52 protein-coding genes and 1 other annotated feature (2 of these 53 only partly in view) are annotated in these 57,671 nt (G+C 39.3%); of the genes, 49 read left to right on the top strand and 3 right to left on the bottom strand.

Annotation, left to right across the window (positions count from 1 at the left end):
• The 30 genes from BM000_RS02535 to pyrE form a co-directional block, all read left to right on the top strand.
• A protein-coding gene (locus BM000_RS02535; protein ID WP_245751564.1) for a DUF881 domain-containing protein crosses the window boundary here: on the top strand, nucleotides 1-493 show its 3' portion. The gene continues 221 nt to the left of window position 1, outside the view; only the last 493 of its 714 coding nucleotides appear in the window; the start codon falls outside the window, past its left edge; its stop codon occupies nucleotides 491-493.
• Nucleotides 493-855 (top strand): small basic family protein, encoded by a 363-nt coding sequence (locus BM000_RS02530; RefSeq protein ID WP_091494481.1) that lies wholly within the window; start codon nucleotides 493-495, stop codon nucleotides 853-855. Before BM000_RS02535 ends, BM000_RS02530 begins: the two co-directional genes overlap by 1 nt.
• A gap of 176 nt (nucleotides 856-1,031) precedes the next feature.
• Nucleotides 1,032-2,333, top strand: a complete 1,302-nt coding sequence (ftsA, locus tag BM000_RS02525) for a cell division protein FtsA (RefSeq protein ID WP_091494479.1) — start codon at nucleotides 1,032-1,034, stop codon at nucleotides 2,331-2,333.
• A 78-nt stretch (nucleotides 2,334-2,411) separates the two neighbouring features.
• The gene (ftsZ, locus tag BM000_RS02520) at nucleotides 2,412-3,539 is read left to right on the top strand and encodes a cell division protein FtsZ (RefSeq protein WP_091494477.1); all 1,128 of its coding nucleotides are present in this window, start codon (nucleotides 2,412-2,414) and stop codon (nucleotides 3,537-3,539) included.
• Between the two features lie 456 nt (nucleotides 3,540-3,995).
• On the top strand, nucleotides 3,996-4,913 hold the full coding sequence (spoIIGA, locus tag BM000_RS02515; RefSeq protein WP_091494475.1) for a sigma-E processing peptidase SpoIIGA: 918 nt from the start codon (nucleotides 3,996-3,998) through the stop codon (nucleotides 4,911-4,913).
• Nucleotides 4,914-4,973: 60 nt separating this feature from the next.
• The gene (gene sigE / locus BM000_RS02510; protein ID WP_091495033.1) at nucleotides 4,974-5,681 is read left to right on the top strand and encodes an RNA polymerase sporulation sigma factor SigE; all 708 of its coding nucleotides are present in this window, start codon (nucleotides 4,974-4,976) and stop codon (nucleotides 5,679-5,681) included.
• Between the two features lie 924 nt (nucleotides 5,682-6,605).
• Nucleotides 6,606-7,007, top strand: a complete 402-nt coding sequence (locus BM000_RS02505; RefSeq protein ID WP_091494473.1) for a hypothetical protein — start codon at nucleotides 6,606-6,608, stop codon at nucleotides 7,005-7,007.
• Between the two features lie 2 nt (nucleotides 7,008-7,009).
• Entirely contained in the window at nucleotides 7,010-9,496 is a 2,487-nt protein-coding gene (locus BM000_RS02500) for an MFS transporter (protein WP_091494471.1), read from the top strand.
• Nucleotides 9,497-9,506: 10 nt separating this feature from the next.
• A complete protein-coding gene (locus BM000_RS02495; protein WP_091494469.1) occupies nucleotides 9,507-10,190 on the top strand; it encodes an ABC transporter ATP-binding protein in 684 nt (227 codons plus the stop codon).
• Nucleotides 10,191-10,901: 711 nt separating this feature from the next.
• The gene (sigG, locus tag BM000_RS02490) at nucleotides 10,902-11,687 is read left to right on the top strand and encodes an RNA polymerase sporulation sigma factor SigG (protein ID WP_091494467.1); all 786 of its coding nucleotides are present in this window, start codon (nucleotides 10,902-10,904) and stop codon (nucleotides 11,685-11,687) included.
• 184 nt (nucleotides 11,688-11,871) lie between these two features.
• Nucleotides 11,872-12,099: a YlmC/YmxH family sporulation protein gene (locus BM000_RS02485; protein WP_091494465.1), complete on the top strand. Its 228-nt coding sequence runs from the start codon at nucleotides 11,872-11,874 to the stop codon at nucleotides 12,097-12,099.
• An 81-nt stretch (nucleotides 12,100-12,180) separates the two neighbouring features.
• Nucleotides 12,181-12,993 (top strand): peptidoglycan editing factor PgeF, encoded by an 813-nt coding sequence (pgeF, locus tag BM000_RS02480; RefSeq protein WP_091494463.1) that lies wholly within the window; start codon nucleotides 12,181-12,183, stop codon nucleotides 12,991-12,993.
• A gap of 14 nt (nucleotides 12,994-13,007) precedes the next feature.
• Nucleotides 13,008-13,697 carry a YggS family pyridoxal phosphate-dependent enzyme gene (locus tag BM000_RS02475; RefSeq protein WP_425425148.1) on the top strand — a complete coding sequence of 230 codons (690 nt, stop codon included), beginning with the start codon at nucleotides 13,008-13,010 and terminating at the stop codon, nucleotides 13,695-13,697.
• A 9-nt stretch (nucleotides 13,698-13,706) separates the two neighbouring features.
• Nucleotides 13,707-14,150: a cell division protein SepF gene (locus BM000_RS02470; protein ID WP_091494459.1), complete on the top strand. Its 444-nt coding sequence runs from the start codon at nucleotides 13,707-13,709 to the stop codon at nucleotides 14,148-14,150.
• Nucleotides 14,151-14,154: 4 nt separating this feature from the next.
• Nucleotides 14,155-14,406, top strand: a complete 252-nt coding sequence (locus BM000_RS02465; RefSeq protein ID WP_091494457.1) for a YggT family protein — start codon at nucleotides 14,155-14,157, stop codon at nucleotides 14,404-14,406.
• A 49-nt stretch (nucleotides 14,407-14,455) separates the two neighbouring features.
• Nucleotides 14,456-15,238, top strand: coding sequence for a YlmH family RNA-binding protein (locus BM000_RS02460; protein ID WP_091494455.1), 783 nt, complete (start codon nucleotides 14,456-14,458; stop codon nucleotides 15,236-15,238).
• 85 nt (nucleotides 15,239-15,323) lie between these two features.
• A complete protein-coding gene (locus tag BM000_RS02455) occupies nucleotides 15,324-15,821 on the top strand; it encodes a DivIVA domain-containing protein (RefSeq protein WP_091494453.1) in 498 nt (165 codons plus the stop codon).
• An 85-nt stretch (nucleotides 15,822-15,906) separates the two neighbouring features.
• Nucleotides 15,907-16,121, top strand: a binding site (T-box leader).
• 83 nt (nucleotides 16,122-16,204) lie between these two features.
• The gene (gene ileS, locus BM000_RS02450; RefSeq protein WP_091494451.1) at nucleotides 16,205-18,958 is read left to right on the top strand and encodes an isoleucine--tRNA ligase; all 2,754 of its coding nucleotides are present in this window, start codon (nucleotides 16,205-16,207) and stop codon (nucleotides 18,956-18,958) included.
• A gap of 116 nt (nucleotides 18,959-19,074) precedes the next feature.
• On the top strand, nucleotides 19,075-19,545 hold the full coding sequence (lspA, locus tag BM000_RS02445) for a signal peptidase II (protein WP_091494449.1): 471 nt from the start codon (nucleotides 19,075-19,077) through the stop codon (nucleotides 19,543-19,545).
• Nucleotides 19,538-20,452 (top strand): RluA family pseudouridine synthase, encoded by a 915-nt coding sequence (locus BM000_RS02440; protein ID WP_091494447.1) that lies wholly within the window; start codon nucleotides 19,538-19,540, stop codon nucleotides 20,450-20,452. Before lspA ends, BM000_RS02440 begins: the two co-directional genes overlap by 8 nt.
• A gap of 232 nt (nucleotides 20,453-20,684) precedes the next feature.
• Nucleotides 20,685-21,227: a bifunctional pyr operon transcriptional regulator/uracil phosphoribosyltransferase PyrR gene (gene pyrR / locus BM000_RS02435; RefSeq protein WP_091494444.1), complete on the top strand. Its 543-nt coding sequence runs from the start codon at nucleotides 20,685-20,687 to the stop codon at nucleotides 21,225-21,227.
• Nucleotides 21,228-21,423: 196 nt separating this feature from the next.
• A complete protein-coding gene (locus BM000_RS02430) occupies nucleotides 21,424-22,788 on the top strand; it encodes a solute carrier family 23 protein (protein ID WP_091494442.1) in 1,365 nt (454 codons plus the stop codon).
• 63 nt (nucleotides 22,789-22,851) lie between these two features.
• Nucleotides 22,852-23,793 carry an aspartate carbamoyltransferase catalytic subunit gene (locus tag BM000_RS02425; RefSeq protein WP_091494440.1) on the top strand — a complete coding sequence of 314 codons (942 nt, stop codon included), beginning with the start codon at nucleotides 22,852-22,854 and terminating at the stop codon, nucleotides 23,791-23,793.
• Nucleotides 23,747-25,024 carry a dihydroorotase gene (locus BM000_RS02420; RefSeq protein ID WP_091494438.1) on the top strand — a complete coding sequence of 426 codons (1,278 nt, stop codon included), beginning with the start codon at nucleotides 23,747-23,749 and terminating at the stop codon, nucleotides 25,022-25,024. Before BM000_RS02425 ends, BM000_RS02420 begins: the two co-directional genes overlap by 47 nt.
• Before the next feature lie 4 nt (nucleotides 25,025-25,028).
• Complete coding sequence (locus BM000_RS02415) at nucleotides 25,029-26,114, top strand: carbamoyl phosphate synthase small subunit (protein ID WP_091494436.1); 1,086 nt, start codon at nucleotides 25,029-25,031, stop codon at nucleotides 26,112-26,114.
• On the top strand, nucleotides 26,114-29,314 hold the full coding sequence (gene carB / locus BM000_RS02410; protein WP_091494434.1) for a carbamoyl-phosphate synthase large subunit: 3,201 nt from the start codon (nucleotides 26,114-26,116) through the stop codon (nucleotides 29,312-29,314). The genes BM000_RS02415 and carB overlap by 1 nt, the downstream gene beginning before the upstream one ends.
• Nucleotides 29,314-30,081: a dihydroorotate dehydrogenase electron transfer subunit gene (locus BM000_RS02405; protein ID WP_091494432.1), complete on the top strand. Its 768-nt coding sequence runs from the start codon at nucleotides 29,314-29,316 to the stop codon at nucleotides 30,079-30,081. Before carB ends, BM000_RS02405 begins: the two co-directional genes overlap by 1 nt.
• Nucleotides 30,078-30,983, top strand: a complete 906-nt coding sequence (locus BM000_RS02400) for a dihydroorotate dehydrogenase (RefSeq protein WP_091494430.1) — start codon at nucleotides 30,078-30,080, stop codon at nucleotides 30,981-30,983. The genes BM000_RS02405 and BM000_RS02400 overlap by 4 nt, the downstream gene beginning before the upstream one ends.
• 3 nt (nucleotides 30,984-30,986) lie before the next feature.
• On the top strand, nucleotides 30,987-31,688 hold the full coding sequence (gene pyrF / locus BM000_RS02395) for an orotidine-5'-phosphate decarboxylase (RefSeq protein ID WP_091494428.1): 702 nt from the start codon (nucleotides 30,987-30,989) through the stop codon (nucleotides 31,686-31,688).
• Nucleotides 31,681-32,295 carry an orotate phosphoribosyltransferase gene (gene pyrE / locus BM000_RS02390; protein WP_091494426.1) on the top strand — a complete coding sequence of 205 codons (615 nt, stop codon included), beginning with the start codon at nucleotides 31,681-31,683 and terminating at the stop codon, nucleotides 32,293-32,295. Before pyrF ends, pyrE begins: the two co-directional genes overlap by 8 nt.
• Nucleotides 32,296-32,574: 279 nt before the next feature.
• Here pyrE and BM000_RS02385 read toward each other — a convergent pair whose 3' ends face one another.
• Both BM000_RS02385 and BM000_RS02375 read right to left on the bottom strand, forming a co-directional pair.
• Complete coding sequence (locus tag BM000_RS02385; RefSeq protein WP_091494424.1) at nucleotides 32,575-33,075, bottom strand: GNAT family N-acetyltransferase; 501 nt, start codon at nucleotides 33,073-33,075, stop codon at nucleotides 32,575-32,577.
• Between the two features lie 667 nt (nucleotides 33,076-33,742).
• Nucleotides 33,743-35,473 carry an Rqc2 family fibronectin-binding protein gene (locus BM000_RS02375; protein WP_091494420.1) on the bottom strand — a complete coding sequence of 577 codons (1,731 nt, stop codon included), beginning with the start codon at nucleotides 35,471-35,473 and terminating at the stop codon, nucleotides 33,743-33,745.
• Nucleotides 35,474-35,563: 90 nt separating this feature from the next.
• Here BM000_RS02375 and BM000_RS02370 point away from each other — a divergent pair, with 90 nt between their 5' ends.
• The 15 genes from BM000_RS02370 to spoVM all read left to right on the top strand — a co-directional run bounded on the left by BM000_RS02370 (nucleotide 35,564) and on the right by spoVM (nucleotide 52,793).
• Nucleotides 35,564-38,209 (top strand): cation-translocating P-type ATPase, encoded by a 2,646-nt coding sequence (locus tag BM000_RS02370; protein WP_091494418.1) that lies wholly within the window; start codon nucleotides 35,564-35,566, stop codon nucleotides 38,207-38,209.
• 1,119 nt (nucleotides 38,210-39,328) lie between these two features.
• Nucleotides 39,329-40,210, top strand: a complete 882-nt coding sequence (locus tag BM000_RS02365) for a YicC/YloC family endoribonuclease (protein WP_091494416.1) — start codon at nucleotides 39,329-39,331, stop codon at nucleotides 40,208-40,210.
• Nucleotides 40,211-40,291: 81 nt separating this feature from the next.
• Complete coding sequence (gene remA, locus BM000_RS02360; RefSeq protein WP_091494414.1) at nucleotides 40,292-40,552, top strand: extracellular matrix/biofilm regulator RemA; 261 nt, start codon at nucleotides 40,292-40,294, stop codon at nucleotides 40,550-40,552.
• A 92-nt stretch (nucleotides 40,553-40,644) separates the two neighbouring features.
• Nucleotides 40,645-41,265, top strand: coding sequence for a guanylate kinase (gene gmk / locus BM000_RS02355; protein WP_091494412.1), 621 nt, complete (start codon nucleotides 40,645-40,647; stop codon nucleotides 41,263-41,265).
• Complete coding sequence (gene rpoZ / locus BM000_RS02350; RefSeq protein WP_091494411.1) at nucleotides 41,262-41,477, top strand: DNA-directed RNA polymerase subunit omega; 216 nt, start codon at nucleotides 41,262-41,264, stop codon at nucleotides 41,475-41,477. Before gmk ends, rpoZ begins: the two co-directional genes overlap by 4 nt.
• Nucleotides 41,478-41,686: 209 nt before the next feature.
• Entirely contained in the window at nucleotides 41,687-42,886 is a 1,200-nt protein-coding gene (gene coaBC / locus BM000_RS02345) for a bifunctional phosphopantothenoylcysteine decarboxylase/phosphopantothenate--cysteine ligase CoaBC (protein ID WP_091494409.1), read from the top strand.
• Nucleotide 42,887: 1 nt separating this feature from the next.
• Complete coding sequence (gene priA, locus BM000_RS02340) at nucleotides 42,888-45,299, top strand: primosomal protein N' (RefSeq protein WP_091494407.1); 2,412 nt, start codon at nucleotides 42,888-42,890, stop codon at nucleotides 45,297-45,299.
• A gap of 16 nt (nucleotides 45,300-45,315) precedes the next feature.
• Entirely contained in the window at nucleotides 45,316-46,263 is a 948-nt protein-coding gene (gene fmt, locus BM000_RS02335; protein ID WP_091494405.1) for a methionyl-tRNA formyltransferase, read from the top strand.
• Nucleotides 46,256-47,608 carry a 16S rRNA (cytosine(967)-C(5))-methyltransferase RsmB gene (gene rsmB, locus BM000_RS02330; RefSeq protein ID WP_091494402.1) on the top strand — a complete coding sequence of 451 codons (1,353 nt, stop codon included), beginning with the start codon at nucleotides 46,256-46,258 and terminating at the stop codon, nucleotides 47,606-47,608. The genes fmt and rsmB overlap by 8 nt, the downstream gene beginning before the upstream one ends.
• Before the next feature lie 39 nt (nucleotides 47,609-47,647).
• Nucleotides 47,648-48,406, top strand: a complete 759-nt coding sequence (locus BM000_RS02325; RefSeq protein WP_091494400.1) for a Stp1/IreP family PP2C-type Ser/Thr phosphatase — start codon at nucleotides 47,648-47,650, stop codon at nucleotides 48,404-48,406.
• On the top strand, nucleotides 48,400-50,454 hold the full coding sequence (gene pknB / locus BM000_RS02320; protein ID WP_091494398.1) for a Stk1 family PASTA domain-containing Ser/Thr kinase: 2,055 nt from the start codon (nucleotides 48,400-48,402) through the stop codon (nucleotides 50,452-50,454). The genes BM000_RS02325 and pknB overlap by 7 nt, the downstream gene beginning before the upstream one ends.
• Nucleotides 50,455-50,457: 3 nt before the next feature.
• Complete coding sequence (rsgA, locus tag BM000_RS02315; RefSeq protein ID WP_091494396.1) at nucleotides 50,458-51,339, top strand: ribosome small subunit-dependent GTPase A; 882 nt, start codon at nucleotides 50,458-50,460, stop codon at nucleotides 51,337-51,339.
• 2 nt (nucleotides 51,340-51,341) lie between these two features.
• Entirely contained in the window at nucleotides 51,342-51,995 is a 654-nt protein-coding gene (gene rpe / locus BM000_RS02310) for a ribulose-phosphate 3-epimerase (RefSeq protein WP_091494394.1), read from the top strand.
• A gap of 3 nt (nucleotides 51,996-51,998) precedes the next feature.
• Nucleotides 51,999-52,652, top strand: a complete 654-nt coding sequence (locus BM000_RS02305) for a thiamine diphosphokinase (RefSeq protein WP_091494392.1) — start codon at nucleotides 51,999-52,001, stop codon at nucleotides 52,650-52,652.
• A gap of 48 nt (nucleotides 52,653-52,700) precedes the next feature.
• Nucleotides 52,701-52,793 carry a stage V sporulation protein SpoVM gene (spoVM, locus tag BM000_RS17165; RefSeq protein WP_091494390.1) on the top strand — a complete coding sequence of 31 codons (93 nt, stop codon included), beginning with the start codon at nucleotides 52,701-52,703 and terminating at the stop codon, nucleotides 52,791-52,793.
• A gap of 258 nt (nucleotides 52,794-53,051) precedes the next feature.
• On the opposite strand, the gene rpmB is transcribed toward spoVM, so the two are convergent.
• Nucleotides 53,052-53,240, bottom strand: coding sequence for a 50S ribosomal protein L28 (gene rpmB, locus BM000_RS02295; RefSeq protein WP_091494388.1), 189 nt, complete (start codon nucleotides 53,238-53,240; stop codon nucleotides 53,052-53,054).
• 441 nt (nucleotides 53,241-53,681) lie between these two features.
• Here rpmB and BM000_RS02290 point away from each other — a divergent pair, with 441 nt between their 5' ends.
• From BM000_RS02290 to sdaAA, 4 genes are all read left to right on the top strand, one after another.
• Entirely contained in the window at nucleotides 53,682-54,041 is a 360-nt protein-coding gene (locus BM000_RS02290) for an Asp23/Gls24 family envelope stress response protein (protein WP_091494386.1), read from the top strand.
• A gap of 45 nt (nucleotides 54,042-54,086) precedes the next feature.
• A complete protein-coding gene (locus tag BM000_RS02285) occupies nucleotides 54,087-55,748 on the top strand; it encodes a DAK2 domain-containing protein (protein WP_091494384.1) in 1,662 nt (553 codons plus the stop codon).
• Nucleotides 55,749-56,082: 334 nt separating this feature from the next.
• The gene (gene sdaAB / locus BM000_RS02280; protein ID WP_091494382.1) at nucleotides 56,083-56,748 is read left to right on the top strand and encodes an L-serine ammonia-lyase, iron-sulfur-dependent subunit beta; all 666 of its coding nucleotides are present in this window, start codon (nucleotides 56,083-56,085) and stop codon (nucleotides 56,746-56,748) included.
• Between the two features lie 60 nt (nucleotides 56,749-56,808).
• Nucleotides 56,809-57,671: the 5' portion of an L-serine ammonia-lyase, iron-sulfur-dependent, subunit alpha gene (gene sdaAA, locus BM000_RS02275; protein ID WP_091494379.1), read on the top strand. The gene runs 13 nt beyond the window's last position; only the first 863 of its 876 coding nucleotides appear in the window; it begins with the start codon at nucleotides 56,809-56,811; the stop codon falls past the right edge of the window.

Here is a 57,671-nt window from a genome sequence, read left to right as displayed (position 1 = left end):
GCAACAGCAATTAAGTACATTAGTCAACTCAGTTGATCACCTTAAAGAAGAAGCCGGTATGACAGTACGACGTGGCGCTGGTATTTCAATTGAGTTATTACTAGAGCGAAGCGAAGCCGGTATTCCAGATGGCAGGATTATGGCAGAGTTAATTCAACGGCTGTTAAATGAACTAAATGCATATGGTGCTGAAGCAATAGCTGTTGGTAATGAACGACTCGTTACGCATACGGCGATCAGAGAAGTTGGTGATCAAATATACATGAATCAACGCCCATTAGCTAAACCACCACTCACAATTAAGGTTATTGCTAATGATCCAGAGCGATTGTTGAATTATATGGAAGTAAGTCCATCTAAAAATGAATTTGCTCTGCATGGGCTAAGTTTAATTATTGATAGTGACGGAGAAGTTGAGTTGCCAGCCTTTCAAGATCAATACAAATTGGATCTTTTAAGCGTGATTGAAGAGAATGGGGCGGGTGATGAATAATGTGGTTGCCTTTTTTATTTTTACTTATTGGCCTGGCGTTAGGCTTTCTAACTAATTTGTCAATACCTGATTATTATTCTAACTATTTATCAATTGCCATACTAGCTGCTTTTGATACATTGCTTGGGGGTATTCGGGCTCATTTTGAAAAGAAATTTAATCAACATGTTTTTATTAGTGGTTTTTTCTTTAATATCGTTTGTGCAGTAATTTTGACGTTTATCGGCGACCAATTAGGGGTAGATCTATACTTAGCCGCGGTTTTTGCGTTTGGATTGCGAATTTTCCAGAATATCGCTGGAATTAGGCGGTTTTTGTTTGATTTACGTCAGGAAAAAATTCAAAAAAAAATGAGAAAATAAAGGGAAAGTCCTGACCAGTGTGGAATAATGTAATTATTGGATAGTTAGAAATATAGTATTAAATGACTAGCAAAAAAATGATATAATAAGAAGAATTAGATTTTTGAACAGTGGCCTTAATTATTTAGTAACTGGCTTTTAAATATTGATGTTATAGATTAGGAGGTGCCTTCAGATTGAACAACAATGAAATTTTGGTCAGCTTGGATATAGGTACATCGAAAATTAAAGTGATTATTGGTGAAGTACTATCTGACTCGCTCAACATCATTGGTGTAGGAACTGCGAAATCCAATGGATTGAAGAAGGGCGCTATCGTTGATATTGATCAAACGGTACACTCGATTCGTTTAGCGGTTGAGCAAGCAGAGCGAATGGTTGATATGAAAATAGATCGTGTTATTGTAGGTGTAAACGGTAACCATATTCAACTTCAGCCCTGTCAAGGTATTGTTGCAGTAGCAAGTGAAAATCGTGAAATTGGTGATGAAGATGTGAAGCGGGTAATTGATGCAGCACAAGTTATGTCTATTCCTCCTGAAAGAGAGATTATTGATGTCATTCCAAAGCAATTTATTGTCGATGGATTAGATGAAATTAATGATCCCCGCGGAATGATCGGGGTCCGACTTGAGATGGAAGGAACCATTATTACCTGTTCAAGAACGATGTTACATAATATTTTAAAATGTGTAGAGAGAGCTGATCTTGAAGTTATTGATATTTGCTTACAGCCGTTAGCATCTGGTTCTATTGCCTTGTCAGATGATGAAAAGGAGTTAGGCGTTGCTTTAATTGATGTTGGCGGTGGCTGTACGACTTTATCTGTCTTTGAGAATGCTCACTTAGCTGCAACACGCGTCATCCCTTTAGGCGGCGACAATATCTCTAAAGATATATCGATTGGTTTAAAGACAAGCTCAGAGGAAGCAGATGCTGTAAAAGTTAAATATGGGCATGCTTTTTATCCAGATGCAAGAGAAGATGAGCAGTTCCAAGTTACCGCAATTGGAACCGATCAACAATTTACTTTCAATCAGGTTGATTTAGCTGATATAATAGAAGCTAGATTAGAAGAAATCTTTACTTATGTTGCAAGAGAACTACGTAAAATGGGATACTCTGATTTGCCAGGTGGTTTCGTCTTAACCGGTGGTTGCTTGAGTATGCCAGGTGCGTTAGAGCTAGCTCAAGATCTTTACCATGCAAATGTGCGTGTTGCTATTCCGGATTACATAGGTGTACGTGAACCACAATTTACTTCAGGAATAGGCATTTTAAAATTCTCTCATAAAAATGCAAAAATTCAAGGGAAACAGTTTGAAGAAGCAGTTAGTGAGTTAGAATTTTTCAATGAAAATACCTCAAAAAAATCGTCAAAACCAAAAGTACAAAGAGAAAAAAGTAAACCAGTAAAAGTGAAAAAAGAAAAAAAAGAATCAAATGTTGCTAATCTATTTAAATATTTCTTTGATTAGATTTTTGCAAAAACTTCAGTCGTCTGAGCATTTTTTCATGACGTTTGTGCAATATTGTCATTTATAGGAGGAACTTACATGTTAGAGTTTGATACTGAATTAGACCAATTGGCAACTATAAAAGTTATCGGAGTTGGCGGCGGTGGGAACAACGCTGTAAATCGAATGATTGAGCACGGCGTGCAGGGTGTAGAATTTATTGCTGTAAACACCGATGCGCAAGCTCTTAATTTATCTAAGGCTGAAGTGAAAATTCAGCTAGGAACAAAGCTTACTAGAGGCTTAGGCGCTGGAGCAAATCCAGAGGTTGGACGTAAGGCTGCTGAAGAAAGTAAGGAACAATTAGAAGAGGCGTTACAAGGCGCTGATATGATTTTTGTAACAGCTGGTATGGGTGGAGGAACAGGGACTGGTGCAGCACCTGTTATCGCTCAAGTTGCCAAGGAAATTGGCGCTTTAACAGTCGGCGTTGTCACACGTCCGTTTATGTTTGAAGGGCGTAAGCGTTCAACACAGGCTGTAGTTGGAATTGATGGCTTAAAAGAGAATGTTGATACATTAATTGTCATACCAAATGACCGCTTACTAGAAATTATTGATAAAAATACACCAATGCTTGAAGCATTTAGGGAAGCAGATAATGTTTTACGTCAAGGTGTACAAGGTATTTCGGATTTAATTGCGACGCCAGGATTAATTAATGTCGATTTTGCTGATGTAAAAACAATTATGTCGGACAAGGGTTCAGCATTGATGGGCATTGGCGTAGCAACAGGTGAGAATCGCGCTACTGAGGCCGCCAAGAAAGCTATTTCATCCCCTCTACTTGAAACATCTATCGATGGTGCACGGGGAGTGCTTATGAATATTACTGGTGGTGGTAATCTTAGTCTTTATGAAGTTCAGGAGGCTGCCGATATTGTCACATCAGCTGCTGATCAAGAGGTTAATGTTATTTTCGGTTCAGTCATTAATGAAGAGTTAAAAGAAGAAATCGTTGTAACCGTTATTGCAACAGGATTTGATGATACGAAGAGTAATGCTAATCAGCAAAGAAATCGCGCTGTACCAAATAACCAAGCTAGTAGTCAATCAAATGTAAGAAGAGAGAGCGCTAAAGAAGCGCCTGAGCAAGAAACATTTCGTCAAGAAGAGGATACGTTAGATATTCCAACATTCTTACGGAACCGCAATAGAAGAAAATAATTATAGTAAGTGAGAATAGTAGCACTAGTCATATCATTAACTTTGTTATTTTAAAGTTAATGATATAGCTAGTGCTTTTTTATTTTTAATGGTTGTATATCAAATAGTGTTAGTGAGATAATTTCTCAAGATTAGGCGAAAGCAAACAAGAGCTGACACTTTGAGAATAAACATCTATTTTTCGCACGAGATAATGTATTGCTTTCGTCGTTTTCCTTATTCTGCGGGGATAGTACGTGTCCGAAGCCTCTCAAGTGGGAGTGGCTCTTTTTCGCTGAAGTAATACAAATATGTACTGAATCAACGCTATTTCATGAAGTGCCTTTTTAATATGGGCAGTTGACAGAAACCGCTTTTTTCTTTGAAAAGAACTTAAAAATTACGATCAAATTGTGACAGTGTTTGCTTGCTTAATCTTTTATACTAATTGTAATTTCTAAACGAAAGGAAAACGCTGTGACGATTTATCTAGATCTTATTATTGTCCTTAATTTTCTAATTGACTTTATGATTATTCAACTAACAGGATTTCTGTCGAAGCAACAGACACGAGGGTGGCGACTTACCTTAGCGGCTTTATTTGCAGCTTCAATTGTCATCATAACGGTCTTATTTCCTAGTAGTCCACTCTTGCATCCAGTTGGTAAATTAATTCTTTCTGGTTTCATCATTGCGATTGCCTTTAAAGTAAAAACGATTAGACTTTTTCTAAAGTCATGGGTTATTTTTTATTTCGTAACTTTTGCAATTGGTGGTATTATTATCGGTTTGCATTTTCTCTTCCAACAACCCTTTCAAGTCAATCAAACAAATGTCCTAACTGTAAGTACTGGCTTTGGCACACCAATTAGCTGGCTATTCGTCACAATATCCTTTCCCTGCTGCTGGTGGCTAACACGCCATACAATGGACAAGCAGCAGCTAATGAATTATCAAGCTAAGCAATTATTTAGTTGTCAATTACATATTATTGATGTGGTAGTGACAACCACCGGATATGTCGATAGTGCTAATCATTTAATAGATCCAGTTAGTCGTAAACCTATTGTCATTATTGATCTAAACGTTATTAATCAACTATTCAGCCTGGAAGAAATTACGCAACTAAAAAATATTTCTGAGCAATTGGATTTAACAATTGCCAACGAGAGAATGCGTAGCAAGTTACGCTTTATACCTTTCCAGGATGTATCAAATAACAACGGTCTGTTACTTGTCATTAAACCAAGGCAAATTATTGTTCAAAATAAAGAACGGGTGTTTTCTACTAAAGATTTTTTAGTTGGTTTGCGTTTTGAATCATTGTCTGACGATCAACAGTACCATTGTTTATTAAATCCTAATCTGTTTACCCGGTTACAAGAAATTTGTTAGTGAGCCAGTAAAGCTAATTTTTAAATACATATAAAGGAGTGTTTGTTTGTGAATTTGTTCATGGTCCGAGTTCGTCAGTTTATTTACAGGCTATTTAAAAAGCTAGGTATTAAGCCCAAGAGCATTTATTATATAGGTGGGAGTGAAGCACTCCCACCCCCCTTATCAAAAGAAGAAGAGTATCAGTTGCTGATTAAATTACCGGAGGGTGATAAAGCAGCTAAAGCAATGTTAATTGAGCGCAACTTAAGGTTAGTTGTGTACATTGCCAGAAAGTTTGAGAATACGGGTATTAATATCGAGGATTTAATTAGTATTGGTACAATCGGGTTAATTAAAGCAATTAATACCTTTAACCTAGAGAAAAAAATCAAGCTAGCCACTTATGCATCACGCTGTATTGAGAACGAGATTCTTATGTATTTAAGAAAAACCAATAAACTTAAATCAGAGATTTCCTTTGACGAACCGCTAAATATTGATTGGGACGGTAATGAATTATTGCTATCTGATATTTTAGGAACCGATGATGATATTATTGAACGTGATTTAGAGGCTTCCGTAGATAAAAAGCTACTAGAGAAGGCACTAGAACAGCTATCAGGTCGGGAGAAGCAAATAATGGAGATGCGATTTGGTTTAGTTGGAGAAAGTGAGATGACCCAAAAGGATGTTGCAGATTTGCTTGGCATTTCGCAATCGTATATTTCACGTCTGGAGAAAAAAATTATTCGCCGTTTGCAGAAAGAATTTGAGAAAATGATCTAAATAAATTAGCTGATTTAAAAGATTTATATGAATTAGTCGAAGTATTGTGTATCCAATTCGTTAAGCGCGTTTTAGCTATTTAAGCGTGTCTAGTCGGTAATTATTACCTTGATAATCAGGCATGCGATTGCCTGATTTTCTTATTTCTTTAATTCTTTCTTTTCTTGATTTGTATTTATCAAAGCTAGTTTCTTCCACCTTCTTTCGGGGATAGATCACTCGCCTTGCTCGGCCCTCATTATTATAACATTATTTGAAAAAAATATAGTTGTTGACATAAATATAAAAAATGTAATTAACTAAGCTATAATATAATTAGTTTTTCATTCTCTAATGAAATGGTTTTGGATAATATAGATGCTGCCCTTGCAGAATTAGAAGATTGGAAGAACAGCATTTTAGAGAGTTGCTATATATTCGAATTTGTTGATTGGCAATACACGACTATGCCCAAAGAAAATAAAACAAAGAAGTAGGCTGTCTAACCAATATAATAGAGGATTGAAAAGAAATTTTCACTTTATGTTTAAATGGAATCAAAAATAAGCATAAATTGATACAGATCTTGATCAAGTGGGCACCAAGGCTTGTTGTAGGGCACTTGGCTCATTCAAAAACAGTGGTCTAAGTATCCTAGATCAATTGATTTATGGAAACGTACCTTCGCTCATGTTGATTATATGGTTAATTACAGTAGTGAAAAATGTAAAATTAATGTAGTAAAATAATGGGGATTATTGATGACCTTATTAACAACCAGTTATATAAAAGTAAAAATTAACTATAAAATATAATTTTTTTGTAAAAGACTTGTATTTTCAGAGATTTCAGTTTATTATGAATTTATGCATACAAAATATGTATTTTCAAGGAGGGATTAGGGTTATTAAGTAGTTTTTGTATGTAAAAAAAGGAGGGTTTATATTGAAAAAACTATTAGTTGGAACATTATTGGTTTTTGGATTTTTAGTAGGCTTTAAAGGTTTAGATTTAGAGGCAGCTGAGTTTGAAGAAAGCAGAATAGATAGTAATGAAGTTGAGTTAATGTCAGCACAAACTTTTCTTAATCCGACTAGAATAAATGGCCGTACGCATACTTACTATAATGTAACCGTTTCAGTTAATGTTGGTGGAAACGCTCATTTTAGTTTTAATCCAGGTATAAGTGGTGCTCCTACACGTAGTGGTCCAGGGTCATTTTCTAGAAATTTCTCACAATCTTGGACTTCAAATAGCATAACAACGTACACGTATTGGGGATCAGTTACTACTCAAGACTATGGTCCAGCACCTAGAGCAAATGGGACAGCAGTTATTAGCTATTAAAGATGATGAAAAAGATTAAACTTCACTCAAACCAGAATAAATTCATAATAATTGCTGTGCTAATGCTTGTCATTAGCACAGTTTCTTATACGTTAGCTACTCTTGCAGAAGCCAATGAACAAGTAACACAAGATATTTCTGATTTTGCAAGAGGATCATATGATATTCTCATTAGACCACCAGATGCTCGAACTGATTTAGAAAGTAATTTAAATATTATTGAAGAGAATTATCTTGGTTTAGGGGCTGGGGGTATTTCCATAAATCAATGGAATTCGATTAAGGAAAATCCTAATGTAGAAATTGCTGCTCCAGTTGCTTCTATTGGCATGTTCACGGCGAGAGAACGCACTTTTATGGTTTGGAAGGAACCGCAAGAATCACTATACTATGAAGTGGATTACATGACTAATGATGGTGTTCATACATACAAAGATTTAAATCGAAAATATATGTATGATTTTGGGGACGGTTTAATATATCCTTCATCCGCGGAGGTCACTTATGATTATGTAGGGTATGATATTGCATCTTTTTCCTTTCCAATATCCTATCACCAAGTAGTTGCTATCGACCCTGAACAAGAGGGGAAATTAACTAATTTTGATTTTACACCACTTACTGAAGTAGTAAGTGATCAAATGGAATATGAGAATGGCCAATATTCCATTCCCATTATGAGCTTAGAGAATGTTACCATACCAGTGACAGTTCAATTATTAATTGATAGATTAGAAGCTGTATCGGATAATGAGCTTGAAGCTTGGAATAGTCAATTTATAGAGGGTAATCCGTTTTTAACTTATGAAAAGGATTTTGAAGAATATAAAAGGATTATTGAAACAAATATAGCACCTAAAAGAGAGATGAACGAGGTAATATACGAACTTGAGCCAGATGAAACGCAGTCCCCATTTAAACAAACGTTATTAGTTGTTGATGAACAAACTAACAACCTAGAATCAAATACAGACCCCTATAGTGTAGGTGGCGCATTTTATTACCATAGTCAAAGAATTGGATACAGACTGGAACCTGTTAAGTACGAAATTACTGAAGATGATACCCTTGCTGTAAGACAAACAGGGTCAGATGATATCTATGGTGCTCCCACATATCGTAATTTCACAGAAGTAATCTTCTATGAATTATTAGAAGAAGCCGACATACCGGTAAACAATGAAGATTATTTAGGCTTTATTGAAAATGGCACTTTCTCTATTGAAGAAAATGCGGAAACTTTAGCGTCTGCACCATTAGGTATTTACGGAAGAGAATTACCTCATTTGGCGTATAATTCAAATGAAAAGTTATACCCTTCTGCAGTGCCAGGGAGTTTCATAAATACACCTGCGCATGGTTTAATTTCTATTGAAAATGCTGAAAAAGCTAAAGGAGAAGCCCCCATTGATGCTATTCGAGTAAAGGTATCAGGTATCACTGGGTATGATAAAGTTGCGGCGGAGAGAATTCGCTCTTTGGCTGAAGCTTGGGAAGCAGAAGGCTTCACTGTTGATATTGTTGCTGGTGCTTCACTTCAGGATTTGGAGGTGGATGTAGAAGGAATAGGCATAGTAATTCAATCATTTACTACGCTTGGGGCAGCAGACACTGTATTATCAAGCTGGAATGTCCTACAAATGGCGTTGACAGTTCTCTATGCTTTGGTTGCATTAACTTTTGTTATCTTTACATTTTTTAATATGCTAGTTGATCGTCAAAAGGCTGAAGCATTACTGGCAAAGTTAGGTTGGTCAAATAAGCTCATACGCTCTTTGAGGTATAAAGAATGGTCTACCATTTTAGGGGTACCTGCAATTGTTGTGATTCTTGGCTTTTTAATATATGGATTAGGATACAGCGTATGGTTACCTTTCTATATTTCCATAGTTATAAGTTTTGGATGTGTTATTCTATATGTGTTTTTAGATCTAACAAAATTAAACCAATTTAATTATCGAATAATGAACAAGCCATTAAAAAAAGTTGTGCTTCAAAATGTGTGGTTTTATAAATTTAGTATTCTAGCTGCGGGTGTTCAGTCACTGCTAATCACAATCTTAACTTGTTTCTTGCCATTCTTTTTAATTGAGAATGTTACAAGTACAACTCAAACTAGAATAGGAGCATATGTACACGGAGAAATAGAGGGTATTTTTATTCTTGTCATTGTACTTTTGTATATCCTTAGTCTAGTCACAGTTTATCAGTCAATTAGACGATTAATGGAAAGAAGGCAGGCTGAAATAAAACTGTTTGAGTACCTTGGTTGGGCAAAAAAAGCAATTAGACGTTATTTCCTAGCGGAAATTTCGCTTTGGGCAGGAATATGTTCTGTCATAGGCTGGGGAATTAGTTTAGGGTTAATATCCCTGCTTATAAATCTAACAAGTACTATCATATTATTAGGAGCGGTTGGTCTAATCTTTATTCTAATGCTTACATTAGGCATTTCAGCGCAAGCATTGAGGAAATATAGTAGGGAATGAGGGGAAAGCATTGCAGATTAATTTAGCGGGAATCAGTAAATCCTATCAAACTAACGTAGAGGTAATTAAAGCCTTAGATAATATAAACCTTACTGTGGAAGGGGGATCATGGCTAACCATCACTGGTCCGTCTGGTTCCGGAAAAACAACCCTATTGCGTTGCCTTTCTTCTATTGAGCAGCCAGATGTAGGTACATTAACCATTGGCGAATTAGATGTAATGCAATCTACAGATGAAGAACGTCGGACATTCAGAAGAGAAAATCTTGGTTATGTTTTTCAAGACTTCCAGCTGTTTGACCAATTCGACGTCCTTACAAATGTTATGATTCCACTCCTTCCATATCAGCCTAGATTAGTGATTGAGAAAAGAGCTTTAGAGTTACTAAAACTGGTTAATCTATCAGATCGCAGCAGGCATGTACCTAGTCAGCTTTCTGGAGGAGAAAAACAAAGAACAGCTATCGCCAGGGCTTTACTAAACAAACCAAATATTATTCTATGTGACGAGCCAACGGGTAACCTTGATGGAGAAAATAGGAATCAGATTGTGAAAATACTTCAAGATATTAATAGCCAAGGTGTGTCTATCATTTTGGTAACACATGATCCTGAATTAGCCAAGTACGGTAATAAGAAATTTGTGCTAAATGGAGGAAAACTAATCCATCACTCTACTTTAAATAATAATTAATTTAGCAAATAAAATTATAAAGAAATGTAATATGAAGCAATAAAGAGAGATTTAAAAAAACAAGAGAATTAACAATATATTATGACCATTAAATTGGCAGCGCCAATTAAACGTTCTCGAATAATGGTATTATTACCTTACTTAACAGAGTAAATTCACAAAAAAATATTTTTTAAGAAGGGGTTGGGACATAACTAAATATTGGAACAGGTATCCGAACATTCTACTTAAGTGTAGTTGAAATACGAAGACTTCTGTGGAAATAGTGCGAGCTTAGGATCCACTGTGTGAAGTGTCTTTCTTCACACAGTGGGGCATGTCAGACTAAGGTCGCGACATCGTGTCGCAATGTCTAACTGACTCACATCCTGTGAGTCTGAAGCTATCACGCTTGTGCCCTTGGGTGCTAGAGAAGTGTTTTAACGAAGCACGATACGCTTTCGGACATAATGTTCGGATTTTCTTTATCTAATTATTTTTTTGTCCCAGTCTCTTCTCTGTTTCTAATTTATTTAAAAGTCCAAATAGAAGAAACTAACTAACAAAAGTATATCAAAAAACTGTGAGCAACTGTGCGTAAGATACAGTGAATATACGTAACACCTTATTGCATCAATGATGACTGAGGATAGTTAATTATTACCTGCATAAAAGAATCCCCCAATGGTGATACTGTTCCATGAGTAAGTGTACAACATGGGAGGGTCACGGATGGTTAGACATAAAGTTGAAATATGCGGAGTAGACACATCAAAATTACCTGTTCTCAAAAACGATGAAATGAGAAAATTGTTTAAACAAATGCAGGATGGTGACCAAGAAGCTAGAGAAAAGCTCGTTAACGGAAATCTGCGTCTTGTTTTAAGCATCATTCAACGTTTTCAGAATCGTGGCGAATACGGGGACGATTTATTTCAAGTGGGTTGCATTGGTTTAATGAAATCAATTGATAATTTTGATTTAGGACAAAATGTTCGATTTTCAACCTATGCAGTGCCAATGATCATTGGTGAAATTAGACGTTACCTTCGTGATAATAACCCAATACGCGTATCGCGATCGTTAAGGGATACTGCATATAAGGCACTACAAGTACGTGAAAAGTTAATGAGTCAGCAATTAAAAGAGCCAACAGCTGCCGAGATTGCCAATGAGCTGGGTGTTGAACAATCTGATATTGTTTTTGCCATGGATGCTATTCAAGACCCGGTATCATTATTTGAGCCTATTTATAATGATGGGGGTGATCCGATTTTTGTTATGGATCAGATAAGTGATGAGCGTGATAAAGAAGATAAATGGTTAGATGAGCTATCATTAAGAGAAGGTATGAAACGATTAAATGCACGTGAAAAGCTAATCCTAACAAAGCGGTTCTTTCAAGGCTTGACCCAAATGGAGGTAGCTAATGAAATTGGGATTTCTCAAGCTCAGGTTTCTCGACTAGAAAAGGCTGCTATCCAAGAAATGAATAATGATATGTTTGATACACCATAAGTTATAAATAAAAGATAAAGTAAAGTCTTAATTAACAGCTTAATGTTAATTAAGGCTTTTTTGTGGTATAGCACTACTGTTAAATACGCCTTCGTAAAGCTAACCTTACAGGGTTAAAAAATTGCTGAACATGTAATGGTTACAGTGCTTGACTCATATAGTTTTATAAAGGATGGTGATGCTAATGATAACTTTATCCATGCTACAAGCAAAGGAAATTGTGTCGATTGCAACTGGAGAGAGAATGGGAAACGTGATTGACTTAGAAATTGATGTTGAGAAGGGGCTCATATTAGAAATCATTATTGCTAATCGTTCAGGCTTAAGCGGGATCTTTCAAAAACAAGGTGAGTCAATTATTCCATGGAGTCATATCGTAACATTTGGTAATGATGTTATTTTAGTTAAATAGCACGGTTTTTTTAAAAAATACATGCAATTTTACGGAATAAAACAGCTTAATATGTTAGAATAATGCTAAAAAGGAGTTACCATGGAGCCATTTCAATTAGATAATCCAGGTTACTATCACATACACGCTTGGTTAAACCAATTTAAAGGTTTAACAGCAGGTATTACAACACGGTCTGGTGGGTTTAGTAAACCACCATTTGCAGGATTAAACATGGGCCTTCACGTTCAGGATGAGTACGAGCAGGTAATGAAAAATCGACAGTGGCTTGCCGAATCGTTAGGTTACCCCTTAGAACAATGGGTAATTGGCGAACAAGTTCACGGTTCATCGATATATAAAGTAGGAAAAGCAGATGCTTTGCTAGGAGCAGGTGCTTCAGCAGTTGAAACAGCGGTTAAAGGGATTGATGGTTTAATAACCAAGGAGTCCGGCATTTTACTAGGCGCTTTTTTCGCCGACTGTGTACCATTATTTTTTTATGATCCTTATACCAATTGGCTAGGAATTGCGCATGCAGGCTGGCGTGGAACGGTTGGAATGATTGCCCGGGAAATGGTTAGCAATTTCCAACAGGAGGGCGTTAACCCTGCTCACTTACATATTGCGATCGGGCCTGCCATATCACAAGTTCATTACCGGGTCGATGATTTTGTCGTTAATCAGGTACCTGAACGTTATCGAAATAAAGTAGTTGAACAATTAGATGATCAGAACAATCAGTATTTAATTGATCTACCTCGATTGAATCAGCTTATCTTAATAGAAGCTGGTATTAAGGAATCAAACATTTTAATGACGAATTATTGTACTTATGTAGCAGACAACCTTTATTCCTATCGTCGTGATCAAGGACAAACAGGTCGTATGTTAGCCTTTATTGGTCGAGATTGAAGGTTTTTGAAAGGGTGATTTATTTGACATTAGTAAATAGATATCAAGATATTTTACAACGTATCCACCAAAGCTGTCAGCGAGCAAATCGTTCACCAGACGATCTTACTCTGATTGCCGTAACAAAATATGTTACAATAGAGAAAACTAGGGAAGTTGTACAGTTAGGGATTAATGATGTTGGTGAAAATCGGGATAAAGGTTTTATTGAAAAAAAATCGGCCCTAGCTGATGATAAACTTAGCTGGCATTTTATTGGACAGATGCAGACGAAAAAAGTAAAAAAAGTGATCAATGACATTGATTTTTTTCATGCTCTGGACCGCATAGCATTAGCAGAAGAAATTAATAAACGTGCTGTAAACGTGATTAAGTGCTTTGTTCAAGTGAATGTAAGTGGTGAGGAAAGTAAAGCAGGACTAGCTCCCTCAGAAGTCGGGTCATTTATTGAAACACTAGCTAATTACCATAATATCAATGTGGTTGGCCTGATGACAATGGCCCCCCATACTGTAGAGGAGCCTGTTTTAAGAGCTGTGTTTAGTCAGCTTAGGGAGCTAAGAGACTTTATTCAAGCACAGCAATACCCAAACGCACCATGCCGCTACCTCTCGATGGGGATGAGTAACGATTTCGAGATCGCAATTGAAGAGGGCGCGACACATATACGAGTAGGCTCAAGCCTAGTTGGAATGGAAGGATAAGGTGATAAAATGAGCATAAAAAATAAGTTCCGTACACTGTTTTCCGTTGAGGACGAAGAGTATTATGAGGAAGTTGAATCCTTTGAGGGTCAAGGAGAAGAGCACACAAGTAGAAGTGAGAAGCATGAAAGAAAAGATGGTAAAAATGTTGTGAGTTTAAAAGCAATCCAAGCTCAAGCAAAGGTGGTTTTATCAGAGCCGAGGTCATATGATGAAACACAGGACATCGCCGATCATATTGTTAATCGCCGCTCAGTCGTGATCAACCTTCAACGAGTAGACTATGAGCAAGCAAAACGAATTGTTGACTTTCTAAGTGGCACTGTCTACGCTGTGTCAGGACAAATTCAGAAGCTAGGCCCACACACCTTTCTATGTACACCAGATAATGTTGAAATCTCTGGGAACATAACACAAGTGATGGATGAGCAAGATTACGAGCAAAGGTGGTAGCAAGATGATTGATATTTTGTTTCGGTTACTTCAGCTTTATCAAGGAGCAATTGTCGTTTATATTCTGATGTCATGGTTTCCAGGAGCACGGGAATCAAGCATTGGTCGCTTTCTAAGTGCAATTGTCGAACCGTATCTGACACCATTCCGCCGCATTATTCCGCCACTTGGAATGATCGATATCTCAGGGATTGTGGCCTTATTAACATTGCAGTTTGCAGCACAAGGATTAGTCGTATTACTTTCTTTGTTTTAGACACTATCTAAACAAAGAGCAAAGAACGGACTGATTTAAAGGAGTCTACATGGATATTTATCAGCATTTTAGAAAAGAGGAGCGACACTTTGTTGATCAAGTTGTTAGCTGGCGTGATCAGGTCAACCAGTTTTATACAGCAAAGATTAGTGATTTTCTTGATCCGAGAGAGCAGTTCATCTTTCAATCGGTGATTGGACAAGATGAGCAATTGAATTTAAGTTTTTCAGGTGGCTACCAAGGTGCAGAAAGAAAGCAAGCCGCCTTAGCTCCTTATTATGAAGAGCTAACAGATAATGATTTTCCAATTACTTTGTTAATGGCAACTTATTCAACGCGTTTTAATCAAATTGAACACAGAGATGTTCTGGGGGCTTTTTTCTCACTCGGGATGAAGCATAAGAAGCTTGGTGATATTAACGTCGATGCTGAGCAAGGGCTGATACAGCTAGCTGTTAGTCACGATGTGGCGGATTTTGTCAGTTTGCATTTTACTCAGATTAAACAGACGAGTATTCAATTTAAAAAAATTGAGCAAGAGCGAGCGTTAAGCGTAGCCGCATTATGGCGTTATCATGAAACGACGGTATCATCGCTTCGCTTAGATGTGCTCGTCAAGCATGTTTATCGCATATCTCGTTCTCAGGCTGCTCAACTTATCGGTAAAGGTTATCTAAAGGTGAATTTTAAAGTTGTCGAGGATCCGGCCTTTAAGGTTGAAGCAGGTGATTTACTATCTTGCCGTGGTAAAGGAAGAAGCAAGCTGATCAGCATTTTAGGAGAAACGAAGAAAGAAAAATGGCGAATTGAATATGGTATACTAGAAAAATAAGATAAGAAAAAGCAAAAGAGCAGGATTGTTGGGCTGTTATGTCGAATAACTAATTATAAAACAACGGAATGAGGAGGTGGCCATCGTGCCATTGACACCATTAGATATCCATAATAAAGAGTTTACCAGAGGTTTACGAGGCTATGATCAAGATGAAGTTAACGAATTTTTAGATCAAGTCATTAAGGATTATGAAATTGTTATCCGAGAGAAGAAAGAACTAAATCGTGAGGTTGAACAATTAAAAGAAAAGCTTGGTCACTTCTCAAATATTGAGGAGACCTTAAATAAGTCAATCCTAATTGCGCAGCAGGCAGCTGAAGATGTTAAAGGAAATGCCACGAAGGAGTCAAAATTGATTGTTCGTGAAGCGGAGAAAAACGCTGATCGAATTATTAATGAGTCGTTAGAAAAGTCAAGAAAGATTGAAATTGAAGTTGAAGATTTAAAGAAGCAGGGGAAAGTATTTCGGACCCGTCTTAAAATGATGATTGAAGCACAGTTAGAGTTAATTGATAATGGTGACTGGGATCAGCTTTTTCAGTTGGAAATAACCGAGCAGGATTCTGAACAAGAAGATTAATTGGCTTGTTTTATTGAAACGACTTGACGAATGTGCCATTATTACATATAATGCATTCACGAAGCAATTATTTAATTTTATAAAATTATTGGCAATGCGAGGAAGAGTAGGGTTTTGTTCTTATTTAGCGAACTAGGGTATGGTGTGAGCCTAGGATAAGAATATAACATGAAGATCACCCTCAAGCCTTCTACTTTGAGCTATGTGGTTAGAAGTAGACGTTTGGCCACGTTACGGTTATTAAGTGAGCTAAGCTAATTAGCTAATTAGGGTGGTACCGCGAGTTCTCTCGTCCCTTTCCGGGATGTTAGGGCTTTTTTTGTTGCTTCCATCGCTGAATATGGCTATTTTTAAAAAACGACTTATTGAAGGAGGAACAAGTCATGGACTATAAAGAAACATTACTCATGCCTAACACTGAATTTCCAATGCGTGGAAATTTACCAAACAAAGAACCTAAAATGCAGGAAAGCTGGGAAGAAGCCAAGCTCTATCAACAGGTCCAGGAAAGAACTGCTGGACGCCCATTATATGTCCTGCATGATGGCCCTCCATACGCTAATGGTGACTTGCATATGGGGCACGCCCTCAACAAAGTGTTAAAGGACTTTGTTGTGAAGTATAAATCAATGTCAGGCTATCATGCCCCTTATGTACCAGGATGGGATACACATGGTTTGCCAATTGAAACAGCTTTAGCAAAGAAAAAGGTTGATCGGAAAAAGATGTCAGCGGCAGAATTTAGACAGAAATGTGCTGAGTATGCCCTGAAACAGGTTGATAATCAACGGACACAATTTAAGCAACTCGGTGTTCGTGGTGATTGGGACAACCCGTATGTGACATTGGATAAGGAATATGAAGCTGCTCAAATTGAAGTTTTTGGTGAGATGGCGAAGAAAGGTTATATCTATAAAGGCCTTAAGCCAGTTTATTGGTCACCATCATCTGAATCTGCCCTTGCTGAAGCAGAGATTGAGTATCAGGATAAACGCTCACCGTCAATTTTTGTTGCTTTCCAAGTGAAAGATGGGGGAAGCTTACTAGATGGAGAAGAAAAATTTGTTATCTGGACAACAACACCATGGACGATTCCGGCCAATTTAGCCATTGCGTTGCATCCGGACTTATCATATGTCGTTGTTAAAGTAGCAGATGCTAAATATATCATTGCCGAGGCTCGTTTAGAAGAAGTAGCTAAAACGTTAGAATGGCCAAATTATCAAACAATCAAGACATTTAAAGGTCAAGAGGCAGAGCATCTTGTTGCTACTCATCCACTATATCAACGGGACTCATTGGTTGTCTTAGGTGACCATGTTACTACTGATGGCGGAACGGGTCTTGTTCATACAGCTCCTGGTCATGGTGAGGATGACTTTATCGTTGGAAAAAAGTATGGCTTAGATGTCCTCTGTCCAGTTGATGAAAAAGGCGTCATGACTGATGAAGCCCCTGGATATGAAGGCCTGTTCTATGATGCTGCTAATAAGAATATTACCGATCAGCTTAAAGAGAATGGTGCTCTACTTGGCTTAAGCTTCATTACGCACTCATACCCACATGATTGGCGTACAAAAAAACCGGTCATTTACCGAGCGACAAATCAATGGTTTGCGTCAATTAAAGATTTCCGTGACCAAATCCTTGCCGAAATTAATCGCATTAATTGGGTACCAAAATGGGGCGAAACTCGCCTTTATAATATGGTCCGTGATCGAGAAGATTGGTGTATTTCTAGACAGCGTATCTGGGGCGTTCCGATTCCTGTTTTTTATGGCGAGGACCGCACCCCAATTATTACCGATGAAACAATTCATCATGTTGCTAAGCTCTTTCGCGAACATGGTTCAAACATCTGGTTTGACTGGGACACCAAAGAGCTACTTCCAGCTGGGTTTGTTTCTGAGCATAGTCCTAATGGAACATTTACTAAAGAAATGGATATTATGGATGTCTGGTTTGATTCAGGTTCTTCACATCAAGGGGTGCTAGAAGAACGTCCAGAATTACAGCGACCAGCTGATCTTTATTTAGAAGGTTCTGACCAGTACCGTGGTTGGTTTAATTCTTCACTTTCTACAGCAGTTGCAGTCACTGGGAAATCACCATATAAAACTGTCCTAAGCCATGGCTTTACCCTTGATGGGCAGGGGCGTAAGATGAGTAAGTCAATCGGAAATACCATTGTACCAGCAAAAATCATGAAGCAATATGGTGCTGATATTTTGCGTCTTTGGGTCGCTTCCGTTGATTACCAATCTGATGTGCGCGTATCTGATGAGATTATTAAACAAACAGCAGAAGGCTATCGCAAAATAAGAAATACATTCCGCTTCTTATTAGGGAATCTTGCTGATTTTAATCCAGCTAAACATGCGGTGAGTGATGAGGCGTTACATGAAGTTGATCAATATATGCTGATTAAGCTACAGCAATTGATTAAAAAGGTTGATAAGGCTTATGATACATTCGATTTTTCTACTGTATACAATAAGGTTCACCAATTCTGCTCCATCGAGTTGAGTGCATTTTATTTAGATTATGCCAAAGATATTCTTTACATTGAGCCAGCGGATAGCCAGCGCCGTCGTTCTGTTCAAACTGTTTATTATGAAACAATTGTAAGCTTAGTCAAGCTGATTACCCCAATTCTTACGCATACTGCTGAAGAGGTTTGGCGTTACCTTCCTAACGAAGAACGTGCATTTGTTCAATTAACAGATATGCCAAAAGCGCGGGAACTTGCCAATAGTGAACAACTGTTAACAAAGTGGGATCATTTTATTGCAGTGAGAGACGATATCTTAAAAGCGCTTGAAGAAGCACGAGCTAATAAAGTAATCGGTAAGTCCCTTGAGGCTATGGTTACAATTTCTGGTAATGATCAACAGACCAATGATTTGCTGAATCAAGTGGAGCAACTTGATCAATTATTCATCGTGTCAAAAGTCGTCATTGCTGACCAGCTTAAATCAGGAAAGACTTACGAACATGTGACAGTAAGTGTTGAGAAGTGTGACGAAGAGAAATGCGAACGGTGTTGGGTAGCGTCAGCGACTGTTGGGCACAATCAGGAGCACCCACATTTATGTAGTCGATGTGCCGAGGTAGTTAGTCAACATTATCATGACTAATTTCAAACTGACGCTCCGCAAGCAGCGGAGCGTCTTTAAATTCCGCTTAGCATTTTCTTTTCGGAAAATCAGTGGTAAAATGCTAAAGAGAATGAGTTTTTGAATGGAGGACTTGTATGCGATATTACGGATTGGCATTGGCAATTATTCTAGCAGATCAATTTACGAAATGGTTAGTCGTCACTCGAATGGAGTTAAGAGAAAGTATTACCATCATAGAAGATTTCTTGTATATTACATCTCATCGAAATACGGGGGCTGCATGGGGAATTCTTGCTGGTCAAATGATCTTTTTCTATATTATCACTGTCATTGTCATTGTGGCCATTGTTTATTACATGACAAAGTTTGCCAAAGAAAGTGTTTGGCTAGGGCTTGGCTTAGGGCTAGTATTGGGTGGAGCGATCGGGAATTTTATTGATCGTGTTCGTATCCAGGAGGTTGTTGATTTTATTGATGTCTATATCTTTAATTATAATTTTCCAATTTTCAATGTTGCAGATTCTTCATTAGTTGTTGGTGTCATTTTGATTGGGATTGTTACATTAATTGATGAGTTTAAGAAGGGACGATCTAATCATGCATGACCAGTTTTTTATTGTAACAGAACAAGAGGCAAATGAAAGAGTTGACAAGGTACTACCAACGATCTTAACTGACATATCTCGAGCACAGATCCAAAGTTGGATTAAGTCAGGGCATGTACTGGTAAATGGCGAACAAGTCAAAGTGAATTATCGCTGTGAACTGCATGCTAAAATTACTTGGGAAGAGCCTGAGCCTGAAATTCTTGAGGTGCTCCCAGAACAGATTCCACTTGATATTGTCTATGAGGATGACGCCGTTCTAGTAGTAAACAAGGCCAAGGGGATGGTGGTGCATCCGTCAGCCGGACATCACACAGGGACGTTGGTGAATGCGTTGATGTATCATTGCAAGGATCTTTCAGGAATCAATGGGGTAATTAGACCAGGAATTGTTCATCGAATTGATCGGGATACCAGTGGCTTGTTAATGGTCGCCAAGCATGATCAGGCACACCAATCGCTTGCCAATCAATTAAAAGATAAGACGGTTAAACGTTCATATCTTGCATTAGTTCATGGGGCAGTTCCACATGAATATGGGACAATTGATGCGCCAATTGGACGAGATCCTAAAGATCGTCAGCGTATGGGTGTCGTTACGGGCGGTAGAGATGCAGTTACCCATTTTGAGGTGATCGAGCGCATTAATCAAGCCTTTACGCTTGTAAAATGTGTATTAGAAACAGGACGGACCCACCAAATTAGAGTACATATGCGTTACATTGGTTTTCCATTAGTTGGTGATCCGAAATATGGTCAAAGAAAAACAATTGCTACTGAGGGACAAGCCTTGCATGCTCAAGAACTTGGCTTCCATCATCCAGTAACAAATGAGTGGTTGGTTTTTCAGGTGGAGCCACCAGAGGTATTTACCGAAACGTTAAAAAAAGTTAAAGAAATGCATTGACATTTTTCACTGATTTTGAAATAATAGTGTTAATAAAATAACCTTTAAATACAGTCCCGTGAGGCTGAAAAGGACAATGACTTACATTCAGATGATTGATTCGTATATCTAAATCCCTTTTTCCATGCGGAGAAAAGGGATTTTTTTGATGAAGTCCTTACAAAGATGGATTTACTTAACTATTTTGGTAGTGGGTAAATGGAGGTTGTTTTACCTTAGGGGGGATTGAACGGTGAAGGAGAAGGCGGTCATCTTAGACCCACCAGCGATAAATCGGGCATTAACCAGAATTGCGCATGAGATATTAGAGCGTAATAAAGGCACTGATGATTTGATTCTAGTTGGAATAAGAACGAGAGGTATTCCATTGGCGGAACGGTTACGTCAGAAGATTAATGATATTGAAGGTGTTGAGGTGCCGATTGGGGATATTGATATTACACTATATCGTGATGATTTAACCCATGTCTCTGAAAAGCAAGAGCCAACTGTCAAGCAAACAGAAGTTAACACCAATATTAATGGAAAAAAAGTCGTCCTTGTTGATGATGTTCTATACACAGGACGTACAGTAAGGGCAAGTATGGATGCATTAATTGATCTTGGACGACCGGCGCAAATACAATTAGCAGTTTTAGTTGATCGAGGGCACAAGGAGTTACCTATTCGAGCGGATTATATTGGCAAGAATATTCCAACCTCACAGGAAGAAATAGTGGTGGTTACCTTAAGTGAAACAGATGGAACTGATTTAGTTAGTATTTATCAAAAGTAAATAGAGACCTTTAAACCAAGTCCAGAGAGGCTTGCAAGGTTGCTAGTGGCTACGTGTGTCTACCACCCGTCTACCTCTTTGCGGCCTGCAAAGAGGTTTTTTGTCTTTAATAAGAGAGCAGGTTATACATAATTGGCTCACATCAAGTTTGTGAGTATTTATAAAAAGAGAAGGCGTTACTTAGGAGGAAGAACAGATGGAAAGATTAGATATGGTAATGGATGTAGGAGATATCCCGAAAAAATCAAAATGGTTTATGTTAAGTTTACAGCATTTATTCGCTATGTTTGGTGCAACAGTATTAGTTCCTTTTTTAACTGGGTTGCCACCTGCTGTTGCCCTTGTTTCAAGTGGTTCTGGCACAATTGCATACTTGATTATAACTAAAGGAAAGATACCAGCATACTTAGGTTCAAGCTTTGCTTTTATCGCACCGATCATTAGCTTGTCGCTTACAGATGGTGGTATTCCAGCCGCTATGGTTGGGAGTTTTATGGCTGGTCTTGTCTATGGACTTGTTGCCCTGTTAATTAGTGTGTTCGGTGTTGACTGGATTATGAAGATACTTCCACCGATTGTCGTTGGTCCCGTCATCGTTGTCATTGGGTTAGGGCTTGCTCCAACAGCTATCGACATGGCAATGAATGTCGATGGTATCTATAGTGGTCAGCATTTCTCCGTGGCAATTCTGACCTTAATCGTGACCATCATTGGTTCATTGTTTTTTAAAGGGTTTTTTGGACTTATCCCAATTTTAATTGGCATAATAACAGGTTACCTTTATGCTCTTGTAATAGGTATAGTTGATACTTCAGCATTACAAACAAGCTGGCTCAATATTGTTGGGGCTAGTTCGGTTAATGAATTTTTTACTGCAATCTTTGTCATGCCAGAATTTATTATCCCTTTTAAAGATTATTCACCAATTGATGCCTTTAGCATGAATGCACTAGTAATTATGGTACCCGTGTCAATTGTAACGATAGCCGAGCATATTGGTGACCAAATGGTCTTATCAAAAGTAGTCGGTCGTAATTTTATTAAAACACCTGGTCTTCATCGTTCTATTTTAGGAGATGGGGTTGCTTCAATAATAGCGGCCTGTTTAGGTGGACCGCCTAACACCACTTACGGAGAAAATATTGGGGTTCTTGCGATTACGCGAATTTTTAGTGTGTTTGTTATTGGTGGTGCTGCATGCTTAGCGATTATCTTTGGATTTATTGGTATTATCGCTGACTTAATCTCGTCAATACCTAGTCCAGTTATGGGTGGTGTTTCAATCCTTTTATTCGGTATTATTGCTTCCAGTGGACTGCGTATGATGATTGATAACCAAGTCGACTTAGGGCAAAACCGTAATTTAATTATTGCGTCAGTTATTTTGGTCATTGGTGTGGGTGGAGCGCTAATAAAGCTACCGTTATTTGGAATCGAAATTGAGATTGCGGGTATGGCATTAGCGGCATTGACGGGCGTTATTTTAAATCTTGTTTTACCAGGGAAAGAAGCAGGATTTGGAAATGGAAAAATGTTTGACTCTGTAGATTCAGAACAATAAATAGACAAGGACTAGCTCACTTTTATAGCTAGTCCTTTTTATAAAAAATAATGAGGTGACAGAATGAAAAACTTTGTCTCGATGAAATCATTTAAGGATTTTGAATTACTTGCATTAATTAAAGAAGTTGATCAATTCTTTAATGGCCAGTCGGTAAATTTATCAAAAGACAGGAAACGTTTTGTTGCAAATCTATTTTATGAACCAAGCACAAGAACGAAAATGAGCTTTGAGGTTGCGGAGAAAAAGATGGGGCTAGAAGTACTTGATTTCCACGTTGACCAATCAAGTGTGCAAAAAGGTGAAACAGTATCTGATACAGCTAAGACCTTGGCTGCAATTGGGGCAGAGGCGTTAGTCATACGTCATCCTGAGCAAAACATTGTGCAGTCCTTGGCAACACAGCTTGATGTTCCAGTAATTAATGCTGGTGATGGCAAAGGTGAGCATCCAACACAATCGTTGCTCGATCTCTATACCATCTATCGAGAATTCGGCCGATTAACTGGCTTAAATATTCTGATCGTTGGCGATATCATCCACAGCCGCGTGGCTCGCTCAAATGCATATGCATTAAAAACCTTAGGTGCTAATGTTATGTTTAGTGCAAAGGCGCAGTGGCAGGATTCATCGTTACCATTTCCTTATGTCGATCTAGATCAAGCAATTGAACAATGTGACGTTGTTATGCTTCTGCGTATTCAATTAGAACGGCATCAAGAAAAAGATAGTTTTGCGGTTGAGTCTTATTTGGATCAATATGGCTTAACAGAGGCTAGAGAGCAGAGAATGAAACAAGACGCCATTATTATGCATCCGGCCCCGGTGAATCGAGATGTTGAGATTGCGGATTCACTCGTCGAATGTCCACGTTCTAGAATCTTCAAGCAAATGGAATATGGCGTCTATGCAAGAATGGCGGTTCTAAATAATTTATTAGCAGAGGAGACTGATTACAGTGACACTATTACTGAAAAACTGTACGCACACGTTAACGGAATTTAATGGTGAAACAATTGACATAAAGGTTATTGATGGTTATATCGCTAAAGTAGCACAGCAAATTGAAGCTGAGCAAGGTGATACCGTTATTGATGCAAAGTATAAACTAATTGCACCAGGGTTTATTGATGTCCATGTTCATTTACGAGAACCTGGCGGGGAACAAAAGGAAACAATTAAGACTGGGACGCTAGCGGCAGCACATGGTGGTTATACGACAATTTGTTCAATGCCTAATACGAATCCAGTCCCAGACGACCAACACAGCATGGCACTGGTGCAACAAGCAATTAAGCATGATGCCTTAATAGAAGTGCTGCCATACGCTGCTATTACTAAAGGGTTGAAGGGTAATGAATTAGTTGATTTTTCGCAGTTGAAAAATGCAGGTGCCTTTGCTTTTACTGATGATGGTGTAGGAATTCAACAAGCGGGTGATATGCATGAGGCAATGAAACAAGCTCGTGCAATTAATATGCCAATTGTGGCACATTGCGAGGACAATTCGTTGATAAATGGCGGAAGTGTGCATCAAGGTGAGGTCAGTGAACGCCTTGGCATTAACGGTATCCCATCAATTTGTGAGGCTACGCAAATTGCTCGTGATGTTCTGCTTGCTGAGGAGACGGGTTGTCACTATCATGTTTGTCATGTTAGCACCAAGGAATCGGTTCGGGTCATTCGTGATGCTAAGAAAGCAGGGATTCACGTAACAGCCGAAGTAAGCCCACACCATTTGCTTCTTAACGAAGCAGATATTAAAACAGCTGATCCCAATTTTAAGATGAATCCACCATTACGTTCAGTTGCGGATCAGGAAGCGCTCTGGACAGGTTTACAGGATGGGACAATTGACTTTATTGCAACTGATCATGCCCCTCACACTGCTACTGAAAAGGCGCTGCCTATTACAGAAGCGCCATTTGGAATTGTAGGTTTAGAAACGTCCTTTGCGCTTCTCTACACGCATTTGGTTAAACGGAACAAGTGTAGCTTAGCTGAACTCATTAACTGGTTGACAACAAAGCCGGCTGAGGTATTTGCTTTAAACAAAGGGGCAATTAAAATTGGTGCAGTTGCAGACCTCGTGTTAATCGATCTAGACAAGCAATGGACAATTGACCCAAACGATTTTTACTCAAAGGGAAAAAATACTCCATTTAATCAATGGGAAGTTATCGGAAAGCCTGTTTTAACAATAGCATCAGGGCAAATTGCATACAAGGAGGCGTAACAAGATGAGAAGACAATTGATACTAGAGGACGGCACAATATTTGAAGGACAAGCATTTGGTGATTTAAAAGCGTTACAAGGTGAAATTGTATTTAATACCGGAATGACGGGCTATCAAGAAATACTTTCTGATCCGTCATATTGTGGACAAATGGTCACAATGACTTATCCACTAATTGGTAACTATGGGATTAATCGTGATGACTTTGAATCGATTGACCCTTCCATTCATGGCTTAATTGTCAAAGAGGTGTGTGATGCACCATCAAATTTTAGATCAGAGCAATCTTTAGATACATATCTTGCTTCTAAAGGCATCCCGGCTATTTCAGGTATTGATACACGAATGCTAACTAAAATTATTCGCCGCCATGGAACAATGCGCGCACTAATCACTGAGGCAGCTCAGGAGTTATCCAAGCCAGCTGTGGTTTGGGAGCAACTGATGACCGATCAAGTAAAACGTGTTTCTACAAAGAATCCTTATGTCGTTCCAGGCCGAGGCTATCGAATTGTACTTGTTGATTTTGGGATGAAGCATGGTATTCTTAGAGACTTAACAAAAAGAAACTGCCATGTGACAGTTGTCCCATACAACTATTCAGCGCAGGACATTTTAGCATTAAAGCCAGATGGTATTATGTTAACAAATGGGCCTGGCGATCCTAAGGACGTTCCCGACGCGATCACGATGATCAAAGGCTTATTAGGTCGAGTGCCGATATTTGGCATTTGTCTTGGTCATCAATTGCTTGCACTAGCCTGTGGTGCTAATACAGAAAAAATGAAGTTCGGTCATAGAGGCGCTAATCATCCAGTCAAGGATTTAACGATAAATAAAACGTATTTAACTTCTCAAAATCATGGCTATGCAGTTACTACGGCTTCGTTACAGGGAACTGATCTAGCTTTAACCCATTATGCGATTAACGATGATACGGTGGAAGGAATTGCACACCAATACTATCCTGCCTTTTCTGTTCAGTATCATCCAGAAAGCTCACCCGGGCCAGAGGATACCAGCTATCTCTTTGACCAATTTATTGAAGAAATTAATCAGTTTAAACAACAGGACAAGGGGGTTATTTGATGCCTAAGCGTAAAGATATTAATAAAATACTGGTCATTGGCTCAGGTCCAATTATTATTGGTCAAGCTGCTGAGTTTGATTATTCTGGAACACAAGCATGCCAAGCATTAAAAGAAGAGGGCTACACCGTTATTCTAGCAAACTCTAATCCAGCTACGATTATGACTGACCCTACCATTGCCGATACCGTTTATATGGAACCATTAACAGTCGAGTTTTTATCAAAGATCATTCGCTCGGAACGGCCAGATGCGATTTTACCAACTTTAGGCGGACAGACAGGTTTAAACCTTGCGGTAGCACTGCAGGAGAGTGGTGTGTTGGATCAATATCCAACAGAAATGCTCGGTACTAGCCTTGAAGCGATTCAACTTGCCGAGGATCGGGAAAAGTTTCGCCAGCTTATGCATCAATTAGCCGAGCCGGTACCAGAAAGTGAAATTGTGACCACTGTTGATCAGGCTGTCCAATTCTCTCATGTAATTGGCTTTCCGCTCATTGTCCGCCCAGCCTACACCTTAGGTGGGACAGGTGGCGGTATGTGTTATGACGAGCTTGAATTACGGGAAATTACCCGAAACGGATTGAATCTTTCACCAGTAGGTCAATGCTTAATTGAACGTAATATTGCTGGCTTTAAAGAGATCGAGTATGAAGTTATGCGTGACCACAACGACCAAGCAATCGTAGTCTGTAACATGGAAAATATTGATCCGGTTGGGATTCACACAGGTGATTCAATTGTGGTAGCACCATCGCAAACACTTAGCGATCGTGAATATCAATTACTAAGGAATGCTTCATTAAAAATTATTCGCGCCTTAAAAATTGAAGGTGGCTGTAACGTGCAATTAGCATTAGATCCAGACAGCTTCAATTACTATATTATTGAAGTCAATCCAAGGGTGAGTCGCTCATCAGCTCTTGCTTCAAAAGCGACTGGCTATCCGATTGCTAAAATAGCAGCCAAAATTGCAATTGGTTTAACTTTAGATGAAATTAAAAACCCGGTAACGTTAACAACCTATGCTGCCTTTGAGCCAGCGCTTGACTATGTAGTGACCAAGTTTCCGCGCTTTCCATTTGATAAATTTACTTCTGGAAATAGGACATTAGGAACACAGATGAAGGCAACTGGAGAAGTCATGGCGATTGGCCGAAATTTTGAGGAAGCATTCTTAAAAGGTATTCGTTCACTGGACTTTAATGCTGATGATTTTTATCTAAGTGAGCTCATTCCATTATCAAATCACGACCTAGAGGAAAAGGTAGTAAAAGCCGATGATCAACGGATTTTCGTCCTTGCTGAATTATTAAGAAGAGGTTATCAAGCTGAAACACTTCATCAAATGACAAAGATTGACCGTTTCTTTTTAACCAAAATAGCAAAGATTGTTGCCTTTGAACAGGAGCTTGCCGTTACTGGGCTTAATCGAGAGCAGCTCATTTGTGCTAAGCAAATTGGTTTTTCCGATGTGCAAATCGCTCGTATTACTGGACAATCAGAAGATGAAGTCTATCAAACTCGTCTAGCGGACGGTGTACAGCCAGTTTATAAGATGGTTGATACCTGTGCAGCTGAATTTGAGTCAGCGACGCCTTATTTTTATAGTAGCTATGAGTCTGAGCAAGAATCGGTCGTTTCTGATCGAGAAAAAGTGATCGTAATTGGTTCAGGCCCAATTCGAATTGGGCAGGGAATAGAGTTTGATTATGCAACAGTGCACTCTGTTTTAGCATTAAAAGAGCTAGGTTATGAGGCCATTATTATGAATAGCAATCCAGAAACGGTTTCGACGGATTTTAGTGTGTCAGATAAATTATATTTTGAACCACTGACACTAGAAGATGTTATGCATGTGGTTAATTTGGAAAAACCAATTGGTGTAATTGTTCAATTTGGTGGGCAAACTGCGATTAATCTAGCAGAGGGTCTGGAGCGCAGAGGTGTTAAGATTCTTGGTACCTCCCTAGAAGCAATTGATCGGGCTGAGGATCGCGACAAGTTTGAGCAACTGTTATCTCAATTACGTATACCGCAACCTAAGGGGAAGAGTGTGCGAGAAATAGCTCAGGCGAAAGATGTTGCCCAAAGCATTGGATATCCTGTACTGGTGCGCCCTTCCTATGTTATTGGTGGAAGTCAAATGGAGATTGTGTACACAGAAGAAGAACTTCAACATTATTTAGAGAAGACGGTTCATATTAAGCGCAAGCATCCAGTGCTAATTGATAAATATTTAACAGGTATTGAAGTTGAGGTTGATGCCATTAGTGATGGTGAGACAACAATTATTCCAGGAATTATGGAACATATTGAGCGTGCTGGTGTCCACTCTGGTGACTCGATTGCCGTTTACCCAACTCAACGGATTAAGCCCGAAATAAAACAACAATTAATTGACACAACGATTAAAATTGCTGAGAAACTTGGCATTAAAGGATTGATTAATATCCAATTTGTTGTCCACAAGGCCAATGTCTATGTGCTTGAGGTCAATCCAAGAGCAAGTCGAACCATTCCATTTCTGAGCAAAATAACAGGTGTAACGATGGCAAATCTAGCGACCCGGGCCATTTTAGGAGAGAAGCTTGCTGACAAAGGTTATGAAAGTGGTTTACTGCCTGAAGCTGACCATGTATCAGTCAAGGTCCCTGTCTTCTCATTTGAAAAGCTGAGAAGCGTTGACACGATTCTCGGACCAGAAATGAAATCGACGGGTGAAGCAATTGGTAGAGATAAGACGCTAGCAAAGGCACTTTTTAAAGGATTAGTAGCTTCTGGTATCTCAATTCCGTTTGAAGGATCTGTGCTAATGACTGTTGCTGATAAGGATAAAGAAGAAGCAGCCATTATTGCTGGACGCTTTAGTGCGTTAGGCTTTCAGATTTATGCTACTTCAGGGACAGCCCAATTTCTATCTGAGCAAGGTGTACTTGTTACCGAAGTTGACAAAATTGGTTCTGATCAAGAAAATGTTCTCTCCATTATTGAAGAGAATCGAGTTCAATTTGTCGTTAACACCCTGACCTCTGGCAAGAAACCAAGAAGCGATGGCTTTAGAATTAGACGAGAGGCTGTTGAGCATGGGATAGCCTGCCTAACAAGCTTAGATACGGCAACGGCTATCTTAGATGTAATTGACTCGACGACATTTTCAGCTCATCCAATTGTTGAGAATCAGGAGGTTATTCGGTAATGGAGCAAGCTTATGCGACTGTTCACCAGATCCAGCAGATTGCTAAGGCAACCTACCAGATGGACTTACTTTTACCGTCGACACTTGTTAAACAAATTAAACCCGGTCAATTTGTGCATGTCCGTGTCTCATCAGGCACGGAGCACATGTTGCGCCGGCCCATCTCAGTCGCGGATGTTCAGCCTGCTCACAATCTCTTAACGATCATTTTTAAAGTTTTCGGTGAAGGGACAGCTCAACTCGCTGCCTATAAACCGACTGATCAATTAGATTTACTGATTCCAAGTGGTAACGGCTATCCCATTGAACAGCTTGAGTTATCACACGCGCTTCTTGTCGGTGGTGGAATTGGTGTTCCACCACTTCACTATTTGGCGAAGCAACTCGTTGCCAAAGGTGTGAACGTAACCGCGGTATTAGGTTTTCAAACGGCAGATGATATCTTTTATCAACAAGCTTTTGAACAGTTAGGAACAACCTATATCGTGACTAACGACGGAAGCTATGGCGCAAAGGGCTTCGTGACTGATGTGCTTAATCAGGAAGATATCACTTGTGATTACTACTTCAGTTGTGGACCAACGCCGATGCTTAAAGCGATTCAACATCAGCTTGCGGACAAACCGGGTTATATTTCCCTAGAAGAACGAATGGGGTGCGGCATTGGAGCTTGTTACGCGTGTGTCATTCCAAACAAAGATCAGTCTTCACATTTTAAAATCTGTCAAGATGGACCAGTTTTTTCAGCGAGTGAGGTGGTGCTATGAGTTTAGCGGTCCAATTACCAGGCCTATCATTGAAAAATCCGATTATGCCAGCTTCAGGGTGCTTTAGTTTTGGTAAAGAGTATAGTCAATTTTATGATTTAAGTAAACTTGGCGCGATTATGATCAAAGCAGCAACCGAACATAAGCGACTCGGTAATGCGACACCACGAGTAGCTGAAACGAAATCAGGTATGTTGAATGCGATTGGCTTACAGAACCCAGGGGTAGATGCGATTATCAATCAGGAGATCCCTTTTCTTACACAATTTGATTTACCAATCATCGCTAATGTCGCTGGCAGTACGATTGAGGAATATGAAAATGTGACGACTGCTTTGGCTGGAAGTGATGACATCGCCGCAATTGAATTAAATATTTCCTGTCCCAACGTAAAAGAGGGCGGCGTTCAATTCGGTACTCAGCCAGCACTGGCAGCTGAGGTGACCAGACGCGTAAAAGCGGTCAGCAATGTACCAGTCTATGTTAAGTTATCACCAAATGTCACCGATATTGTTGAAATTGCTCAGGCTGTTGAACAGGCAGGAGCGGATGGGTTATCAATGATTAACACGCTAACTGGTATGAAGATTGATTTAAAGAGACAACAACCGCTACTCGCAAATCAGGTTGGTGGATTATCAGGACCAGCAATTAAGCCGATTGCGATTCGAATGATCTATCAGGTCTATCAAGCTGTTAGTATTCCGATCATTGGTATGGGTGGTGTGACCTCAGTCGATGATGTTATTGAATTTCTATTAGCAGGGGCAAGTGCAGTTGCTGTTGGTACGGCAAACTTTCAAAATCCATTTATCTGTTCTGAATTAATTGATCAGCTAGCGGATCGATTAGCACATTATGGTTTTGACTCAGTGGAGCAAGCAATTGGAAAGGGGCATTAACAGATGACGAATGGTATGTACCTAGCACTAGACTTTCATTCATGGGAGGAAGCAGATCGTTTCCTAACGGTCAATCAATTAACTGATATTCCTGTTAAGGTTGGCATGGAACTCTTCTATCGTGAAGGAGTAAACGTGGTTAAGCGCCTTCGTGATCGAGGCCAGCATGTCTTTCTTGATCTGAAGTTACATGACATTCCGACAACCGTCTATAAAGCAATGAAACAGATTGCGAGGTTAGATGTGGATTATGTCAATGTCCACGCATTTGGTGGTCGAGAGATGATTAAAGCCGCTAAGCAAGGACTTGTGGAACAACAGTCGCGAGAAACGAAATTACTTGCTGTGACGATCTTAACAACGATGGACGAATCAAGCTTATCTGATCAGCTAACGATCACGACAGGTTTACAAGACACAGTCGTCCAGTTATCTAAACTTGCTCAATCAGGTGGCGCAGATGGTGTTGTTTGCTCTGCCCATGAAGTTGGTCAACTAAAGGCCGCTTGTGGGGACGATTTTCTAACCATGACACCAGGTATTCGCCTGGACACATCGGCACATGATGACCAAAAAAGAGTCGCAACACCAGCACACGCTCGGTCACTTGGTGCTGACGCAATTGTAATTGGCAGAAGTATCACAAAAGCAGCGCAACCAAGAAATGCGTATCAAGATGCACTTAAGGAGTGGAACCATGACTAATTTAGCAAAGCAAATTGTTCGTTCACTATATGAAATTAAAGCCGTTCAGATTAAAACGGACCGTTCGTTCGTCTGGACATCAGGTATTCATTCACCGATTTACTGTGATAATCGTTTAACTATGTCCTATCCACATGTTCGTCAGTTAATCACAAACGGCTTTCAAGACGTTCTAGCCGATGCGAACATCGATGTCATTGCAGGATGTGCGACAGCAGGTATCCCACATGCAGCTTGGTTAGCAAATGCACGCGATCTACCGATGGCCTATGTTCGCGCCAAAGCAAAAGCGCACGGAAAAGGGAATCAAATAGAAGGAGTTATCAAACCTGGTGACAAAGTTGTCGTGATTGAGGATTTAATCTCAACAGGTGGATCTGTCTTAGAAACTGTTCAAGCGATTGAAGCAGCCGGCGCTAAAGTTGTCAACGTTCTTGCAATCTTTAGCTATGGACTGAAAAAAGCGAAGGCAGCTTTTGAAAGCAAGCATGTCCCTTATCAAACATTAGCTAATTTCGATCAATTGGTTGCCCACTTGATTGGTGAGCAAAAGATCACCGAGTCAGAAGGAACAGAATTGATTGAATGGCGCGATCAATTGGGGTAGGGTGAGAAATGATTGCAATAGGTATAAGTTGAACACAGAATCTAGTGTGTTCAATAGATGAAAGATAGAGTATCTGAATTTTTGCTTCCTAGCTATTTAGTGGTTATTAGACTATTAAATGCTAGGGAGCTTTTTTATTAATATCGTTTTGAACCTTGTGATACCATTACTTCATATCTTTAAAACGCTTTGTTTCAGTACTTCCTTGGCCTCTTGTTTATGATTCTCCCTTTTACAAGTTTGCGAGACTGATTTTATAGAAATCCTCTTGAGTTAAAATTATTTCCAATCTAATTTTTTTATTGCAAACCTTGAATTTTCTTGAGTAATTGTTGTAGTATCGAAGCCGAATGAAGTGCACAGTCGCTCAGCCTTACTGTTATTTTTAGCGTAGAAGAGCGCGACATATTCAGCTTCCCTATTTGAGCAATTTTCAATATTTAACAGAATTTTTTTGAAAGAAAGATTACCATACCCTAGCCCTTGATATCTCTTGTCGATCATGAAATGCCAAATGAAATAGCACTTCTTCCCATAGAATATTTCGCTTCTAAATGATTCGTGATCCAGCGTATCATAAATATACATCACAAAACCAACCACAATTTTATCAGCGTAAATGGCAAAGGTAGTCGTTGGTATGCCATCTTGGTTAAAAACATATGCGTCTGCTAGGCATCTTAGGTTAGTAGTTGCTATGAATTTTATTTGATTTTCCGCAACTTTTAGTGCTATAAGTTCGTCTATATTATCGTCGGTTACTTTTTCTAAAAAAATCATTTGTTTCTCCTTTGGATATTTTTTCTATAATTATACTAAATTAGTTATGTAAATTCATCTGTGTAGGTAAGAAATCATTATTTTTACAAATATATACCTTCATAATGAGTAAATATACATCCACTCCACCAAAAGAATTTTAAACAAGATGTACTTGTAAGAGTTGGATCAAGATTAAAATGGTATGTAATTCAATTGATTAATTCAGTGGTTGCATTAGCCGTTCATTACCTTTTACTTATTAGTGTTTATTTCGCACTTAGCTTAGTTGACTTTAATCAGCGTTCAGATTATGCTCAACTTTTCAGAGTAGTGTTGACCCACTGTGTATCTTTTATAATGGGTTCATTGATCATATTTTTAGTTGTCTTAACCTTTCAATTGATAACAGGTCAATTTAGTCGTGTATACATTTTCGCCATTTTTGTGATTATAATTTATGATATTGCTTGTTTTCATTTTATAAATATTGGCTTAGAACCGATTGTAAATATCATAAGTCTAGAAAAAAATCATTTTATTCAAAGGAGTCTGCTTCAGCTAGGCATTTTAATTGTACTTAATTATTTCTTTTTACGAAAGAAAGAGTCCCAATAGGCACGGTTAAATAACATGAATGCAATCTTTGAATTAAATGCGTTTAAATAAAAGAAATGACATCCTATCATCAGGACGTCATTTCTTTTGATTTTTTCACAAGCTCTTTAATATAACGCTGGTCAGGTTTAACGAATAATGTTTTCTGACTGTCATAGGTCACATAGCCAGGCTTGGCACCATTTGGTTTCTTGACATGTCTGATTTCTGTATAGTCAACAGGTACAGAAGAAGACTGGCTTGCTTTACTAAACAGCGCAGCCAATTGAGCGGCTTCAGCTAATGTGTCTTCACTTGGTTGACTCGAGCGAATCACGACATGGGAGCCGGGAATATCTTTGGTGTGCAGCCAAATATCGCGACGATCCGCTAAACGCATCGTCAAATATTCATTTTGTTTATTGTTTTTTCCAACTAAAATTAACGTGCCATCTGTGGCCCAGTATTGAGCGGGTTCAGGTTTAGTTGGTTTTTTTGGTTTCTTTTTATCTTTTGTTTTGGTCTTTAAGTAACCTTCTTCACGTAACTCTTCGCGAATTTCCTCAATATCCTCATCGCGCGCGACTTCAACCTGTTGGATCAATTGATCGAGGTAGGCAATCTCCTGATTAGCCTTCTCAATTTCAATCGTCAGCTTTTGCTTGGATGTTTTTAGTTTTTGATACGTCTTGAAATAGCTCTGTGCGTTCTCACTTGGTGACTTTTGTGGATCAAGGTCAATCGTGAGTTCAGCTTGATCGGGATCGTAATAATCGACAACAGTAACAGATTTGTCGCCTTGTTTGACAAGATGTAGGTGCGCGGTCAGTAGCTCACCTTTCTTCTGATAACGATCCGCTTTCGCTGCTTTTTGCAATGTTTGTTCTTGTTTCTTTATTTTTCGAACATTTTTATCGCGCTCATTAGTCAGGAGACGAATAAGATCACCGGCTTGTTGTTTGACCCGATCACGCTCGGCTTTATCTGAATAGAAATGATCAAGCATCTCACTTATCGATGTAAAACGTTCCACTGGTTCACCCACAGTAGTTAGCGGCAAGATATAGAATTGCTCTTTCTTTCCAGCGTATATGGTAGGCTCGAGCCTCATTTCTCGCACATCTTCAAGTACCTTGTCAAAAGAATCGAGAACCGCTCGCATATGATGAGAAGCTGACCGTTCACATATCTCATTGGCGACTAATGGCGAGATTCCCATAAATGTCGTAACCAGATCTTGTGTCTCTATCAACTCCTGCTCTGAAAAGAGGGGAGCCATTGCCGATGTATCTTGATAACGGAACGGATTATGTTTGGTTTGGTTTTGCGGATAGGTATACATTTGTCCAGGAAGAATCGTCCGTAGACGGTTCTGGTTTGGTGACAAGTGCTTGAGACTATCTAGGATATGTCCTTTATCGTAATCAACCAGAATGACGTTACTGTGCTTACCCATAATCTCAATGATGAGTTTCTTGCTTGTTTCATCACCAATCTCATTCTTACCGCGTACTGTGAGCTCAATAATACGCTCGTTTTCGTATTGTTTAACCGACTCAATAAAACTACCCACTAAGTGCTTGCGTAGCAGCATACAAAACATTGGGGGTGTAGTCGGGTTTTTATAACTATCAGTTGTTAGATGCACACGTGCGTAACTTGGGTGTGCTGAGAGTAGTAGACTGTGATTCTTACCAAACGCCCTTATGGTTAAAACCAATTCAGTTTGGGTCGGTTGATAAAGTTTTAAAATACGTCCACTATATAATTGTTCCTGCAATTGAGTTGCAATCGCGCGTGTTACTAGACCATCAAAAGTCATTCTAAATCACCTCATCTCTTAATATTATAGCATGATTTCACTTGGACATGCATATCAATCAAATGAGTGAATCTAATGGGGGAATGGCAGATGAATTGGTATGAACTTACGACACAAGAGACATTAAAGCAAACGAATAGCAATGCACAAACTGGCCTCTCTGAAACTATCGCGCAGCAAAGGTTGAAGAAATACGGTGAAAATCAGCTCACAGAGCAAAAACAATCAGGATGGCTCATTGTCTTTTTCAAACAATTCCAAGATTTTATGGTGATGGTTCTTCTTGTGGCAACATGCATCGCCGCTTATCTTGGTGAGGTTATTGATGCGGTGGTCATTCTCATTATTGTGCTAATTAATAGCTTGCTTGGTTTTTTTCAGGAACGTAAAGCGGAGAAATCACTGGCTAAGCTAAGAGAAATGGCTACACCGATTGCACATGTCCTCAGAGATGGTAAATGGACAAACATCCCCTCACAAGAAGTTGTCGTTGGCGATATTGTGAAGGTGAAAAGTGGTGATCGGATCGTCGCTGACCTCCGCATCTTGTCAGGTGTTCAACTTACCGTTGAAGAGTCGGCTTTGACAGGGGAATCGTTACCAGTTGAGAAAAAAAGTGACGCGATCAAAGCGGATCAACTGAGTCTTGGTGATCAACATAATATGGCGTTTATGGGCTCGCTTGTATCGACGGGACATGGCGTTGGTGTTGTGGTGGCAACGGGAATGCAGACAATGGTCGGGCAGATAGCGGACTTAATTGTGAAAGCACCAACGCAAAAAACACCACTAGAAAAACGCCTGCAACATCTTGGGAAGGTGTTAATTGTCATTTCGATTGCGCTCACCGCACTTGTTGTACTAGCTGGTGTATGGCGCGGCCATCCGCCTTATCAAATGTTCCTTGCAGGTATTTCATTAGCGGTTGCTGTTATCCCAGAAGGATTGCCTGCAATTGTAACAGTCGTTTTATCGCTTGGCGTACAGCGAATGATTAAGCGCAAGGCAATTGTACGCAAGCTAAGTGCGGTGGAAACCCTCGGTAGTACGACGGTTATTTGCTCAGATAAGACTGGCACGTTGACGGAGAATAAGATGACGGTTGTTGAGCTCTATGTTGATCAACAGTCAATCGATGTGAGTGGCGGGTATAGTGTGTCAGGACAGTTTACGAATAAAAATAAAGCAGCCTTACCTAATGGATTGGCTAAATTATTGTCGTATGGCACGTTGTGTAGCAATGCACGTTGGCAAGAAGGTACAGATGGACATGTCATTGATGGCGACCCTACCGAAGCCGCTATCTTGATGGCGGCAACAAAGTTTGATCAAAATCTGGTAGAGCGAAATGGGTTACGGCGCATTTATGAAGTGCCGTTTGATTCAAATCGTAAGCGGATGACCGTTGTGATGCAGGACGAGCATCAACAGCATATTGCAATTGTAAAGGGTGCTCCAGATATTTTACTCGACCGCATTCGTAGCATTGAATTGAGTGGACGGGCACAACCTTTTGATCAGGTGCAACGCAAGCGGATAGAAGACCAGATTCAGAAGATGGCGAATCAAGCCTATCGAACGATTGCTGTTTGTATCAAACCTGTCAGAGCCAGTGTTACAGCCAATCATGAGGAACTTGAAAGTGGATTAACCTTTCTTGGCTTAATCGGTATTATGGACCCGCCACGGGCTGAGGCTAAACAAGCAATTGAACAATGTAAGAAAGCAGGTATCAAAACGGTCATGATTACAGGCGATCATGCCAGCACGGCGCGAGCAATTGCCCAACAGCTTGACCTGATGCCGCGATCAGGAAAAGTACTAACTGGACACGACCTAACCGTTTTATCTGACGAAGAGTTGATTAATCAAGTCGAAGAAACCTACGTATTCGCGCGCGTTACGCCTAAAGACAAGCTCCGTATTGTTCAAGCACTGCAACAAAATGGTCATGTGGTGGCGATGACAGGGGATGGCATTAATGATGCACCGGCATTAAAGGTGAGTGATATTGGTATCAGCATGGGGGTGACAGGGACGGATGTGGCTAAGGAAGCATCTGAATTGATTTTGCTCGATGATAATTTCAGTACCATTGTAGGCGCAGTAGAAGAAGGACGGAATATCTATGAAAATATTCGCAAATTTATTCGCTATCTGTTAAGTGCAAATACAGGGGAAATACTTGTCATGCTGTTTGCGATGGTCTTTGCGCTACCTTTACCCTTGTTACCTGTACAAATACTCTGGGTTAACCTCGTCACTGACGGTCTACCAGCGTTAGCGCTTGGTTTAGATAAATCTGAAAAAGACTTGATGGAGCAACCCCCTAGACCGGTAAAAGAAGGGGTATTTGCTAGAGGACTAGGGTTTAAGATTATTTCTAGGGGCTTACTAATTGGAATGGTCACGTTTGTTGCCTTTCTGTTCGCCTATCAAAATGGCCAGCAATCACTTGAGTATGCTCGTACCATTGCATTCGGTACGCTCGTTATGGCGCAATTAATTCATGTCTTTGATTGTCGTAACCCACGATCAATATTTGATCGTCATCCATTTGGTAATAAATATCTTATTATGGCCGTCTTGTCATCTGTTCTGTTATTATGTGCCGTTGTTTATTGGTCGCCACTGCAACCGTTATTCTATACCGTATCATTATCGCTTAAAGATTGGCTTGGCATTATCCTTCTCAGCTCAATTCCAACCTTGGTGTTTAGTTTTACAAAGCGGTAATTAAAGGTAGATTATTTGATTTTTTCATAAAAATTTGCAGTCATTAATCTGTAGATAACCTTGTTGTGATAGTACGATAATGCGATCCTAGCATTTGGAATAATTATGATTAATGGTGCGCCAAAAAGATGTTACATTTATGTGACATCTTTTTCTGTGTGTGAAAAGATGTTAAAAAATGTATTAATTTGCTGCAATAGATGGTACTGTAAACTTAAATGCCGCTGGCAGAATCATTAATTGACAAAACTAGTGCTGGATCTTTGGATACCCGAAAAATTATTAAAGAGAGGAATTGGCTAAAAGCCAATAGAGGTGAAGCTAATGAATATCGACGCATTAAGTAAATTTTCGCCAATCCTGTTCTATACTTTGCTTGCCATAAACATAATCATGTTTGGTTGTATTATAGTTATGATTATCCAATGAAAGCGACTAAACTACGAAAAAAGAGAAGTGAGGAGTAAGTTTGTTTTATGCTTAGGTATCGCGGTCTTTAGCATTCTTTTTAGTATTTGTATTGATCAATTACCGAGCTTATTTTTACTTAACTCAACTTTCGCAGCGTAAAATTACAGTCTACCCATTGCTCTGAGTGTCTAAATAGCCAATTACATACTTATATAGACGTTTAAGTGCATGTAAGTTTTGTGACAGAAGAACGACTCCGCGTTGGGAAGTGAGGGAGCTTCGCTTTCTGCAGGCACGAGGCGATGCCCTGGCTAGAGCTACACCGTTTTTGCGACTTAAGGAGCTAAAACGTATGTTGCTTCTGTGCCCGTGGTAAAAGCGAATCCATTGACGCCTTGAGCGTAAACTGAGTTGGGATCAGTTATTTAGAGACAATAGTCAAGCTCTATACTTAATTCTAGCTATTATGCAATGACATTGGCGTTGTTCACCTTTTTTAACTGCGAAAGTTGAGTACTTAAAATATCAGTTGATGTAGCTACGTTTGAAAAACGCTTCAATTTGACAAGAATTGCTTAGTTAATTAAACTGGAAAGTTGTTAAAGCTAAAGATTCCACTTAAAAATAGCTAAAATTGATGACAAGCAGGTTACTTGTCAAAATGGGTGTTATGCTAGACTGAATTATAAATTAAAGAGGTGACTAATTGTGTTGAACAGTATGACTGGCTATGGTAGTGTTACTGTCAGTGTGGAGTATGGAGAAGCTGTTATTGAAATTAAGACAGTCAACCATCGTTTTTTGGATATCGTTGTTAATGCTGATCGTTCCTTACAAATGATTGAAAGTCAGATTAAACCAATTATTAAAAAATTCTTTAATCGCGGAAGAGTGGAGCTATTCATTCACATTGATCAACAGCTAATAAAAACGCAGGCATTAAAACCGAATTGGGCAATGCTTGACCAGTACAACCAATTTATTAATGACCTATCCAGTCATTATGCTGACAATGCAAATCAATTAATTAGCAAGCTTCCTGATTTTGATCATACTTTCTCTATTAAAGAAGCTGACCAGATAAATGAGCCGATTATCGCGTCGATTTTAGCGGCTGTAGAAACGGCTTGTGTTCAAGTTAATGAGATGCGTAAGATTGAAGGCAGTAAACTAACTTTAGAACTTAAAGACAGGTTTAATCAAATAGACAATTTGATCAACCAGATGACTCAATTACGCGGTCAAGTAAAAGAACAGCATTTTTTACGGATGAAAGAACGGATGGAGTTGCTTTTAAGTACCCAGGGGCTGGACTATACTGATCGCTTTTATCATGAACTAGCGATCTTAGCTGAAAAGGGGGACATAACCGAAGAGTTGGTACGGATTGACAGCCACCTTAGTCAGTCGAGAGGCTTATTAGCACAAGCTGGCGTAGTAGGTAGAAAGCTTGATTTTATTGTTCAAGAATTAATGAGGGAAGCCAATACAATTGGATCGAAGGCAAATGATAGTCGCATAAGTGAATATGTAATTGAATTAAAATCAGCACTTGAAAAGATAAAAGAACAAGTACAAAATATAGAATAGGCTTTTCAACGCTGTTACATTTGTATATAATTAAAAGGATAATATAAAAAATGGTTTAAGTTTTTTAAAGGGGGAGCAAGCTTGGGGTTAAGATTAATTAATATAGGGTTTGGCAATGTTGTCTCAGCTAATAGGATTATAACAATTGTATCACCTGAGTCAGCACCGATTAAGCGTATTATAACTGTTGCAAGAGACAATAATAAATTAATAGACGCAACATATGGTAGAAGAACCCGTGCTGTTATTATTACGGATAGTGACCATGTCGTCTTATCAGCGGTTCAACCTGAAACAGTTGGCCAGCGCGTCATTAGTCATGAAGAGGACATAGATGAATAATTAAATTCGTGTTCTGGAACACAATAATACATAGCTTAATTATTAAAAAGATTGATTACTTGGTTACTTTGATAAATTGGAGGGTTAAATCCTTGATTAAACAAAAAGGAATTTTATTTGTATTATCTGGTCCATCAGGGGTCGGAAAAGGAACGGTTAGAAAAGCTTTGTTTGAAAAAGACACAGCTTTGCAATATTCAATTTCCATGACAACGCGACCGATACGGCCTGGTGAGCAGGAAGGCGTTGATTATTTTTACCGTTCAAAGGACACCTTTGAAGCGATGATTGGTGACAATCAGCTTTTAGAGCATGCAGAGTATGTTGGCAATTATTATGGCACGCCACGCGATTATGTTGAGAAAACCCTTGATGAAGGAAAAGATGTTTTTCTTGAAATTGAAGTGCAGGGAGCTTTGCAGGTTAAGGCTAATTTTCCCGAAGGTGTCTTTATTTTCTTATCACCACCTAGCCTAGAAGAGCTGAAGAATCGCATAATTAATCGTGGTACTGAGACAGAGGCTTTAGTAATGAACCGCTTAAAGGCAGCTAAGGATGAGATTGAATTAATGGATGCCTATGATTATGTGGTTGTCAATGATAAAGTCGATCATGCCGTTGAGAAGGTACAAGCTATCGTTAAGAGTGAGCATTGCAAGCGTGAGCGAGTAGCGAGCGCATACAAAAAATTATTGGAGGTGAGTCAATCATGATGTTAGAACCATCAATTGACCAATTACAAGAAAAGATTAATTCAAAATATACGTTGGTGACTTTATCTGCACGGAGAGCGCGCCAGATCCAAGATACGAAGATTATTCAAATAGAGGGTCCAACCTCTGCTAAAAATGTCGGTGTGGCTTTAGAAGAGATCCATGCCGGAAAGCTAACCTTTATTTCTACTGATTATAAAGAACGACGTTAGTGTCGTCGCCGTTAACGCCCCCTCGTTTGCCAATCGGCAGGCGGGGGGTCAATCATTTCTACGTTTTTTTAAAAAAATGATTGCTTACTTAGTGCGGTTTGAGGGACAAGCACTTAGAAAGCGATTATACTAAAAGTAATTTAAGAAAATTAGTCAAAGAGCATGGCTGTTAACTAGCTAAATACCTAGTATCCAAAGGATGTGATCAAATGCTTACAAATAAAAAAATTGTACTAGCTGTGACAGGTGGAATTGCTGCTTATAAAGCAATTGCCTTAACAAGTAAGCTGACGCAGCAAGGGGCAGATGTACGTGTTATTTTAACAGGTGGGGCACTACAATTTGTCACACCACTTTCATTTCAAGCCATTTCGCGTCACGACGTTTACACCGATACATTTGATGAAAAAAACCCAAGAGAAATTCAGCATATTCAATTGGCCGATTGGGCAGACCTATTTGTAGTTGCTCCAGCTACCGCCAATATAATTGGGAAATATGCAAATGGTATTGCTGATGATTTGTTGTCAACGACACTATTAGCTACAGAAGCACCTGTGTTCATTGCGCCAGCTATGAATGTGCACATGTATCATCATGAAGCTGTTCAGACTAATATGAACGCTTTAAAGGAAAGGGGCAGTCATTTTATCGAGCCTAATGAAGGCTATTTAGCTTGTGGTTATGTCGGTAAGGGACGGTTAGCAGAGCCAGAAGAAATTGTTGCGGTCCTAAACGATTCATTCAGTCTTACTAAACAGCTTAGTGACAAAAAAGTTCTTATTTCAGCGGGACCAACACGTGAACAAATTGATCCTGTTCGTTTTTTTACCAACCACTCGTCTGGTAAAATGGGTTTCTCGTTGGCTGAAGCAGCTGCTGAACTAGGAGCAGAAGTTACGTTAGTAGCTGGCCCCGTACAGCTAGCAACACCTCGAGGCGTAAAACGCATTGATGTCATTACCGCAGAGCAGATGTATCAGGCTATGCTGTCCAACTATGATAATCAAGATCTGGTTATTATGTCTGCTGCTGTGGCTGACTATCGCCCAGTTAAAACCTTTGAGCAGAAGTTAAAAAAACAAGCTGGTACGCTCCAAATTGAGTTTGAGCGAACGACAGATATTTTACTGGAGCTGGGTCAGCAAAAGAAGCAACAATATTTAGTGGGATTTGCAGCTGAGACGACCGATGTAGAATATTATGGCAAAGAGAAATTAACAAAAAAACAGCTTGATGCAATTGTCATAAATGATGTTTCGCAGGAAGGTGTCGGCTTTCAAGGTGATACTAATGAGGTCTTAGTGATGACCAAAGCAGGCAAAGAAAAGAAATTAGCGCTTGCATCAAAGAAAGTAATTGCGGAACAGCTTATCCGACAGTTTATTGATGACATAGGGGTTGAATAATGTGAAGGTTGCGAAGGTCGTTGTAGATGTGCCAGCTGCACAAACGAATAAAATATATGATTATACAATACCGATGCACCTACACGATGCGATTGAAATAGGTATGCGTGTGATTGTACCTTTTGGAAATAGAAAAATAATGGGCTATGTTCTGGAATTGACCGATACTTCGGCGGTTGAGCGAATAAAGGATATTGATTCAGCCATGGATATGACACCAATTCTAACAGTCGAGCTGTTAGAACTAGGGAAGTGGTTAGCAGAGCATACGATGAGCTTTTATATTTCTGCTTTCCAAGCCATGCTACCTCAAGCTTTAAAAGCTAACTATGTTAAATACCTTCACCGTTTAAGCGAAGACCAGTTAGATGAGCGTTTAGAAGCACTCTTTGCCGGCAGGGATTACCTTGATTATAAAGAAGCGGTTGAGCGAGATGTGCCACTGCACCGGTTAAAGTTAGCTATTCAAGCGGGTGATGTGGAAATTAGCTACCAGGTTAATAGTAAGGAAACAATAAAGAAAATAGCCATGATCAAGTTAGCTGCAGATGAAGAAGTGATTGATGCTTATCTAGTCGATCTGGGCAAGCGGGCGAAAAAAAAACGTGAGATTATTAATTACTTTCAAGCAAATAATGCGCCCATTCCATTAAAAGATTTACTAAACCAGTTGCATACAACCAGACAAACGGTAAAGGCATTAGAGAATGATGGACTATTAGTAACTTTTAAGGAAGAGGTTTATCGTAATCCTTACCAGCATCGTAAGATAATAGAAGCAACAGCGCCATTACCGTTAAGGCCGCAGCAATCTGAAGCACTAGGTGCCATTGTTAATCAACTGCATCAGAAGCAGGCTGGTGTGTTCTTACTGCACGGTGTAACAGGTAGTGGTAAAACAGAGGTGTATTTACAAGCGATTGGTCACGCCTTGGAACTAAATAAAGAAGCGATTGTCTTAGTACCAGAGATTGCGTTAACACCACAAATGGTGGAGCGCTTCAAAGGTCGATTTGGTTCTGAAGTTGCCGTCTTACATAGTGCTCTTTCAAAAGGAGAACGGTTTGATGAATGGCGCAAAATTCAAAGGAAAGAAGTGCGGGTAGTCGTAGGGGCAAGATCAGCTATTTTTGCTCCATTCGATAATATTGGTATTATTATCATTGATGAGGAGCACGAATCAAGCTACAAACAAGAGGATCACCCGCGTTATCATGTTAAAGATGTTGCCATTAAACGCGCTGAAAACCATCAATGTCCCATAATATTAGGCAGTGCCACCCCAACAATGGAAAGCTACGCTAGAGCAAAAAAAGGTCTTTATCATTTATTGGAAATGCCTGATCGAATGAGCAAGAATGCCATGCCGACCGTTCATCTTGCAGACATGAGGGAAGAGCTGCATGCTGGTAATCGAACAATGTTTTCACGCCAATTACAAGAAGCGATTAGCGATCGACTTGAGCAAAACCAACAGATCGTTTTATTCCTAAATCGTCGGGGCTACTCAACCTTTGTGAGCTGTCGTGATTGTGGTCATGTCGTCCAGTGTCCAAATTGTGATATCTCCCTGACCTATCATCGTAAGCACGAGACGCTAAAATGTCATTATTGTAATTATCAAGAACGAATGCCACAGCAATGTCCAAAATGCACTAGTGATACGATTCGTTATTTCGGCACTGGTACGCAGAAGGTTGAAGAGGCGCTTTATCAAACATTTCCTGAAGCTCGGGTTATTCGAATGGACGTCGATACAACAAGAAAAAAGGGTGCGCATGAACGTTTGTTAGCCCAGTTTGGTAACAAGCAAGCTGATATCTTGCTCGGCACGCAAATGATTGCCAAAGGATTAGATTTTCCAGATGTCACATTAGTTGGTGTGTTAGCCGCTGATAGCTTGTTAAACCTACCTGATTTTCGAGCTGCAGAGAAAACATTTCAATTACTGACACAGGTTAGTGGCCGTGCTGGTCGTCATCTTTTAGCAGGAGAGGTTGTTGTTCAGACCTATACACCAGATCATTATAGTATCCAATATGCCGCTGAATACAACTATCACGGTTTTTTTGAACAGGAAATGGCATTAAGGCGTGCTTTTCAATACCCGCCCTATTTTTATATGACACTTATTACTGTTTTACATCCTAATCCACTAAAAGCAGAAGAAGTAACCCGAATGATCTGTAAATTACTGCAAAAGCATCTCTCGCAAGATGCTCGTATATTAGGACCATCACCATCACCAATTGAACGGATAAAAAACAGGTATCGATATCAGTGTATCATTAAATATAAGCATGAGCCGAAGCAACATACGGTATTAACTAAAGTATTAAATTATTACGAAGATATGATGCGTAAGGATGATTTGCTAATCCAGATTGATTTACAACCGTATCAATTAATGTAGAAAGTAGGTAAAAACAATGAAAAAGATTGTCTTTATGGGCACGCCAGATTTTGCCGTACCGGTTTTACAACAACTCGTTACGGACGGTTATGAAGTAGTATTGGTTGTTACCCAGCCAGATCGACCAAAGGGAAGGAAACGTGTTTTAACGCCACCACCTGTAAAGGATGCGGCCGTTAAACAAGGTATCCCAGTCTATCAGCCTGAAAACATTAAACAATCATACCAAGATATTCTTGCTTATCAGCCAGATTTGATTGTTACTGCAGCATTTGGACAAATACTACCAAAGCCATTATTAGATGCACCACCTTTTGGTTGTATTAATGTCCATGCATCCTTACTGCCGGAGCTCCGTGGTGGAGCACCCATTCATTATGCGATTATGCAAGGGAAGCAGGAGACAGGTATTACAATCATGTATATGGTGGAAGCACTCGATGCCGGGGCGATTATCTCACAAGCAGCAATTAGAATAGAAGCGGATGATCATGTTGGTACCATGCACGAGAAGCTCGCGGAATTAGGAGCTAGCCTTTTGCATGATACACTTCCGGGCATTTTCTCAAGAAGGATCGAACCTCTTGACCAAGTGGATGACCAAGCAACATATGCACCGAACATTTCCCGCGAGCAAGAGAAAATTAATTGGCACCTATCAAATATTGAAATTTACAATCAGATAAGGGGGATGCACCCGTGGCCAGTAGCTAGTACGACCATCGCAGGTCGCAACCTAAAGCTGTGGTGGGCAGAACCCATAAATCAAGATTGTGATGGACAGCCAGGGCAGATTGTTAAACATGAAGCTGACGGCATTGTTATTGCCTGTGGCAAGCGATCTGCCATTAAGCTCACTGACATACAGCTGGCTGGCAAGAAGCGAATGCTAATGCAAGAATATATAAATGGAGAGAGTAAACTATTTCAGGTAGGAAACGTGTTAGGAGAAGCGGATGAGTAAATATCAACTACGAACAGCTTGCTTAGACGTATTAATGCGTATTGGGGAGAATGGCGCATTTAGTCATTTAATGATTGATCAGACGCTTAAGAAAATGAATTGGACAGTTAAAGATGAGGCGCTCTTTACTGAAATTATTTATGGTACTATTCAAAGGAAGTTGACCCTAAATTACTATTTAAACCAGTTTGTTAAGCGCAATAAGAAAATGGATAATTGGGTAAAATGGCTTTTATATATGTCCTTTTATCAGATGGTATACTTAGATAAAGTCCCTGATCATGCAATTGTCCATGAAGCTGTTGAAATTGCTAAAAAACGGGGACACCAAGGTATTGTTAAACTTGTTAATGGGGTATTACGTTCAGCGCAGCGTAATGGTTTCCCTAATTTTCAAACTATTGATGATCCAATTGAAGCGCTTGCTATTGAGACGAGTCATCCAACATGGCTCGTTGAGCGGTGGATTGATTGCTATGGTCTTGATAAAGCACGGAGGATATGTATGGCTAATCTAACGAGCAAGCCAATATCAGTGCGCATTAATCCATTAAAGCTTACAAGAGCGTTAGCGTTGGAAACTTTAACTAATGATGGCTATCAAGTTGTTGAATCACAATTTTCGCCCCAAGGAATTGTGGTGGAAAAGGGGCAAATTCTTCATCATCAATTATTTAAAGCGGGTAGTTTAACGATCCAAGATCAAAGTTCAATGCTTGTTGCAGAAATGATGGATTTAGCAGAGGGGCAGTCGGTTCTAGACGCTTGCAGTGCGCCAGGTGGGAAAGCGACCCATATTGGAGAAAAGCTTAAGAATACTGGACATGTCTATGCTTATGACCTTCATGAGAAAAAGGCAAAGCTAGTCAAGGAGAAGGCTGAATTACTTGGCTTGATTAATATTCGAACAAAGGGCATTGATGGTCGACAGCTTATTAACCACCATGAACAGGGAGCGTTCGATCGAATTTTAATTGATGCCCCATGTTCGGGTCTAGGCGTAATTCGTGGTAAACCAGATATAAAATATACCAAATCTGATCAAGATGTCCGTCATCTAGCTGAAATCCAATTCGAATTGTTAGAAAAGATTTCCCCTTTGCTCAAGAAAAATGGTAAACTTTTATATAGTACCTGTACGATTGATCCAACAGAAAATGAAGTTGTTATCGCTGAGTTTCTCGCTAGTCATCAAACATTTGAAGTAGATCCAGACTTTTTTAATGAGCTTCCCAAGTTCCTTTCAAAAACAACGGGTATAACTGAGTTTGGACTACAGATTTTCCCTGATGATTTTAATTCAGATGGCTTCTTCCTGACAAGATTAAAACGAAAAGGGCATTAACAATTAAAGATCCGATTTTTAGATATGAGGTGAGCAAAGATGAAGCGGTTTTTCGTAACTGATCAAGGTAAGGTTCGTGAACATAATGAAGATGCTGGAGGAATATTTGTTAATCAAGCGGGTCAAATCCTTAGTGTTGTCGCTGATGGTATGGGCGGACACCAAGCCGGTGAAGTAGCTAGTAAAATGGTTAAGGAATATTTTCTACAGGAATGGAAGAAAGTTAGTCAGATTAACGATTCGGTCGAAGCAGAAGCCTGGTTAAGCGAGCATATTAAGGTCATTAACGGTCAAGTATTTCAGCATGCAGAGGAGAACATCGAATGTAAAGGAATGGGGACGACTGTCATTGCGGTCATCTTCTTAGATGAGCACCTTTCAATTGCCCATATTGGCGATAGTCGGTGCTATCGATTTCAAGATGGTCAGCTAGAGCAAGTGACGGACGATCATTCATTTGTAAATGAACTTGTTCGCTCTGGTCAATTATCTAAAGAAGATGCAGAACTTCATCCTCGCAAGAACGTTTTAATGAGAGCGTTGGGGACAAATGCCTTTGTTGATGCAGACATTTTCTCAACCTCTTGGCATTCTGGTACAAGATTATTAATTTGTTCAGATGGATTAACCGATAAATTATCAGATCAAGATTTGATTGATCAGCTAGCCCTAACTGTGCCGCTCAAGACCATTGCTGAAACAATGGTTTCACTGGCTAATCAGCGTGGTGGAGAAGATAATATCACGCTTGCCTTATTAGAGCATGAGGAAATGAAGGCTGGTGATCCAGATTGTTAGAAGGTAAATTATTAAGTGATCGTTATCAGGTCAAGCGTTTGATTGGTGGAGGTGGCATGGCCAATGTTTACCTTGGCTACGACACGATTTTGGAACGCGAAGTCGCTATTAAAGCCTTAAAGCTTGAATATGCGAATGATGATGAGTTTATTTCACGTTTTCATCGAGAGGCTCAATCAGCAACGAGTTTGTCTCATCCGAATATTGTTAGTATGTATGATGTGGACGATGAAGACGGTATTTACTTCATGGTGATGGAATATGTTGAGGGAATGACCTTAAAAAAATTCATTCAACATTATGGCCCGATCTCTGTAGAAGAAAGCATTTTTATCATGGAGCAAATTTGTTCTGCGATTGAGCATGCCCATGATAATCATATTGTCCACCGCGACATAAAGCCGCAAAATATTTTAGTTAGTCCACAAAAACAAGTAAAAGTAACGGATTTTGGGATAGCACTTGCGCTGAGTGCAACGTCGTTAACGCAAACAAATTCTGTATTAGGCTCCGTTCATTATTTGTCACCTGAACAGGCACGTGGGGGGGTTGCTAATAAGAAATCGGATATTTATTCTTTAGGTATTGTTTTTTTCGAGCTATTGACTGGTCGAATTCCATTTTCTGGGCAAAGTGCTGTTTCAATTGCGCTTAAACACTTACAAGCAAATACACCTTCAATCAAGCAATGGATGCCAGAAATTCCGCAAAGTATTGAAAATATTGTTTTTAAAGCAACGGCAAAGGACCCTTTTCATCGCTACCAAAACATTAAGCAACTGGAGGCTGACTTAAGCACTGCATTAACTCCTGAGCGAATAAATGAACCAGCATATGTCCAGCCTGAAGAGCCAGGTGATGCAACGCGGGCAATCCCAATTGTAACAGATCAACAATTAGAAGCAGGTGGCAGTGCTGATGATACGATTATTCATTCAAAGCAATCCACCGAGCCAACTAAAATAGTTGAATCAAGTGATCAGAAGGTCAACAAACAAAAAAAACCAAAGAAGAAAATGTCCAAGAAGAAAAAGGTCTTTATCTGGGTGGCAACAATTGTCTTAGTCTTTCTAGTTGCGAGTTTATTGGCTTTGTTTGTTTTACCTAATTTACTTCAGCCTGATGATGTTGAAGTTCCGGACTTAACAAATGAGCATATAGTTGATGCAGAAGAATTATTGACTGACTTAGGTTTATTGTTTGAACGTGAGGCTGTTTTTTCAGATGAGATAGACGCTGAGCATGTGGTGCGAACCGATCCCGAAGCTGAGGCCACCGTAAAAGAGGGCAGTACGATTACATTATTCGTTAGCCAAGGGGCAGAGACAGAAGAATTTGATGATTATGTCGGCCAAGCTTATAGTCAGGTCGAGCGGCTATTGCTGCAAAGAGGTTACGATGATGTTGAGCGAGAAGATGTTTATTCTGATGAACCAGCGGGAACGATCCTTGCTCATATTAGTCCAGAGGCGGGAAGTGACGTGATTCCAGGTGACACAACTGTCATATTTGAAGTGAGCATCGGAACGCGGACGATTAGTTTAGATGATTTAGTTGGTTTAGACGAAGCTCGAGCTAGACAGTATTTAACGAGCAATGGACTTGTTGCAAATGTGACTGAGGAGCATTCAGCTTCAGTTAGTGAGGGTGATGTGATTAGGCAAAGCCCAAGTCCAGGGACTGATGTGGAAGAAGGTGCAGTCGTCAATCTTGTTCTTTCCTTAGGCGAGGAAGAGTTACCACCAATTACACACGCTATTACCTTTAATGTGCCGTATACAGGGACACCAAGTCAAGACACAGGGGACGAAGACGATGAAGATAACAACGAGCCACCTTCACCGCAAAGACAAGAAGTTAGAATTTATATCGATGACATGAATCATAGCCTAGGTGATCTCTATGAGACGGATACAATAGTAGAGGATCGAGAATTTACAATCCGTTTAGTTATTGCACCGAATTCAACAGCTACCTATAAGGTAGAGCGAGATGATCAAGTAATCCTTCAAAGGACGGTTGCCTATGAAGATGTGGAAGGAGATTAATTTATGCTTCAAGGCCAAATTATGAAGGCGCTTAGTGGTTTCTATTATGTCTTGAGTGAGGATACTCTTTATCAATGTAGAGCAAGAGGGTTGTTTCGAAAAAATAAACAAACACCCCTCGTTGGTGATCAAGTCATATTTGAAGCGGATAATACGACTGACGGCTATATCATTGAACTATTACCACGGGAGAATGATTTAATTCGTCCACCGATTGCCAACGTTGACCAAGCTTTAATAGCTGTCTCAGCGAAAGAACCTGACTTTAGTACAGTTCTATTAGATCGATTCTTAGTATTAGTCGAAGCTAATCGGATTAAGCCAGTTATCTTAGTTACCAAAATGGATTTAGTAGCTGATTCAGCTTTAGCAGATGTCCAACTGAGTACAGATTGGTATCGAAAAATGGGCTATGATGTTCATTTTCTCTCAAAAGAGTGGTCAGCAAATCTCGAGCAGATTCAAACAGTATTACAAGGAAAGACCTCAGTAATTGCTGGGCAATCAGGTGTTGGTAAGTCATCATTTTTGAATTACCTTAACCCCGATCTCGCAATTAAGACAGCGGAAATTTCCAATAGCCTTGGAAGGGGAAAGCATACAACAAGGCATGTAGAGCTAGTTGAGGTCGCTGGGGGATTGGTGGCTGATACACCAGGCTTTAGCTCACTAGAGTTTGATCAACTAGAATTGACCAGCTTACCAGAATGCTTTCCTGATTTTCTGGAATATAGTGATAATTGTAAATTTAGAAGCTGTACGCATATTAAAGAACCTAAATGTGCGGTTAAGCAAGCACTTGATAAAAATGAAATAGCCTCCTTTCGCTATGCACATTATTTGCAATTTTATCAAGAAATCCAATTAAGAAAGCCGAGGTATTAACGATGAAGAAAATAGCGCCGTCAATTTTGTCAGCGGACTTTGCCCGTTTAGGTGACGAAATTAAAGATGTAGCTTTAGCAGGTGCAGATTATATTCACATTGATGTCATGGATGGTCACTTTGTACCAAATATTACAATTGGCCCCTTAATTGTTGAAGCTGTTCGTCCAGTAACCACTTTACCACTTGATGTTCATCTAATGATTGAAAATCCAGATCAGTATATAGCGACGTTTGTTAAAGCAGGGGCGGACATCATCTCCGTGCATGTCGAAGCATGTCCGCACTTGCATCGAACCATACATGCTATTAAAGCGGCTGGTGTAAAAGCAGGTTTAGTTATTAATCCCGCCACCTCAATTGAACATGTCAGACCAATTATAAAAGACCTTGATTTACTCTTATTTATGACGGTAAACCCAGGATTCGGTGGGCAACAATTTATTCCTACTGTTTTAGAGCAAATAAAAATTGTCAACCGTTGGCGGAGCGAGCTTAATCTAGAGTTTGAAATTGAAGTAGATGGTGGAATTAATGCAGAAACTGCTAAACTTTGTGCTGATGCTGGAGTTGACGTCTTTGTTGCTGGTAGTGCTATCTTTAATCAACCTGATCGCAGGCAAGCTATCTTATCAATTCGTCAGGCTGTTCAATAAGGGATGAAGCAAATTGCAATTGTTGCTGGTGGGCCTGCCCTGAACATACCAGAGTTAAAACAAAGACAACATTCCTTTCATTATTGGATTGGCTGTGATCGTGGTGCATATGAAATTATTGATCAAAACCTTCCATTAAACATGGCTATCGGTGATTTCGACTCGGTAACTAAACAGGAAAGAATAGCGATTGAGAACTATGCTGACAAAGTCATTAGCTACAATGTTGAAAAAGATGCTAGTGATCTGGAGCTAGCTGTTGAGCACAGTTTAACACTTGGTGAGGTTATGTTGACTTTTTTTGGTGTTACTGGTGGTAGACTAGATCATGAGTTAATGGTCATTTTCTTACTTGAAAAGCTTTTAAAAGTTGGAATTCCAGCTTCAATAATTGATCAACAAAATATTATTCAATTATATAAACCGGGTAAGTATCAAGTGGAAAAAGATAGTCGATACCCAATTATTTCATTTCTACCAGTTACTGATAGTGTAACCTCCTTGTCGCTAACGGGCTTTTATTATCCCTTGCAGTCGGCGCATGTGACGCGTGGTGACAGCTTAACACTTTCTAATCATTTGGATCATGAATATGGTCATTTTTCCTTTGATACAGGCATATTAATGATGATAAGGAGTAGTGAACAGGTTAAATGATTAATAGTGTTGAGCATTTAACTGCCAAAACTGGTGAGGAGGGTTCACATGCGTTTTTACACAATCAAGCTCCCAAGATTTATTGGCGGAATCGTACGTTTTTTTGCAGGATCATTTCAACGAAAAACCAAAAAGAAATAATTTAAACGAAAGGACGTCTATTAGTGGATAGGCGTTTTTTCGTTAAATTATTAAAGCTATATCAAATAAATTAAAGGCTTATCAATAGTCACTTTAGCGGCACTAGTGCTGCTAAGCTATTAACTTAAACCTAGATAATTGTGATTTAGGTGTAGCTGTTAATGAAAGCTAACTAGGATAACTATTATTTAAGTGCAAAGAAAAAAGAGGATAATTATTGATTACTCAACAATTATCCTCTTTAACGCTTTCTTAGCATTATACACGTTCAACTTTACCAGATTTCAACGCACGAGCAGATACGTAAACTCTTTTTGGCTTACCGTCTACCATAATGCGTACTTTTTGAACATTTGCTTTCCATGTACGTTTATTAGCGTTCATCGCGTGTGAACGATTATTACCAGCTTTTGTTTGGCGTCCAGTTATCACACATTTACGACTCATCTTGATCCCTCCCACTTACTACTATCACTTTTCATACTTATTTAATTTATCACAATTAATAACCAATTGCAACGTGTTGATGCAATGATCTTGGTCTTTATAGTAAAAAAAACAGCTTAAGTTGAACAGAACATTAGCTTGTTTATGCAAGCCTTCAATGGGTAATATAAGAACTAACAAGTCTTAGATCTAACATATTTAAAGGTAAAAGGCTTGACAGTCAATATTTTTTCGTCCATTGTATAATAGGAGATAGGAAAGAAACTGTTTTAATCTATTTTAATTTTTATTATATTCCTTTTCTAATTGAATGAAGTATTGTAAAATGTTAAATGGCTATTCATGTTTATTGCGGAAATATTGATCGTAGTTAGCCTCACTCATGTGAATGTTAACTTTTTTTGTTCAAAACACTAAACCACCTAAGGAGGTTACAAAAGAATGTCTATTGAGTTAACGACAAAGGATGGACGTGTTACGATTACTAATGAAGTTATTGCTACCGTGGCAGGTGGTGCTGCAATTGAGTGCTACGGCATTATTGGTATGGCTTCTAAAAATCAATTAAAAGATGGTATTGCTGAAATTTTACGTAAAGAGAATTTCTCAAAAGGGGTTGTCGTCCAGCAAGAAGGCGACCAAATATCAATTGATATGTATATAATTGTAAGCTATGGAACGAAGATATCTGAAATCGCTCACAATGTTCAGTCACAGGTTAAATATACATTAGATAAAACATTAGGACTACCAATAAATGCAGTCAACATTTATATTCAAGGTGTACGGGTTCAAGCTTAAGTAAGCTACGATAATGTGATGTGGGAAATAAGGGAGGAAGTAGCAGTGGTATTTACAAAGATAGATGGTGCTAAGTTAGCTGAGATGATTCTGTTAGGTGCTAACCACCTGTCTAATAATGCAAATATGATTGATGCATTGAATGTTTTTCCGGTTCCAGATGGTGATACAGGTACAAATATGAATCTGTCAATGACTTCAGGAGCTAATGAGGTTAAGAAGGTAGCTAAGGGAACGATTGAAGAAGTCGCCAATGCTTTTGCCAAGGGGTTATTAATGGGTGCGCGTGGGAATTCCGGGGTCATTCTTTCTCAACTATTTAGAGGTTTTTCTAAAGGGGTTGAGGGCTTAGTAGAATTAACACCAAAAACCTTTGCGCAAGGCTTGCAAAGCGGTGTTCATACCGCTTATAAGGCGGTTATTAAACCGGTAGAAGGTACAATTTTGACTGTTGCTAAGGATACGGCCAAGGCTGCAGAACAATTGGCTGAGCAGACTGATGATTTTGAAACCTTCATTGATGAGGTTGTTAAAGCATCAAAGAAATCACTAGCATATACACCGGAGTTATTACCAGTTCTAAAGGAAGTAGGCGTTGTTGATAGCGGTGGACAAGGTTTAGTTATTATTTATGAAGCGTTCTTAGCATCATTAAAAGGAGAGGCTCTACCAGAAACAGATGCGGAGCTGGCACCAATGGATGATATGGTTAATGCTGAACATCATAAATCAAATCAAGATTATATGAATACAGCTGATATTGAATTTGGTTATTGTACCGAATTTATGGTTAAATTTGAGCAAGATAAATTAAAGCAGTACCCATATGATGAAGAAGCATTTCGGGAAGAACTAAGTGAGCTAGGTGATTCACTGCTCGTTGTGTCTGATGATGACTTTGTTCGCGTTCACGTTCATGTTGAATACCCTGGTGAAGCAATGAATCTAGCGCAACGCTTTGGTAGCTTTGTGCAACTTAAAGTTGAGAACATGCGTGAGCAACATGCTTCAATTGTTGGCGAACAAGAAGAGCAGAAGAAAAAGCCAAAGGCTGAGTACGGTGTTGTTGCAGTTGCAATGGGCTTAGGAGTTGAAGAACTTTTATTAAGTTTGGGTACTTCTGTTGTTTTACAAGGTGGACAAACGATGAATCCAAGTACACAAGATATTGCAGAGGCAATCGAGAAAGTCAATGCCAAAAATGTCATTATATTACCTAATAATAAAAATATTATCATGGCTGCCGAACAAGCTGCGAAATTAAGTGAAGATAAGGTAGTCGTTGTACCGACTAAAACAATTCCGCAAGGTATGAGTGCCCTGTTAGTTTATAATGCCGATTTGTCAATCGAAGAGAATTTGGCAAATATGACCTCAGCTTGTGAACATGTAAAAACAGGTCAAATTACTTATGCGGTAAGAGATACGCAAATTGATGGGCTTACAATTGAAAATGGTAATTTCATGGGGTTGATTGATGGGAAAATTAAAGCGACCAATCGCGATAAGCTAACCGCAACCCAAGAATTGCTTCAAGAATTAATAACTGAAGATGATGAAATTATTACGATCCTTCAAGGTGAGGAAGCCTCAGAGCAAGAAACTGCAGCGATCAAATCCTATATTGAAGAGCAGTTTGAAGATGTTGAAGTTGAGGTGCATATAGGAAATCAGCCTATTTATTCTTATATCTTTTCAGTCGAATAAATATTTTCTTAACAAGTGTTCCGAGCCACTATTCGGGACACTTTTCCTTATTCAGCAGAGATTTATCTTGATCTTGCTCGTCAATAAGTGGTTGAGCATGTTCACTGTTAAAGACAGGCTTGTTCAGTCTTTTACTGTTGCATAAGTGAATCAACAACAGTACTAATATAGCTAAGCTCGTTTAGCTTTAACATCCTATGTTATACTAAACAAAACACTTTTCGGGAACTTGACTAAATTAGTATATTAGTTAAACAATCTTTTTTCCTTTATTAATTAGACCAAACGTGTATACTAATGCTATAAATTAACTTAAGGATAGGAGGCGTTTCTTTTGGTTAAATTCAATTCGGTATTTGATATCATTGGCCCAGTAATGGTAGGTCCTTCGAGTTCTCATACTGCTGGTGCGGTAAAAATAGGCAATGCGGCTAGACATTTATTTGGAGAAAAGCCTAACAAAGCAGTCATTCATCTATATGGCTCATTTGCTAAGACTTATAAAGGACATGGTACTGACCTGGCTCTTATTGCTGGTATATTAGGTTTTGACACAGATGATAAACGCATTCCTAATGCTCTTAAAGAAGCAGAAAAAGCTGGCTTACAATTTACTTTTATTGAAGAAAATACGGCGACAGAACATCCAAATACAGTTCGGATAAACTTAAGCGTGGACGATGATTCGCTTGAATTGGTCGGCGTATCAATTGGTGGGGGAAAGGTCGAGATCGTTGAATTAAACGGTTTTAATCTGCACTTGTCAGGCAACCACCCTGCCATTCTGATCATGCATAACGATCGGTTTGGGGCCATAGCTTCAGTGACTGAGATTCTAGCAAAACATGAAGTGAATATCGGGCGTATGGAAGTGAATCGAAAAGATGTGGGAAAAGAGGCGCTCATGACCATTGAACTTGATCAGAACATTGATTCTGACATAGAGAGTGAATTAAGAAATGCAAGACATATTGTACGAATTGCGAAGGTAATAAATTAATTTTTATATAGAAACAGTTGATTAGCAGTATACAACGATTAGATAAGCGGAGGGACAAACATGTTTCGAACAGTAGCTGAGCTTGTAGCACAAGCAGAAGAAAACAATATTAGCCTTGCTGAGGTAATGATTCGACAAGAGATGGATGTTTATGATCTAGCAAGAGAGGCGATAATTGAGCGTATGGATCAAAACTTAACCGTGATGGAGCAGGCGGTAAAGGACGGACTTGCTGGTGTGCAATCACACTCTGGCTTGACTGGAGGGGATGCGGTCCTCATTCAAAACTATATGAAGAATCATGAACCATTGTCTGGATCGCTGGTTTTAGATGCGGTTAGTAAAGCTGTCGCAACTAATGAAGTAAATGCAGCAATGGGAATTGTCTGTGCAACACCTACAGCAGGTAGTGCAGGTTGTGTGCCTGGTGCTCTATTTGCGGTTAAAGAAAGGCTTAATCCTAGCAGAGAAGAAATGATTAATTTTCTGTTCACTGCGGGTGCCTTTGGGTTTGTTGTTGCTAATAATGCCTTTATCTCCGGGGCGGCGGGTGGTTGTCAAGCCGAGGTTGGTTCTGCTGCCGCAATGGCTGCAGCGGCTGTCGTTGAAATGGCCAAAGGAACGCCACAACAAAGTGCTGAAGCATTTGCAATTACATTAAAGAACATGCTAGGGCTTGTGTGTGACCCTGTCGCTGGGTTAGTAGAAGTACCTTGTGTAAAGCGTAATGCAGCAGGTGCCTCTAATGCAATTGTATCTGCCGATATGGCATTGGCAGGTGTTCAAAGCAAAATCCCTTGTGATGAGGTAATAGGAGCAATGTATAGGATAGGAAAGCAAATGCCAAGTGCATTAAGAGAAACAGCAGAAGGTGGCCTTGCTGCTACACCGACAGGAAAAGCACTTGCAGCAAAGCTGTTTAA

Source organism: Amphibacillus marinus (assembly GCF_900110345.1).
GTDB classification, from domain to species: domain Bacteria; phylum Bacillota; class Bacilli; order Bacillales; family Amphibacillaceae; genus Amphibacillus_D; species Amphibacillus_D marinus.
The sequence above is the reverse complement of the archived record's forward strand: the minus strand, read 5'-3'. Positions and strand labels throughout refer to the sequence as shown.

Bases quoted from the DNA above. Each gene is read 5' to 3' on its own strand.
- BM000_RS02530 (WP_091494481.1), top strand. From the start codon at position 493: ATGTGGTTGCCTTTTTTATTTTTACTTATTGGCCTGGCGTTAGGCTTT.
- ftsZ (WP_091494477.1), top strand. From the start codon at position 2,412: ATGTTAGAGTTTGATACTGAATTAGACCAATTGGCAACTATAAAAGTT.
- sigE (WP_091495033.1), top strand. From the start codon at position 4,974: ATGGTCCGAGTTCGTCAGTTTATTTACAGGCTATTTAAAAAGCTAGGT.
- BM000_RS02500 (WP_091494471.1), top strand. From the start codon at position 7,010: ATGATGAAAAAGATTAAACTTCACTCAAACCAGAATAAATTCATAATA.
- sigG (WP_091494467.1), top strand. From the start codon at position 10,902: ATGGTTAGACATAAAGTTGAAATATGCGGAGTAGACACATCAAAATTA.
- BM000_RS02485 (WP_091494465.1), top strand. From the start codon at position 11,872: ATGATAACTTTATCCATGCTACAAGCAAAGGAAATTGTGTCGATTGCA.
- pgeF (WP_091494463.1), top strand. From the start codon at position 12,181: ATGGAGCCATTTCAATTAGATAATCCAGGTTACTATCACATACACGCT.
- BM000_RS02470 (WP_091494459.1), top strand. From the start codon at position 13,707: ATGAGCATAAAAAATAAGTTCCGTACACTGTTTTCCGTTGAGGACGAA.
- BM000_RS02465 (WP_091494457.1), top strand. From the start codon at position 14,155: ATGATTGATATTTTGTTTCGGTTACTTCAGCTTTATCAAGGAGCAATT.
- BM000_RS02460 (WP_091494455.1), top strand. From the start codon at position 14,456: ATGGATATTTATCAGCATTTTAGAAAAGAGGAGCGACACTTTGTTGAT.
- ileS (WP_091494451.1), top strand. From the start codon at position 16,205: ATGGACTATAAAGAAACATTACTCATGCCTAACACTGAATTTCCAATG.
- lspA (WP_091494449.1), top strand. From the start codon at position 19,075: ATGCGATATTACGGATTGGCATTGGCAATTATTCTAGCAGATCAATTT.
- BM000_RS02440 (WP_091494447.1), top strand. From the start codon at position 19,538: ATGCATGACCAGTTTTTTATTGTAACAGAACAAGAGGCAAATGAAAGA.
- BM000_RS02430 (WP_091494442.1), top strand. From the start codon at position 21,424: ATGGAAAGATTAGATATGGTAATGGATGTAGGAGATATCCCGAAAAAA.
- BM000_RS02425 (WP_091494440.1), top strand. From the start codon at position 22,852: ATGAAAAACTTTGTCTCGATGAAATCATTTAAGGATTTTGAATTACTT.
- BM000_RS02415 (WP_091494436.1), top strand. From the start codon at position 25,029: ATGAGAAGACAATTGATACTAGAGGACGGCACAATATTTGAAGGACAA.
- carB (WP_091494434.1), top strand. From the start codon at position 26,114: ATGCCTAAGCGTAAAGATATTAATAAAATACTGGTCATTGGCTCAGGT.
- BM000_RS02405 (WP_091494432.1), top strand. From the start codon at position 29,314: ATGGAGCAAGCTTATGCGACTGTTCACCAGATCCAGCAGATTGCTAAG.
- BM000_RS02400 (WP_091494430.1), top strand. From the start codon at position 30,078: ATGAGTTTAGCGGTCCAATTACCAGGCCTATCATTGAAAAATCCGATT.
- pyrF (WP_091494428.1), top strand. From the start codon at position 30,987: ATGACGAATGGTATGTACCTAGCACTAGACTTTCATTCATGGGAGGAA.
- pyrE (WP_091494426.1), top strand. From the start codon at position 31,681: ATGACTAATTTAGCAAAGCAAATTGTTCGTTCACTATATGAAATTAAA.
- BM000_RS02385 (WP_091494424.1), bottom strand. From the start codon at position 33,075: ATGATTTTTTTAGAAAAAGTAACCGACGATAATATAGACGAACTTATA.
- BM000_RS02375 (WP_091494420.1), bottom strand. From the start codon at position 35,473: ATGACTTTTGATGGTCTAGTAACACGCGCGATTGCAACTCAATTGCAG.
- BM000_RS02370 (WP_091494418.1), top strand. From the start codon at position 35,564: ATGAATTGGTATGAACTTACGACACAAGAGACATTAAAGCAAACGAAT.
- rpoZ (WP_091494411.1), top strand. From the start codon at position 41,262: ATGATGTTAGAACCATCAATTGACCAATTACAAGAAAAGATTAATTCA.
- coaBC (WP_091494409.1), top strand. From the start codon at position 41,687: ATGCTTACAAATAAAAAAATTGTACTAGCTGTGACAGGTGGAATTGCT.
- fmt (WP_091494405.1), top strand. From the start codon at position 45,316: ATGAAAAAGATTGTCTTTATGGGCACGCCAGATTTTGCCGTACCGGTT.
- rsmB (WP_091494402.1), top strand. From the start codon at position 46,256: ATGAGTAAATATCAACTACGAACAGCTTGCTTAGACGTATTAATGCGT.
- BM000_RS02325 (WP_091494400.1), top strand. From the start codon at position 47,648: ATGAAGCGGTTTTTCGTAACTGATCAAGGTAAGGTTCGTGAACATAAT.
- rsgA (WP_091494396.1), top strand. From the start codon at position 50,458: ATGCTTCAAGGCCAAATTATGAAGGCGCTTAGTGGTTTCTATTATGTC.
- rpe (WP_091494394.1), top strand. From the start codon at position 51,342: ATGAAGAAAATAGCGCCGTCAATTTTGTCAGCGGACTTTGCCCGTTTA.
- BM000_RS02305 (WP_091494392.1), top strand. From the start codon at position 51,999: ATGAAGCAAATTGCAATTGTTGCTGGTGGGCCTGCCCTGAACATACCA.
- spoVM (WP_091494390.1), top strand. From the start codon at position 52,701: ATGCGTTTTTACACAATCAAGCTCCCAAGATTTATTGGCGGAATCGTA.
- rpmB (WP_091494388.1), bottom strand. From the start codon at position 53,240: ATGAGTCGTAAATGTGTGATAACTGGACGCCAAACAAAAGCTGGTAAT.
- BM000_RS02290 (WP_091494386.1), top strand. From the start codon at position 53,682: ATGTCTATTGAGTTAACGACAAAGGATGGACGTGTTACGATTACTAAT.